The following is a 57,671-nucleotide window of genomic DNA, read 5'->3' on the forward strand; positions in this document are numbered from 1 at the left end:
ATTGCTGTGGTTAGAAAATGCAAAGAGGCTAAAAGCTGCTGAATCCATTGAAAAATATACCAGCATTGCTTTACGTTTTGTCTCGATGGAAGAATGGATGCTAATTTTAGCTCAAATCAACCTCAATCCGTTTCAAGTGCTGCCTGATTCAAAATCTATAGTCGAAAAAATGCTTAAAGACGGTAAGTATGAGAAAGCTGCCTTATGCATATTAGATTTTATCGATGACATGCCCGCCTCCTATGATGCTATACTCCTTTTAATATGGGGAAATTCTGACCCGAGCTTTGTCATAGAACATTTAGACGAATTTATTAAATTGTTACAGCACCTGCCACATACTGAAAAGACCAAGCAATTTGAACAAAAGGTGTTTCAATTTGCTGAAATCCTTCTTAAGGAGCATGATCTTAAAACTGTTCATGAAAAACTTATCCCTATTCAAAAGGTAATCCCGGATTTAGAGGTGATTAGAAAAATTAGTGAAATGGTAAATTTATTAGAGGATCCCGATCGGATGATGGAATTGGGTGATTATTATGCGGAGTTTAAACAATTCGATCAAGCGATCGATTGCTTCTTCTGGGAAATGGAGCTGCAGCCGCAAAATCCTTCTCCCGTACGAAAAATCAGCAAAATGTATCAATCTAAAGGGATGGTAAAAGAGGCTTCAGCCTATCAAAAAATTTTCGCTCAATTAAAAAGTAATCAAGAAACTGGATGATCCACCATCATCCGCTTAACTAGTCGCATAAGCTAAGGTCATCAGAGTAAACTTCTGATGACCTTTTGTGGTTACTATACCTTTAATCATAAAAACTAAATTTTGTTTTTAACATCCTCCCTTATTCGTTCGATAATATTCTCGGATAAATTCGCAGGCAGGGATGTGCCATTTTTGAAAACCCAAGCATTTACTAGTTCAAGGTCTCCTTTTTTAAAGGTAATACTGTAATCTTGATCTTCGTATGTAAAATCAGCTGTCACTTCTTCCTGGTCATAAGCTTCCTCATCAATAATCATATTAAATATTTCAAAAGGTTTCACAGTTAAGCTCCTTTGTATCTTTATTGTATGTAAATAGGGTTAACTTTAAAAATTTGTTTATTCAATGGTAGCCACAAAAACTACTATATTTCACTTTAATATATTAAATAAGAATATGATAAAATGGGGATGGGAGCGAATGGAGGTTGGCAGCAATTGATTACTTTCTATAAAATCCTTGTATGTATACATATTTTTTCAGCCATCCTGGGGATGGGGCCAGGTTTCATATTAACGACAGTGGTCAAATCTGGGAAGAACATGACCGAATTAAGACATTCATATAGGATTAGACATAAGTTACATATATTTGTAATGGTCGGCGGCACGCTTTTATTAATCACAGGGTTGAGCATGGGGGTCATCAATCCGAGCCTATTTCGGATGGGATGGTATGTAACCAGTCTCTTTCTCTTTTTGGCTGCACTAGCAATTGGACCACTCGTTTTATCACCTAGGTCAAAACCAGTTAAAGCCCTATTAGCGTCGCACAAAGGAGAAGAAATTCCCGAAGAATATTGGAGCTTATCAAAAATTCTATTTCGATTTGAAAACCTTGAAAATGTGATCTTTCTCATCATCATCGCCCTGATGATTTTCAAGCCATTCTAAAAAGGTGTCAGGCACCACTCGTAGACAAATGTCCACGAACGGTGCCTGACACCATTTAAGTTTACCGCTTAACTTGGAATAGGACTGCTTTTAACGTGGAAGATGAGAATAAGCTAATTGGATGGGCTTTCAGTTGAAGTACATTGATAAGCTTTCCGTATACCTTTTGATTGCTTTCACAGGCTAAAATCACTCGTTTTACATACCACTTTAGTAATGGCAGGCCAAACGGTTTTGCACCGTCGGTATGGGTGAAGCGAAAGTCTTCAGTTAAAGCGATTAACCATGGGACATCTATGATTTTACTGAAGCTTCGATGAGTATTTTTCGAAATTTGTGAAAGCTTATTTTTATTTAACGCTTTTTGAAGTTCCTTTTTCAGAGCAATCGCCTCAAGTGCAGCGATGCTCATCCCCTGTCCAAAAACAGGATCAATACGACAAAAGGCATCCCCAATAACAATTAGTCCATTTGGGAAACGTTGTAGCTTCTCATAATGAAAGCGGCGTAAGGCTGGAAACCGATAAACGCTGACATCCGTCTCAGGTGTACCATTTTTAATTGCTTCATATACATCAGGTTGTTCAAGACTTTTGGCATAGTTTATAAATTCCTCTTCCGTGCTAGGTGGTGATTCCACGCCATAGCCAAGTAATGTCACCATCCAGCGCTGATTTTCAATTGGGGAAATACTCCCTCCACGATTCTGTCTAGGCGGATTAGGGTAAACCAATAAATTACCCCAGTCTTTATTTTGGGTGGTGGAAAGCGAGCTGTAGATGCGACTGGCATAGAAAAGGTTTACTTTTACTTCGGTTTTTTGGGGACCATCGAAACCTAATTGTCTGAGCCAATTAGTTGAATTTGACCCAGCCCCTGTAGCATCCACAACCAAATCAGCGTTAAGTGGAATGGCTGCTTCTCCATCCTTTTGAATTTCTACTCCTATGATACTGGTAGAATCACTATTTATCAGCATCCTTTTCACTTTGGCACCATATAAAAAGCTTATATTTGAAATCATCTCGAGCCTGCGCTGGATATGCCATTCAAGGAAGGGTCTGCTTTGCTGGATAATTGATATTCCGGCATGGAATTTCACCTTCCAGCTCCCATGATGATTCCAGGCTAGCTCACTGGTGAAATCTGATTTTACCGAGCCATCTGCGATCAGTTCATCGATAATCCCTGGAAAAAGTTCAGTGAGAATCTCCTCACCACTTTTCAAAAGAGCGTGGCCATGTGACCCTTGTGGCACTCCGGTTCTGGTCAAATGTTTTTCGCACTTTTGGTCCTTTTCTATAATTAACACTTCTTCAAAAAAGTCGGACAGGATGCGTGCAGCGAATAAACCAGCAATACTTCCGCCGATAACAAGTGCTTGTTTTCCTAAAAAACTATTTGTTGTTGACATTCCTAGCAAACCCCCGATAATACTATTTGCACGATATAATTAATGGTTAGTATTATATCATTTTTTTATGGTTTCTATGAGTTTAGAATGTAGAGGATTTACCTAAACTAATAGGGAATTAAAGAGAAAATCGGATTAAAGGGAGATTGGTGTGTTTGGTAGATTATAAAATTAGTACATATGAGGAAGCAGTCAAGGTCATTAAGGAAGTTGGTTTACTTCCATTATCACCGCTAATACCTAACTACCCATCACTTGATAGCATCACTCCGAAAGAGAATTGGCATTCAGGTTCGGATGATGATCCATGGATGTGGCGTGCAAGGTTCCCAGTTGATGGAGTAGCTGCCTACGGAAAATTCATTAAGAAAAAGTCTATTTTAATCTCCTCTGAACTCCTCCCTTTAGTAAGTGCGATATTGGGGTCACAGTATTCAGTGGCTAAACGTTACAATGACGGTCTTGTTTCTAGAGAAGCTTTAGAATTATTTACTTTAATTAGTGAGGAAGAAGGCATAGACACAAGAGTATTAAGGGCCAAAGCAGGCATGAAAGACAAAGAAAAGAAAAAGGCTTTTGATAACGCATTGTTGGAATTACAGGGGTCTATGGATATTGTTGTTTCAGGGACAAAGGAGAAAACAAACGTTTCGGGCGAGAAAAACGGCTGGAGCAGTACATCCTTCGAAACACTTGCCTTTTGGTCAAAAAATAACCACGTGGATCAAAGAAAAATAGAAATGGACGAAGCAAAACATGAGCTGAAAAACCATTTTGCGCAGTTATGCGGTCCCGAGTCCATGAAAGCATTAGTAAAGATTTTTAAGCTTTAGGTTTAGGTAAAATTCATTGATTTACATTTTATGACAAACTTCGCTCTTGATTCTTAGCGTAGAATAAAGTAGTATGGAAACTACGATATTCGAAAGGGTGACCATAAAGCCAATGATTCACTAAACCTATTAAAAGAAAAAATTCGGATCATCATACGAACATATTTCTGGATAGGGTTAGTGCGGGCTTTTATAGACAAAAGGGAGTAGAAGGTACTTGGTGTACTGTGCCCTTTTGCTGAAGTACCTCCTGTCCAGATAAATGGATAAGGAGGTTTTTTTATGGAAGAAACAAAATCAAACATTACCATGGGGGATTTATTTAGAAATCGAGTGATACGTACCATCTTGCTCTCGACATTATTTTTACAAATCGGTATTTGGGTACGTAACTACTCCATATTGTTATTTGTTATTGAGCAGACAAATGAAGATCCGGTTGCGGTATCGCTTATTTCTGTAGCAGAATTCGCGCCTATTTTTCTATTTTCCTTTATTGGAGGCACCTTTGCTGACAGATGGCGTCCGAAACGGACAATGATATGGTGTGACTTCCTCAGCGCGCTGTCTATCTTTATTGTATTGTTAACACTAGTATTTGGGGGCTGGAAAGTTATTTTCTTCGCCACACTTGTATCATCGATTCTTTCACAGTTTTCACAGCCTTCTGGAATGAAACTGTTCAAGCTTCATGTAAAGGAAGAACTTATTCAAATGGGTATGTCGATGTACCAAACGGTGTTTGCTTTGTTTATGATTTTAGGGCCGATTATCGGTACGTTTGTTTACCAGCATTACGGCATTAGTGCAGCGATTGCCATTATGGGTATTGCCTTTATGCTTTCGGCAGCGATTCTATTTATGCTTCCTCCTGACCGGGAAAACGAGGAAAATGCTGTAAAAACCACACTTATGGAGGAAATGAAGGAAGGCTTCCGTTATGTTTGGAACAGCCGGGCACTGACTTTGCTGGGTGGCTGTTTTGCAGCAGCAGGTTTAGGACTGGGGCTAACGCAGCCACTTTCCGTTTTCCTCATTACGGAACAACTTGGTTTACCTAAAGAGATGCTGCAATGGTTGATGGCAGCGTTTGGGGCAGGAATGATTTTAGGTGGAGGTCTCACGATGGGGTTAGCGAAAAAGACTCCTCCGCAAATCTTGCTTGCAATTGGAATGAGCGCCAGTGCTCTCGGATTTTTTGTAATGGGGCTATCAGAGCAGTTATGGCTGACATTGACCGCGCAATTTATTAGCGGCTTGTTTATGCCCTGTATTCACATTGGAATTAATACGATGATTTTGAAAAATACAGATGAGGCTTTTATTGGTCGAGTCAATGGCATTTTAAACCCGATGTTTATGGGGACCATGGTGATTACCATGAGTGCGAGCGGATGGCTGAAGAAAACAACTTCGCTTGTCGCGATGTACGAAGCGTCAGCCCTACTCTTTATTGTGGGTGTAATTATCCTCATTCCACTCTTTAAGCGTTCGGTTAGTGTATTGAAAAAGAGTGAGGAAGTATAAGTTTTAAAGCTGCTCTGTTTTTTAGAGCAGCTTTTTTACGCAAAAAAACACCAGTGCATGAGTATACCCTACCAATTATTTTGTGATTATTATGAGAAAATTATATTTATAAAAGTATTAGATCGATAATAGATTGAGAAACCGCAAATTAGGAATAAGGGGAAGAAAGTTCTGTCAAATCCTGTATATGTATAATAAATGTTCTCTTTTTGTGGATTCTAATACCAAATGGTATTTATTATCCGGTGGATGGAGGAACCTCCTCGAGCAGATGATCGGGATGCAATCATTAAGGGCTATGAGACTAAGTTTAAGTTACTATATTCAACTATTTTTTCGAAAACTGTCATTTTTTAAATGTCGGTTTTTTTCTTATTTATTTAAACTGCATATGAATTACCTTTTGATACTATGAAGTTATTAATAAAAAATTGAAACTTTTGGACCATCAGGATTTCACCGTTTATTCCTCCAAAAAATAATCGAATAAATTTTCCCAACGCAAAAATGAACTTAACGTTGGATTTTTAATAGAATAGATGATATTTTCGCTGGTGCCTGACACCATGTCCCACACTTTTTCCCAATTATCCTAAAGGATTCATCGTGTTATGATTATTTTGAAAATTCGTGCAGAATGATCATTAGGAGGCGGTTGGAGATGAAAAAGAGAACTTCGCTTGTACTAGCTTTGGGATTAACAATGGGGTCTGTGCTACCGATTACAGCTGCGGCTGAGACAATTCCTTACAATGTTACGGTTAAGAAAGACGCGTCGCAGTTTGGTAAGGATGCAAAGGTCAACTGGAAGAAAGGACAAACGGTACCATCTTTTGTCCATGGGAAACTATCGACCAAAGTTTATAAAGACATAGATGGGATTAAGCAATTTTTAAAAGAAAATAAGGCACTTTATCAGTTAGATACAGCTAAAGATTTAACTTTACTCGATGTTGAGACGGACGGGCTAGGTAGCACTCACTATAATTTTATTCAATCGATTCAGGGGATTCCGGTGGATGGGGCGAAGTTTAAGGTCCATACCGATAAAAATGGAATCGTTACAGCAGTCAATGGTGATGTGTTCCCAGAAGCATCTTCTTATTTCAAAGGGGCCCTGAAAGCACAACTATCCAAGGAAACTGCCCTTGATCAGTCTTGGAAATCTATAAAAGTAACCAAAGAGGAAACCATCACCAATGCTGAAGCAGGTCCTACTGGCAAAAAAATAGAAGATACCGTTGAAAAGGCGGAACTAGTTGTTTATAAAAATGGTAATGAATTTAATCTGGCTTACAAAACAAATCTGCAATTTATTCAGCCATATCCTGCAAACTGGGTGGTCTATGTGGATGCCGTAAATGGTAACATTTTAAATTCCTATAATGCAGTAGCTGATGGCACTGGGGTCGGTGTTCTAGGAGATACGAAAACGCTTAATACCTACTATTCAAGCGGTACGTACTATTTATATGATATTACTAAGCCAATGACGGGTGTCATAGAAACAAGAACGGCGTTAAATAGATCCCGATTACCTGGAAATTATTCTGTTGACCCTGACAATAATTTTAACGCAACGTCACAGCGAGCCGATGTAGATGCCCACTTCTATGCGGGTGTCGTCTATGATTATTATAAAAATACGTTTAATAGAAACAGTTTTGATAATAACGGAGCGACTCTTCGCTCAACCGTCCACTATGGCAGGAATTACAACAATGCGTTCTGGAATGGTTCGCAAATGGTATATGGGGATGGAGATGGAATTACCTTCCGTTCATTGTCAGGTGCGCTTGATGTCGTAGCCCATGAATTAACACATGCAGTAACAGAAAGAACAGCTGGGTTAGAGTATCAGTATCAGTCAGGTGCATTAAATGAGTCCATTTCTGATACGTTCGGAGTATTCCTTGATAAAGGCGATTATTTAATAGGGGAAGATGTGTACACGCCTAATAAAGCTGGCGATGCGCTCCGCAGTCTATCAAACCCTAGTCTTTATGGACAACCAGAGAATATGAGCGGCTATGTTAATACTACTTCGGATAATGGAGGAGTTCACACGAACAGCGGGATTCCCAATAAAGCAGCCTATTTAACGATTTCAAGTCTGGGTACAGCTGTCGCTGAAAAAATCTACTATCGAGCTCTCACCGTTTATTTAGCTCCACAAAGTGATTTTAGCGACGCACGCGCGGCTCTTCTTGCAGCTGCAGCTGATTTGTATGGCTCAAGCAGCACACAGTACAATGCCGTTAAATCTGCTTGGACACAAGTGGGAGTAAACTAGGCCATTAACTATTTCCAATGTCAGCCGTCACATAATGTGATGGCTGACATTATTATGGGCAAAAAAAATAGATTGGTGTCAGGCACCAATCCAAAATGGGAAGTTTTAAGAAATGAGCTCTTCGAACCATTTCCTAATTAAGTTACTTTTATCATAAATAAAAAATGTGTAGAACTTAGGTGGAACTTATGTGGAAGTTGTGAAGATGGAAATATCCAAAAGTCCCGTTTAATTGAATAGTTTTTATTTTAAAGGAAAAAACTATGTAGAAATAAGAGGTTAAGGGGATTATTTGTTATGGGAGCATTTAAGGAAAAATTAACATCTGCTGAAATGGGAAAACTCTGGGTCACATATATGGGGAATTCCATGTCCAAACGTTATCTTATGTACTATCTTCAACATGTTGAGGATCAAGATATCAAAAAAATTGTAGAAAACGCACTGAATATATGTGAATCCATATTACAAGAAATAAAAAAGATCTTTATTGAAGAAAGCTTTCCTGTGCCAATTGGATTTACAGATGAGGACGTAAACTTAAATACCCCAAGGTTATTTTCTGATGAGTTTTATCTGCATTACTTAAAGTATGCGGGTAAAGCAGGACTAAGCATTTATTCAATTGCGGTACCAATAATGACAAGAGAAGATATTAGGGACTTCTTTATCAATACCCTTAATTCTACAGTTAAACTAATAAATGAGGTCAATAATGCTCTAATGGCTAAGGGTTATTTAATTAAGCCACCACTTATTCCTACCCCAGAAAAAGTCGATTTTATAAAAAAACAAAATTATCTAAATGGTTTTATAGGGAATGTGAGACCGCTCCATGCTCTAGAAATTACACATCTTTACTTAAATAATGAAAATAACGTAACAAGCAAAGCTTTATTAATTGGCTTTAGCCAGGTCGCCAAGAATGAGCAAATTAAGGAATTTTTTATTAGAGGAAAAGAAATGACAAACAAACATATAGTAAATTGTTCACAACATCTAAATAAAGAAAATTTGCCTGCTCTACCTCTTTTAGATCATTTAGTAAGCACTTCTACTATTTCACCATTTTCAGATAAATTAATGTTAGCCCATAAAATCGACATGTTTTCCATGAAAATAAGAGCTTATGGGAACGGGATGTCTCTTAACGGTAGACACGATATAGGTGGAATGTATGCACGATTTGTAAAGGATGTCGGGCTTTATGTCGAGGATGCAGCTAATATAATGATTGACCATGGTTGGATGGAACAGCCACCAAAAGCGGCTGACCGAGATCACTTAGCTTCAAACTAGCAGTAGCTGCTGGCTTTCAGGTGATACTGGAGAGAGTTTTAGGCAAAAAAATAGATTGGTGTCAGCACCAATCAAAATTATGGGAAGTTTTAAGAAATGAGCTCTTTGAACCATTTCCATATTAACTTGACTTAATAATAAGAAAAACATATGTAGAAATTAAGGTGAACTTGTGTGGAAGCTGTGAAGATTTAAAATGTCCCTAATTATTTGAGATGGTCTGTACCCATTTAAGGATTAAAAGAATAATGATCGCACCTGCTACTAGATTAGTAGCGGGTTTTGTTTTAGAACAAGCAGAATTAATGTTATGATAACGTTATTGCTCTCCAGTTGATTCGTAAGTCAAGATATTGTCTAAAATATTTATATAGGATAAAAAACAGATGGGATGACACGATGAATAAAGAAGTCAGTCTTAAGGTGAAAACAAAGTTTGTAAATAAATTTAAAAGCGGCTATCCACTTATTTCTAAGGAAGCCGTCATTAATGTGGACAACCTCGTAGAAGAGGGGTCCATTGTTAAATTGGTCGACGAAAGAAATATATTTATTGCCAAAGGCTATTATGGTAAGCAAAATAAGGGCCTTGGCTGGGTGTTGAGCAGAAAAGAAAATGATTCTTTTGATCAACGTTTTTTTGAGAAAATGCTAAAAGAAGCGATTAAGGAAAGAGAATCATTTTATCAAAGTTCAGAAACTACCGCGTTTCGAGTGTTTAATGGTGAAGGTGATGGAATCGGTGGTTTGACGATTGATTACTTTGCTGGTTATTATCTGTTAACTTGGTACAGCAAGGGTATCTATCATTTTCGAGACTATATCGTTCAAGCTTTAAAGGAACTGGTTGAATTCCAGGGCATTTATCAGAAAAAGCGTTTTGATGAAAAAGGGCAATACATCGAGGAAGATGACTTTGTCGCAGGTGAAAGAGGTCAGTTCCCTCTTATTGTCAAAGAAAATGGCGTCAACTTTGCAATATATTTAAATGAAAGCGCCATGGTCGGGGTGTTTTTAGACCAGCGGGATGTAAGGCGCACAATCCGAGATGTGTATGCAAACGGTAAGACAGTTTTAAATACATTCTCTTATACGGGGGCTTTTTCCTTGTTTGCAGCTCTAGGGGGAGCAACGAAAACTACAAGTGTAGACCTGGCCAATCGGAGTAAGAGTAAAACGATTGAGCAGTTTAGTGTAAATGGTGTGGACCATGAAACACAAGCAATTATTGTTGAGGATGTATTCAAGTACTTTAAATATGCTGTCAAGAAACAGCTGAAGTTTGATATGGTCATCCTTGATCCGCCGAGCTTTGCCCGGTCCAAGAAATTTGTCTTTAGTGCGGAAAAGGACTACAAGAATCTTCTAATCGAAGCGATTGCGATTACAGCGGACAACGGAACCATTGTTGCATCCACAAACAGCAGCGCTTTTGGGATGGATAAATTCAAGAGCTTTATCGATGCTGCCTTTAAAGAATCTGGCAGCCGGTATAAACAATTGGAAGAGTTTTCACTTCCCGTCGATTTCAAAACCGTCAAAGAATTTCCAGAAGGGGACTACTTGAAGGTAGTATTTATTAAAAAAATAAGATAAAGATGGTGCCTGACACCCACATGCAATGAAATGTGGGGGAGGGCCTTTTTTTATTTTTCAGGGTGTTGTAAATCCCATTTTTGCAATATAATAAAGGGAAGATGTTCACGAAATTGTCAAAAATGCTACTTTCGTAACTTACATAAATTAAAAAATAATCATTTCTGGGGGAAACGATATGATTAGAGCGGCTATTGCTGGTGTTGTTGGTTTTGTGCTTATTTTTATCGAGTCGATGATTGTGATGAAGCTAAAAGGTCTTGAAACGATTGAATTTGGCGGGTTGGCTCCGTTTATTAATGTCTGGGCTATGAATTTCTTTTTCATGTTTGCCATCCTTACACAGGTAACCAATTGGTATATGAACAAAGAAAGTTTAAAAGAAGATAAAAGCTTTTAGTATTAAAAAAAGCGACGCAATCTGGTAGGATGACCAAGACTGCGTCGCTTTTTTTTGATTGGCTCTGTTAAACTTGCCTGTTGATTTCCGCTCCAGGCGCTTCGCTTTCCGCTGGCGGTCCGGGGAGCCTCCTCGTCGCTGCGCTCCTGCGGGGTCTTCCCTGCCCCGTCCTCCCTCAGGAGTCTTCGCGCCTTCCACTCCAATCAACAGGGTGCCAAAATTAACAATAAGCTTTAACATAGCCTTTTGATTAAACGTTATGTTTTACAGTTTTATTCCCTTTAAATGCTGTGTTGCGAATGAATGGGATAACCCAACGGTCAAGACCGATGCGGCCGGCATTGTAACCAGAGAACAGGATGATCGCTCCTAGGAAAAGATCTGTTGGAATATGTGATACGGTTCCTGCTAAGAAAAATGAAAAGTTCATCACAAGGCCAAAGAACATAGCAGCAGTTGTTAAACATCCAAGAATAAGTCCAAGTCCGATTAAGAATTCACCTAGTGGGACGATCGTGTTAAAAATATCAACGTTTGGTAACGCGAAATGCTTTAAGAAATCAACATACCAGCCATAAACCATCGCACCGTCTGGACCTTTCACTGGATTAGCGATTGCCCCTTTTAAATAGCCAGAAGCATCAAAACCGCCTGATAATTTGTGGAACCCAGCTGTAATCCAAGAATACCCCATATATAAGCGAAGAACTGTTAAAATTCCAGCGGCAACTTTGTTTTCTCTTAACCACTTTACTACCATGTGAAACACTCCTTGTTAATTTATTTTTATTTGTTTGTTTGTTCGTTAACTACATTTTTAATATACCAAACTTATTTTGAAATTAGGGTAAAATGTTCACTATTTCACATATTTGTAAAAAAGTTATGAACAAATTTCAAACGAACAAGATCCTTCACCAGACTCTTAGAGAGAGTTTTGGATATAAGGGAGCTTATCAAAGACATTCCCCCTGCTTACTTGCATTAAACGTTATGTTTTACAGTTTTATTCCCTTTATATGCTGTGTTACGAATGAATGGGATAACCCAACGGTCAAGACCGATGCGACCAGCGTTATAGCCTGAGAAAAGAATAATTGCTCCTAAGAAAAGATCTGTTGGAATATGTGATACGGTTCCTGCTAAGAAAAATGAAAAGTTCATTACAAGTCCAAAGAACATAGCAGCAGTTGTTAAGCATCCAAGAATAAGTCCAAGTCCGATTAAGAATTCTCCTAGTGGGACGATGGTGTTAAAAATATCAACGTTTGGTAAGGCGAAATGCTTTAAAAAATCAACATACCAGCCATAAACCATCGCGCCGTCTGGACCTTTCACTGGATTAGCGATTGCCCCTTTTAGATAGCCAGATGCATCAAAACCACCTGATAATTTGTGGAACCCAGCTGTAATCCAAGAATACCCCATATATAAGCGAAGAACTGTTAAAATTCCAGCGGCAACTTTGTTTTCTCTTAACCACTTTACTACCATGTGAAACACTCCTTGTTAATTTATTTTTATTTGTTTGTTTGTTCGTTAACTACATTGTTACTATATCAAACTTATTTTGAAATAAGGGTAAATTGTTCACTATTTCACATATTCGTAAAAAAGTTGTGAACATTTTATTAACAGGGCCTTGAACTCCATTACTTACTAATTAATAAGAAAAATGCTTGGAGATGCTCCAAGCATTTTTGCGTGTGAATTAACCTAAATATTTTTCTAAAGGGTTCCAGTAATTCGCTCCCCATCCTGCTGCAAGATGTTCTCCTTCAGCCTCAGGAAAACCAATGTGGTCGAAAACCAAAAGGGTTTTTGAGTCTTGTTCTTTTAGCTCAAACTTAGCAATAGAGTAAACACCCTCTGGCCAATTCGCTACTCGCCAAGCTTGTACTATTCGCACACTTGGAACTAGTTCAATGTTTCTTCCAAGAATCATGCCGCCAAAACACGAAAAAGTACCACCAGCATCAGGACTGATTTCTGTAGGTGCACCTCCCGTCATTTCGCTGAATTGTTTCGAATCTGTGAGTGCTTCATATATAAGTCCAGGGCCGGCATTGAAAACTACTTCTTGATGAATTGTTTTAGTCATTTTTTATTCCTCCAATATATTATTCAATAGAAAAGGTTATTTATTTTTTATTTAAATTAATGCATGGCTATTTCGGACCATGGGTCTACACCCGGATCATTGCCTTCTGCAAAATCTTTAATGCGCGGCATGTAATGGGACCATCCTTGTTGGTGCGATGGGACTTCTTCAACTGGCAAGTCATAATGGGTTAAAACTAAATTTGTGCCATTTTCTTTCGGAGTCAGTTTGAATTCGACCTTACTTGAACCAGGTGGCACGAGCTTTGATTTTTCCCACCCCCAAGACATGACGATTTTTTCATAAGGAACAATTTCTACATATTCGCCCATGGCTATATCGCTGCCATTCACATCAATTCGATATTTACCACCGATTTTTGGCTCGAGCAAGATATGTCTCCCCATCCAGCGAACCATTTTGTCCGCATCAGTAAAGAACGAAAATAATGTTTCCGGACGGGCTTCAATAAATATTTCTTTTGTGATGATTTCATTATTGGTCTGATTCATTTTTTCTCCTTTCTTCCTCTTCGGCAGCTTCTTTCAAACGAAGTAAACTATCATCCCAAAAACGGTCAATATACTGCTTTAATTCAGAAAAACCGTCCCTTCTAATACCGTAGTACCGTTTCGTTCCGTCTCTCCGAACTATAACTAGGCCGGATTGTTCGAGAACTTTGAGATGCTGAGAAACTGCTGGAGCTGAAATGTCAAAATGTGAGGCAATCGCGCTGGAGGTCATTTCTCCATCACGAACGAGATAGAGTATATCTCGACGTCTAGGTTCTGCTAACGCATGAAGGACTTTTTCAATCATATTGTTATTTTAGCGCACACTTAATTAAGTGTCAACTTAATTAAGTGGTAGTCATGTTAGTATCTTTTGGCAAAAAAGATGAATATATGAATTCATAAGGGGATTGTAATTTTTTCCAAAAAAGAACTTGATAAAACTAATGCAATTAGTTATTATAAAACTAATGATATTAGTTAAAGGGGATGTGTCACTATGAGGATGATCAAAAATGGGTACTTGTATCAAGTTACATTCATGGCGAATGTTTTTCCGGTCAACTGCTATTTGGTGGAGGAAGAGGACGGGTTAACGTTAATTGATGCAGCGCTTGGCTTTTGTGCCAAAGGCATTATGAAGGCGGCCGAATCGATTGGAAAGCCGATTACCAAAATTGTGTTGACGCATGCTCATGAGGATCATGTCGGGGCGTTGGATTCTATAAAAGACTCGCTGCCAGATGTACCGGTTTATATTTCGAAGCGAGACCATAGACTAATGAATGGCGATCGGTCGCTTGATCCTCAGGAGGCGCAAACCCCGATTAAAGGCGGTGTACCGAAAAAATTAAAAACGCGGGCCAATCTATTATTGAAAGAAGGCGACCTGATTGGTTCGTTAACAGCGATCGAAACGCCAGGACATACACCAGGCTCCATGTCATTTTTAGATTTGCGGACCAAGGCGTTGATAGCAGGTGATTCCTTTCAAACACGAGGTGGAATGGCTGTTGCAGGGGATATTAGAGCTTGGTTTCCATTCCCGGCTTTTGGTACGTGGAGTAAGGAAACCGCCTTGTCCAGTGCCCGGAAATTAGTGAGTTATCGGCCTGAATTGCTTGCAGTCGGCCACGGAGAGATCGTGATAAATCCTGTAAACTCAATGCAGCATGCAATCAAAAATCTGGAACGAAAAATAGGATAGGGAGTAATTATATGTCACCAAGACCAAAAATCGGTCTCGAAATATCTTTTATTATCGAAGCAGCAGGAGAGATTGCCGACCAACATGGGGTGCAGGAAGTTACCTTGGCCAACTTAGCAAAGAAGCTGGGGATACGTTCTCCTTCTTTATATAATCATTTTGATGGACTCACTGGATTAAGAAAGAAATTGGCAATTTACGGAATCGATAAGCTTTATGAAGTGATGACAGATGCAGCAATTGGGGTGTCAGGCACCGAAGCTGTGCTGGCAGTTAGCCAGGCCTATGTGGATTTTTCCCGAAAGCACCCAGGTATTTATGAGGCGACCTTACTTGCCCCTGACCCGGAAGATGTGGATGTGCAGCAAGCAGGGGCGAAAATCGTTGACCTTTCCGTTCGCGTTTTGCAGGTATATCATTTAGAAGGAGAGCGTGCTTTGCATGCTGTCCGGGGCTTACGTAGTATTTTACATGGATTTTCTGCTCTAGAGCAAAAAGGCGGATTCAAGATGTCGTTGGATTTGAATGAAAGTCTTATGATAATTATTAAGGCATTTCTTTTGGGGATTGGGCTGGAGGACTAATAGATGAGAGGGTCAGTAGTGTCCATGCTGGAGGAAAAAAGCCGAGGACAGTAACTAAGAGTGGACCACAGTGCCAGTACTCATCGAATAATATCGGTCGCGGTCACTCTGAGAGGATCACAGTCCCGTACTCATCGAAAAAAATCGGTCACGGTCACTCTGAGAGGATCACAGTGCCCGAACTTATCGAAAAAAATCGGCCACGGTCACTCTGAGAGGACCACAGTGCCCGTACTCATCGAAAAGTATCGGCTACGGTCACTCTGGGAGATCAGAGTGCCCGAATTCATCGAAAAAAATCGGCCACGGTCACTCTGAGAGGACCACAGTGCCCGTACTCATCGAAAAGTATCGGTCATGGTCACTCTCTAACGTTCCGCCCCTGTAATATTCTCATTAAGGTACATTTTGGAGATAGAGTCCTATGGCAAGCTTTGGTATAATGGGATAAAGTTTAGTATTAAGGGATGATCATTTAGATGAGGTCAGAAAAATTGGGTTTAGTATTAGATGTGGAGACAACCGGTTTAGGTCCTACCAAGGATGAAGTAATCGAGCTCGCATTAAAGTTATTTTCCTATCGAGCAGATACCGGCGAGGTTATCGATATTATTGATGAAGACTCCTTTTTGCGTGAGCCGCTTTCCCGTTCGGCAAGAAATAATTATGACACAGCCTATCGAGTTCACGGAATCCCTTATGAGTTAGTTCAAGGGAAAAGCTTTTATGATGTAAAAATAAAAACCTATTTCCATCGTGCCGATTCGGTTTTTGCCCATAATGCTTCCTTTGATCGAAGCTTTCTCTATCACATGTATCCGGAAGTCAACGACCTGAAGTGGTATTGCACAATGAGAAACATCCCTTGGAAAAATTACGGCTTTCCAAATGGGAAACTATTAACCCTATTACAAGCGCATAACATCACAAATTACCAAACACATAGAGCTCTAGATGATATTACATACTTGTTAGAGTTGCTCAAGAAAACAAGTCCGAATGGAAACCTCTATCTGCAAGAGGTGCTAGAAAAGGCCCCGATGAGAAAATATCAGCCTGCTGTTTCCCGTACTAAAATGGGTTGAAAAAACTAATCAAACGTTTTGATTAGTTTTTTTGCTAATTTGTCAATAATGTTATGTGTTGCCAATTGAAATAAAAATCAATCCTAAACAATAATTTATAAAAAAGAAGGAGGATTACTATGTCAAAAGTTACACCATTCTTAATGTTTCAAGGAAACGCGGAAGAAGCAATGAATTACTACATATCATTGATTGAGGATTCAGAAATAATCAGAATTACTCGTTATGGGGCAAACGGACCGGGGGAAGAGGGAAGTGTTATGCATGCTGCCTTTACACTCAAAGGTCAGGAATTCATGTGCATTGATAGTAATATAAAACATGAATTTACTTTTACACCATCCTTCTCTATTTATATCACCTGTGATACTGAAGAGGAAATAAATCGACTATATGAAAATTTGTCTAGTGGTGGAGGCTTATTAATGTCGTTAGATAATTATGGCTTTAGCAAAAAGTTTGGCTGGGTCGTTGATAAATTCGGCGTTTCATGGCAGCTTAACTTACCTTTATAAATTTGATGGGTCTAAAAAAAGCCCGGTCGCATATGGACCGGGCTAATTTGCATGCATCTCGTATGTAAAAATCTATTGTCGACCCTCAGTGAAAATTTGAAAGTTCACACCGAACTTGTCTGTTAGACTACCATAAGCTGGGCTGAAAAACGTTTCCTGAAGCGGCATGTTTACTTGACTACCTTGCTGTAAGGCCTCGAAAAATTTATGCGCCTGGTCCGCGTCGTTAGTTGAAATACAGATAGTTACTTGATTTCCGCTTTGATGGGGTTGCCCTGGGAACGTATCAGAAAACATTACTTCCGTTTCTCCCACTTTGATCGTCGCGTGACCTACACGATCTTTGGCCTCGGCAGGTAATGGAAATTCTGGGTTTTCTGGCATTTCACCGAAAGATTGAGAAAAAAGAACCTGTGCATCCAAAGCCTTTTCGTAAAATTGAATCGCTTCCTTCGCATTTCCATCCATCACTAAATAGGGAATCAAACGTAATGTCATAATAAATCTCTCCTCGGTTTAAAAGTATTTTTTTGCTATCCTCGATAGGAAATAAGCTAGCCAGCCTCCTAAGAGATGCTCACTTCTTATTATTACCGATATTTTGATTATAAAACAAAGAACAAATGTTCGCAAGTGAATTTTTACCAAAATCAATAAAAACCCATGAGCTAAAACTAAACTCACGGGCTTTTAATCGTGGTGCCTGACACCATTTTTACTTCTATGCCAAGGCTTATTTCAATAAAGAAACGTATCGTTCAATAATGATTTTATAATGGTGGAGGGCGTGACCTGCGATAATGTAGCCTATGGCACGGGCCGTGACTTCAGTGTTATTGGCAAAGCCAATGTTTGCCCAAGCCTCTTCCGGCATGTTTTGAATTAAGGTAAGGCTAGCTTTTCTAATGGCAATAAAGTCTTCGAGAATATTTTTTATTGGTAATTTATTAATTTGCGAACCTTGGACAAAATCATTCTCGTTAAAACCTGCCAAAGCAGTCTGGTCTCCCCGTCCAACACGGAGAAGCCGGTAGCTCATAATTCTTTCAGTGTCTGCCATATGGCCAAGTACTTCTTTGATGCTCCATTTATTTTCGGCATAGCGAAAGTGGCCATCTTCTTCCGAAAGCGACTCAAAAAGCTCAATCGTTTTGACCAAGTTCTCTTTCAAAAGTGTTAATAGATTACCCTCAGGAACTAGATTCACATAAGGTTTATAGTATTCTGGGTACTCACTTGCTAAAGGACGTTGCAGCATTTCATTATCTCCCTTCTAATCTCATGACATCAGTCTCTCCTCACCCTAATGGTATGAAGGAAAGCAAAGAGATTATTCGTTTTTTTTTAAGAAAACCCATAAGGTGGACTAGCATAGAATAATCCTATCATAATATTCATAACTGCATGACCGGCATTTTAAAAAATAAGCCGAGTAAAGCACATTTCCTATAGTAAAAGGACCATTTGGTGAATAAGACATATTATAAATGGAGAAAAAATATTTTTACAGGGGGAGATTTAATGGGTTTTTTCTTGGTAGGAATCGTCTATTGGCTATTGATTGGAGCATCCGTGCTGCTATTTGTTAGGGGTCTTTGGAAAAAATCATGGAAAGCCTTTTTGTGGAGTGGGATTGCCCTTGCGATACCAACCATCTCGCTCTATGTTGGCGGTGCGGAGGGATGGTTTAGATTCGCTGGTCTGCTGCCTCTGCTATTGTTTGGACTTGCTTATTATACAAAAAAATAGTCACTCATTTTTAATTATCCATTTTTAAAATTAAAATTTGGTGGGAGAAGCTTAATAAAAATCATATTTTGTGTAAAATTAAACTAAGATATTTGGACATTTATACTTTATTTAAATGCATTCCCCATCCATGGGCGAATTTTTGAGTTCTATGAGCGAATCTTTGGTTTCAATGAGCGAATATTGGACTTTTATGGGCGAATCTAGTGTTTTTATGGGCGAATCTGTGCTTCCAATTTTCGGCCGCTCTTAATTTTAACCTGATACAATTAATATATATAATCAACACGGGGTGAAAAGCATGAATCCATCTAATCCAAACAATAACTCACGATCAAGTGAAATCGATTTAAAAACTATCCCTTCAATCATAAAAACCTACAAAAATGCTTGTGGAACGATTCATTCACATAAGCTGATCGGAGAATTAAGACAAAAGTACATGAGACGGCCTGCATTTTTAGAGGAATTGGGGAAAATCAGGTAAGCCATAAAGGAGATAGAAGCCCAATGCTGCACCATTTAGAAATCTATGTTTCTAACCTAAGCAAAACTATCGAGTTTTGGGGGTGGTTTTTAACTGAAATAGGATATGAGCCTTACCAAAAATGGGAGTCTGGTTTCAGCTGGAAACATGGAGAGACTTATATTGTTTTTGTTCAGGCGGATGACCGTTTTCTAGATATTCCGTATCATCGTTCTAGAGTCGGCCTGAACCATTTAGCTTTTCAGGCAGTATCAAGAGAGCAGGTTAATCAAATGACATTACAATTGAAGGAAAAAGGCGTTAATATTCTATATCCAGATAAACATCCATTTGCTGGCGGGGGATCTCATTACGCTGTTTTTTTCGAAGATCCTGATCGAATCAAAGTGGAATTAGTAGCACCGTAAAAGCAGTGGTCAGTCCCCGATAAGTTACGCGTTAACTTACCTGAGAGCTGACCCTTTTAAGTTTTATGATAGTGCCTTTAAGCCGACAACACCTATAATAATTAAAATGACGCTAATGATGCGCCCAAGGTTTTTTGATTCACCAAAAAGAAACATATTAATAAAAACAGCACCGGCTGTCCCAATTCCGACCCAAACGGCATAGGCAATGCTTAGTTGAAGAAACTGAAAGGACACATATAAAAAAGCCAGTGATGCGCCGAACCCGCCAATATATAGAACACCATTTCGGAGCGTTTTTTGCTGGCTGTATAATTTAAGTCCAGCCGCACCGGCGACCTCACTTGCAGCAGCTAAAAAGACAAAAACCCAGCCCATATTAGGCAACTCCCTTTACTGCTGTTTTTTCATCTTCCTTGTCCGAGAGATTTAATCCGATCACGCCAATGACAATGGTCAAGATAAAAAAAGCCTTCCCAGGATTAAAGCTTTCCCCAAAAAGATATATATCCATTAACACCGTACCAATTGTCCCTATTCCGGCAAATATTGCATAAACAGTACCGGTAGGGAGAGTCTCACAGGCTTTAGGCAGAATATGATAGTCTAAAAAAATAACTCCAACGACGATTGCCCACTGCCACCACGTTTGTGCCTCATTAAATCCGTATACCCAAATCAATTCAAACAAACAGGTTAAGCCTACGTAAATCCAGGCCTTATTCATTCTTTACACCTCTTGAAAGACCACTTGTACTATAACCAAAATGGTCCGATTAAATACTAATATGAAACCAGCATATTATATTAGGATACCACAATTTTTTAGAAAGTTGTTTTAAACACCTTTCCAACGCGTGGAAATTTATGTATTTTTAAATTTACTGTCATATCAATCACAAAAATCTTTCCACTTTAACTTTATAATAATCAAAAATAGGGAAAAAAATAAAAGTGGATGGTGAAGAAATTGGAATACAAACTTAAATCACTTTATGAGGAAATAGGCGGGCAGGAAACAATTGATAAATTGGTCAATGCCTTTTATCCACGAGTATATGCTGACCCAGAGTTAAGACTCTTGTTTGAAGGGGAAATGGAAGAAATTAAGCGCAAACAGAGGATGTTTCTTCCACAGTTTTTAGGGGGCCCAGCCCTTTATTCTCAGGAATTTGGTCCCCCAGCAATGAGAGGGCGGCACCTGCCATTTGAAGTAACACCGAGAAGAGCTGCATGCTGGCTTCGCTGTATGAAGGAAGCATTTGAAGAAATTGGGCTTGATCAGCAACCAGCAGGACAGGCCTTTTATGACCGGTTAATGCAAGTGGCTGGAATTATGGTTAATAGCCCAGACCGTGAATAAGAACTAGTTAAATGATAATAGGCTCTTCTCAGATTGAGAAGAGCCTTAGATTTTTAATACTACTTCTTTAGTTTAGCCCAAGTTGCATCTAAAGCTTTTTCTGTTTCTGCTTTAGATTTTTGGCCGCCAACATAGGCTTGAAGGGAAGCACCAAATTCTTGTCCAGCACCATCAGGATATTTCATGAACTGCCAAGAGTAGGTTTTGCCTTCTTGAGAGTATTTCTGAAGTTCTGCACCTAGTGGTCCAATATCTTCTGCTTTTGCTTCAATTGTTTTAAAAGCAGGGATGTATTTGAATTCCTTAACTAATGCTGTTTTACCTTCTTCAGATGAAACCATCCAGTTTAAGAAATCTTTTGCCGCTTTTTTATCTGCTTCAGGAGCTTTGTTATGAACTACCCAGTTTGTTGGAACGTCAACCATTAATTTATCTGCTTGTGCTGCATCATCAGTCAGTGCCAATGGAATGAAACCAACTTCCATGCCAGGACTTAACTTATCCAGCATCGGCTGGATCCAGTTACCTTGCTGAATCATTGCTGTTTCGCCGTTTGCAAATTGTGTTACTTCTGTATTGTAGTCAGTTGTTAATGGATTTTTGTTACCATATTTAATCGTTAGGTCTACAAGCTTAAAGTAGTCATTGAAGTATTTGTTGCCTTCAATTTTTGCTGTACCTTCGTTTAAACCTTTAATGAAGTTTTCGTCATCCGCTTGTTGGTAAGCGAACGGAACGTTAAGACCATGGTTTGCTAAAACCCACCATTCAGCATAGCCAACAGAGAAAGGAGTAATCCCGGCAGCTTTCAGTTTTTTCGACGCAGCTTCTAACTCCGTGAAGGTTTTTGGCAGTTCTGTAATACCAGCTTTTGCAAATAATTTTTTATTGTAAGCAAAACCATAGCCTTCCATATTAACAGGCTGGCCATAAACTTTCCCATCAATTGTCATAGGTAGTAACGCGCTCTCATAGGCATCTTTTACCCAAGGCTGATCGGATAAATCTTCAAATTTATCTTTCCATGTTTGCGCCTCTTGATAACCGCCATTACCAAAGATATCTGGTGCTTTATTAGAAGCAAACTTTGCTTTTAGGGCTGCAGAACCATCCGCGCCGCCGCCAACTGTTTCAATATTAAAAGTAACTTCTGGATGTTCTTTTGTATATTGGTCTGTTAAGGCCTTTAATTGGTCAGCGATTTCAACTTTCCCATTAAAAAGATCAACAACTACTTTCCCGTCTTTGCCACCGCTGCTTTTTTTATCACTCGATGCACTGTCGCTAGAACAAGCTGTTGCTAATAGAAGTGAAGCGGATAGTACACCTGCTAGTAAAGAATACTTTTTGAACCCCATTAAAATTCCCTCCTGTTTGTAAAATCTATTTTTATATTAGTCTCTGCTAACTGTCAATTAGATAGAAGAGGTTGTTCCCACAATACTTAGATAACTGTCTAGCTCCAGCGCCCAGCGGCTATTGGACTTCGCTCTTCTCCCTACGATAAGTCAACATCGAATCGTTCCGCTCTTCGTGTTTCCTATATCTCAGTCGAAGCGCTCCAGTCCATACGCCGCTAAACGGGCGCTTCCGCTTTTCTTATTTTATTGAACCGCTGGTAATCCCTTTAATAATGTGTTTTTGCATCGCAAAGAAGAAGATTAACAACGGAATGATGCCCATGACCAATGCTGCTAGTGCTAAATCCCATTGCTTTGTATATTGTCCAAAGAAGGAGAACGTTGCTAATGGAATCGTTTTTAATTCCGGATCCTGTAGAACAAGTGATGGTAATAAAAAGTCATTCCAAATCCATAAGCTGTTTAAAATGACTATCGTAACCGTTATCGGTTTTAATAGTGGAAAAACGATTCTCCAAAATACGCCAAACCTTGAACAGCCATCGATAATTGCTGCCTCTTCAAGTTCGACCGGAATTCCTTTGATAAAACCGTGATACAAGAAAATAGTCATCCCTGATCCAAAGCCTAAGTACATAATGACAAGACCCCAGACGCTATTTAAAAGTCCAAAGGTACCTGCTGTTTTGATAAGTGGGATCATGATCGATTGAAACGGAATAATCATCGCTGCAACGAAAATCATGAAAATTACGTTACTGATCTTCTTTTTTGTTCGGACCAGCATGTACGCCGCCATTGAACAAAAGATAACCAGAACGACATTACTTACAACTGTAACAATTAAAGAGTTTGAAAATACCTTCAGATAGTTCAGTTTTTCGAAGGCGCTCACATAGTTCTCAAACTGCAGCACGGACGGCAGGGCCGAAGTGTTAGTTAAAATCTCAGCAAATGGCTTTAAGGAGTTTGCTATAACATAATAGAAAGGGACTAAAAAGGCTAGGCCAAGCAGGATGGCAAGGATTTCAACAATAAATGTTTTTCCTGTGTACCTGTTTCCCATTAGGACTCAACCTCCTTTTTCTTCGAATATGTCACTTGAATAACAGAAATAGCTGCGACAACAAGGAATAAAATAAGTGCTTTTGCTTCACCAATTCCGTAGCGGTTATTAACAAATGCTTCGGTGTAAATATTAAGCGCTAACATTTCCGTTGACTTAAATGGACCGCCATTCGTCAAGGAAAGGTTTGCATCAAAGACCTTAAAGGATGATGCCGTTGTTAAAAATAAACAAATGGTAACAGCTGGTGCGACGAGGGGCATGGTGATGTGACGAAGAATCTGCCACCTATTTGCACCGTCAATTTTCGCTGCTTCAATTAATTCTTGTGGAACATTCTGTAATGCTGCGATATAGATAATCATAATGTAGCCGGCACCTTGCCATACACTGACAATCACAATTCCCCAGAAGGCGGTATTGGCATCGCCTAACCACGCTAACTCGAAAAGAGGGATACCTGTAAGCGCGCCGATGGAGGCAAAGCCTTTGACAAAAATAAACTGCCAGATAAATCCTAATAAAAGGCCGCCAATCAAGTTAGGCATAAAGAACACTGTCCGTAAAATATTTCTCGTTTTCAACATTTGGGTGACAAGTAACGCTAATCCAAACCCAATTGCATTTGTTAAGATAATGGCAACGACCGTATATTTCGTTGTAAGTTTAAAGGAAGATAGGAATTGCTTGTCCTCGGTGAAGATGTACTTGAAATTGTCCAAGCCAACCCATTTGACCGCTCCTGTGATCCCGTTCCAGTCTGTAAAGGCATAATAAATACCTGTGAAGAAAGGAATCAGAACAATGAGTGTAAAAGCTAACAAAACGGGCCCTACAAATAGAGCAAATAATCCTGCATCTTTCAGTTTCTTATTTTTATTTAAGGAAACTGACTTTGAAACTGCTGCGTTTTTTGGATTTACTAATACTGATGATTCTACTTTTTCCAACTTACTATGACTATTCATTACCTGCACCTCCATAATTTCATTTTAGAGAATAATGAAAATTATGAAACGGCTTACATTGACCAGTAGGGTGGAATATATTGAACAGTCATTCCTATGGACAAGTCAATATATGCCATAGGAATGGATATAGATAGTTGTTACAATGGAGAAAATTCATTAATTGGAGGAAGGTTAGTTCTGTTTTTTTCATATAACTAACCAAGATGATATGCAGTGGGGAATTCGTAAAAAGCTTATTATATTTTTAATACTAGTAACGGTTCTGCCTTTTGGAAGTTCGATTGCGATTACTTATTACCAAACAACAAAGTCTCTTAATAATCGCTTTGTTTCAACCAATCATGACCTGATTGTCAAAGGTGAAGACGAGCTAACTGTATATTTGGAAGATGTGGCCCAGATGTCGTCCGTACTTTACCGTTATACGCCCTTTATGAATGTGATGAGGGATGGGCTATCACAGAATTTAAACACTAATCAGGAAGAAGTTCGCCGAGCTCTTGCCTATTTATTTAATACACGTCCTGAGATTGAACAAATGCACATTTACATTGATAAAGGAAAGGATTCCTATACCAATTATCATTCCAGAATTAGCGGCAGAGCAAAGTATGAGAGTATCTTTTCGCATCCTTATTATGCACGATTAAATCGATATAAAAGCCTTTTTTCCGTTATTGAACCGCCCCATGAAATGTATAGTTATAACAATATATCGGTTATCCCAAACTCGGAAAAGAAAAATGTCCTAAGCTTTCATAACATCCTTCGTGACGTACCGTCAGACAAGCTATTAGGCTTTTTGTCTATTGATATTAATCTTTCCAAAATAGGTGCGATTGCCGGCCGCTTATATACAAAGGACATGGAAGACTTGTACATTATGGATGAAAAAGGAGTTATTATATACTCCTCCAACGAATCAATGATCGGCAAGGAAAATAAAGAAAAGTGGTTTGGGAAAGTAAAAAAGGAGTCCGCCTTCAGTAAAAGTACGGAATGGAAGGATAAACAATTCTCGGGTGTGATTGTTCACGATAAGTTTTCCGCCCCCTACAAGAATTGGTATATTGTGAAACGAATTCCTTACAATGTACTCTATCAAGGTGCAAGAGAAACGGCCTTAATCAACATTTTGATTGGTATCGTGACGCTCGTTATTGTGTTAATTGCGACCATGTTTGTTTCATTTAAGATAACCGCACCGATCAAGGTATTAATTGATAACATGAAAAAAGTAGAAAAAGGTGAATTTGAGGCGGATTTTGATTCATTAGGGAACGATGAAATTGGGATGTTAGGAAGGCATTTCAAAGTAATGATTGCGAAAATCAATGATTTAATTGAGCGAGAATATAAATTAGATATAGAAAATAAAGAATCACAGCTGCGTGTATTGCGGTCACAAATTAATCCGCATTTTTTATATAACGCCCTTCAATCGATTGGTACCTTGGCGTTAAAATCCAAAGCCGTTCCTGTCTATTCCTTGCTCACTTCATTATCGAAAATCATGAGATACAGTATGAATATGAAGGAAGACATTGTCCCTTTTATTTCAGAGCTGATGCATGTTAAATCCTATTTATTGTTACAAAAACAACGCTTTGACGAGCAGTTCGAATTTGAATTAAATGTCTCAAAAGAAGTACAAGAAATCATGATACCGAAAATGATTTTGCAGCCCATTGTGGAAAATTGTTTTAAGCATGGCTTTGATCAGCAGGTAGGAAAAGCATTTATACAAATTGAGGCGAGTGTTCAGGATGACGCGTTGGTTTGTCTTACTGTAAAAGATAATGGAATAGGCGCAAATGAAGAACAATTGAAAAGTATCAGGCAGGAATTATATCATGGTGTGTCAAAAGAAGAGAAGCATAGAGAAACGATTGGCTTAAAAAATATATATGACCGCTTACAGATTTACTACGCGAATCAAGCACACATGACTATTAACAGTAATGAAGAAACTGGATTCTCTGTGACGGTTCAGTTTCCAAAGGTTATGCAAAAAGAGGTGGAGCATTCATGAGAGCATTAATCGTCGATGATGAAAAGCACGTTCGCGAAGGAATTAAGATACTGGGTGATTGGGAAAAAAACGGAATTGATGAAATTTATGAAGCCGGAAATGGAGAAGAAGCGATACATTTAATTCAAAAGTATAAGCCAGAGATTATTTTTTCAGATATGAAAATGCCAAAAATGGATGGCGTCAACCTGTTAGAATGGATTAAAGAAAATCAGCCAACAAGCAAAACTATTGTTGTGACAGGTTATGATGATTACCACTACATGCGCAAAGCCATTCATTTCGGGAGTTCTGACTATCTCCTAAAGCCGATTGATCCCGAAATCTTAAATCATACGTTGGAAACAGCTGTAGATGAATGGAAAAAAGAAGCTTTAGACAGGGAGAGAAAAGAAAGCAGCTCTCAATTAATCAATGAAATGAAGCCGGTTTATCGAGACCGCAAGCTTACCCAGTTAGTAAATAGCGACAATCTGAAGGAAGATTTGTATGAGAATTTTGGTATTCATCCGTCTCACAATTATCAAGTAGCCCTTGTTCGGATTAACGGAAAGACAATTGAGGCATTTCAAGGAGATCGAGATTTAGCCTACTTTACGATTTTGAACGTCATTAACGAAATTATGATGAAAAATGAATGTGGAATTGGTTTTCGCTACTTATCCAATAAGGGAGAAGTTGTGATTATCTTCTGGAATAGGTTTGAGCAAATAGAAGAACTTTTAAAACAAATATATAAGACGATAAGACATACAATGGATATTTCTTGTCCTATCGTTTTAGGTAAGTTAGTTACTAAGAGTTCCAATTTATTTGATTCGTATCTTTATGCTAAACAGCTATTATTCACTAGTAACATCTTGGACAAAACAGAAAATCGAGTCTATGTGCAGGAGAAACTGCCAAGCCATGCCTTAAGGAACCTTTTGGACTACTCTGCTAATATAGAACTGGCTGTACAAGCTGGTGAAATAGGTGCCTTTGAAGAAGTGATAAATCAAATTTCAACAGATTTTACAGAAAACCACTTTCTGTCATTAAAACAGCTGTCCCATTTAGAAAATGAATATTTGGTGATCAGCAATAGATGGTTTAAGCATTATAATCTACCTGTTAAAGCAGCTGAGGACATCGAAAAACGAATTGATTTATTTTTTGATATAAACGGTCACTTTATGCTTGAAGAATATAAACAGAGAAAGAAACGAGAGATTGCTATCTTTTTGAAAAAAGTTAAGAAAAGAACCCTTCAGAAACATAGTAACATCATTTATGATATTGAAAAGTATTTGCAAGCGAACTTCGATCGGGATGTAAAACTGCAAGAGATCTCCGAGCATTTTTATATCAGTCGAGAATATATCTCTAGAAAATTCAAACAAGAATTTAACGTCAATATATCAGATTATATTGTGAAGTTTCGGATGAAGAAGGCCAAATCTTTATTGAAAAACAGCCAGTTAAAAATCTATGAAATTGCGACGATGATAGGGTATCAAGACGACAAATATTTTCGCAAAGTATTTAAAAAGGTTGAGGGCATTACCCCGAATGAATATCGTGAAGCCTATATGAATCAGAAATGAGCAGAGCCGGAATCCAGCTTCTGCTTATTTATTTGGAATTAAATATCACGTGGTAAGTTGCTAGGGGATATGTTAAATTGAAAAGATAATAATAGTCAAAACTAATAGATTGAGCTATAGAATGTAAGGGTTTTCTTTTTTATTCGGGGGGATACCATGTTTTTTTCCATACGCAATCGCTTGTTTATTATTTTTACTTGTTTGTTAACAATTCCATTAATTATTTTATCTATTATAATCCCAAGCTGGTTTACATCCATTATTGAAGATCAGACCCAGGAGCTAACAATTGAAGCCATGGATCAGTACTCGCTCTATATTGACTCGATTACAACGCAGGCGGAGGATTTAGGAAAACAGGTCCTTGTCAATCAAACGACTCAGCAGTGGTTAAAGTTAGAAAAAAAGGATGCAAATATACCGAAAGAACAGAGCTTGTTACAGAAGAATCAACTGAAAATGATGCTATCATCAATGATGGTGAACAACTCAAATGGCATGTCTATTTCAGTCGTTCTAAATAATGGCGAAGGGGCATGGGGCAATAACCCCAACTTACACAACCTAGATTGGTTTAAAGACTTTAGGGTCAATGAACAACGATTTGTAAAATCACATATTGATCCTTATTTGCCAGCACAAGGAAATAGTAATAGTTATATTTTACCCCTCGTTGATTTGAATACGGTTGTTTCATACGGATTTATAAAGGTTAATTTCCCTACAACTTTGCTGGAAACAGCCTTAGAAAAAATAACGATTGGAAAAAATGGACATGCTTATTTGTTGGATGCTCAGGGAGCAAATGTTTTAGTGGGGAAGATCAATACCCCAACAAAGGTATTAAAAAATAGTTTGACTAAAATAAAAAATAGTCAAAAACAAAAAGGTTTATTAGAAGCTGATTATCATGGAGAAAAATACTTTGTTTTTTTTCAAAAGTTATCAGTTGGTGATTGGATTCTTGTCAGTGAAGTTACAAAGTCTGACTTATTCTCAAAAGTTAATCTTCTGCAACGCAACTTACTTATTACTAGTGCGATTGTGTTTTTAATAACAATCTTTGCGTCGTTCATGCTCTCTTCCAATATCGTAAGCCCTTTAGGAAAACTAGCAAAAGCGATGAAATTTATTGAAAGTGGAGATTTTTCTGGTGCCAAACGCTTTATGCCAACGATAAAACCATCTAATGATGAAGTAGGTTATGTAGTAAAAGTGTTTGATCATACGATTGATCAATTGAAGAACTTAATTGAAACAGAATATGAAGCCAACATCCGTCGAAAAGATGCAGAATACAAGGCCTTATTACTACAAATCAATCCTCACTTTTTGAACAATACCCTTGAAATCATTGGGGGATTAGCTGTTCAGGGCAAGAATAAAGAGGTGATGAATGTAAGCATCTACTTAGGCCGGATGATGAGGTATTCATTGAATACACAAAATGACGTCGTGAGATTAGGTGAAGAAATCAGCTATATTCGCAGCTACACCGACATTTTAAAGGTGAGATATGAGGACGCCCTCACGATTGATATTGTGGAGGATCCGGAGACAAGGGATCTTCCTATTATTAAATTCATTCTCCAGCCACTCGTGGAAAATGCCGTCAAATATAGTTTTATAGAAAAGACCACGGCTGAAATTTTTATTATAACGAAAAAAGCGAATAATCAAATAAAGATAGTTTTAGAAGATAAGGGAATTGGTATGTCTGAAGAAGTGATATCAGACTTAGTGAGTGAAGAAACAAAGAATGAAACCATTAGTGTCCTAGCGAGCAAAGGAAACAGCATTGGTCTAAAGAATGTCCTTGGCAGATTAAAGCTTTACTACGGAGAGCGCTTTTCTTATCAGATTGAATCTGAAAAGAATGTAGGCACGAGGATTACATTATGTATAAATTTTGATAGAGGTGATATACATGATGAAGGTCATAATCACGGATGATGAAATTCAAATTCGTAAAGGCTTACGAATGAAAGTGAACTGGGAAGATGAAGGTTTTGAAATTGTTGGCGAAGCTTCTAATGGGAAAGATACACTTGAATTGCTTGGTTGCATGGATATTGATTTGGTCATTACAGATATGAGGATGCCCATTATGGATGGCCTTGAATTAGCTAAACGATGTCAGCAGGAATTTCCAAGAGTAAAAGTGATCGTATTATCGGGTTATTCCGATTTTGAATTGGTACGTGGTTCCATGAAGGAAGGGGTTAGAGACTATCTGTTAAAACCGGTAGCTCCCGATGAATTAGTAGAAGCATTACGAAAAATTCATAAAGAAATTGAGGAAGAGCGGCGAAAACAAGTTGAAACGGCTCAGATGCGGCAGCTTGTTCTTACCCAGCTTCAAGAAGTACAGGAACAATACTTGCTCTATTTAGTTAAAGAGGAATGGTTACAGCTTAATCTGGTTATTGAAAGACTGCGCCAGCTACAACTCGTGGAACTTGTAAATGAGGACGCCATTGTCCAATTTGTCAGCGTGGAAATTAGAGAGGGCTTTGGCAATCCCAATCGATTAAAGGAGCTCTGGCTTCCTTTCCAAATGTTATGCAAAGAGATCTCAAAAGAGAATACAGGAACTTATTCGTTTTACGACCCAAGCTATGCAAATATGGTTCATTTTCTAATACGAATAGATATAAATAGTCCTTCTAGTTTGGTTGAAAGGGTACAACAGAATGTGAAAAGATTGTTGAGTTTAGAAACGGTGATTGGAATCGGAAATGTTGTCAAGGGTCTAGCTAGCTTTAAGACAGGTTATATTTCCAGTTTGCTTGCTTGGAGTCAAAGTCAACTTGGTTCGCAATCGCAGGTAATTGATGCGGCGATAACGAAAGAAGAAGAATTTGAGTTTTCACCTGATTTTGAAAGAAAGTTAACTAATACGATTGAAAATGTTAATTTCGAGGCGTTTAAAGAAAATATTCAAACCTTATTGCGAGGGAATGGAAACCAATCGATTTTGTCCTTTTCTTTTGCTGCCAATCGAGTGTTATTTTTGTTAGGGTCGCTGGCAAAAAAATATGATATCGAAACGAAAGATATTCAAAAAACGATTTGGAATTGCCAACAAAGTATCTGGGAACTTAATTCGCAAAGTAAAGTGCTTGAAAACCTCCTTCAATTAGCCCAATTAATTATTGGAAAAGTACGTACGGCACGCTTTTCGAACGGGAAATTAATCGTTGATAGTGTTCGGCACTATTTGGACCAGCATTACGCTAGTGAAATCTCACTTACCTTATTATCGGAACTCTTTCATATCAATAGTGCTCATTTATCTGAAACCTTTAAAAATTATGTGGGGCAGAATTTTAGTGATTATTTGGTGAATTTACGAATGGACAAAGCCCGGGAGTTTTTAAGAGATAAGCAACTAAAAATCATTGATGTAGCAAACTTGGTTGGCTTTTCTAACTCCGGATATTTCAGTACGGTTTTTAAAAAATACTTTGGACAAACCCCTGTTGAATTCCGTAATGCCTTAGATGTTTAAGTTTTCAAGAAAGAAAGGGAATGTTGATGAAAAAATGGTTCACTATTTTTGCAATTATACTTTTGGGTATTTTAGTGTATGCGTTGTCTTTTTTTGATACATTCTCTGGTAGCCCCCAAAAAGAGAAAGCGGAAAAACCAAAGGGTTCCGAACGAACTGAGTTGACGTTTTGGCGAAATAGTGGAAATACGGCTGAAAATAAAGCATTTGAAGAATTAGTTTCTGTCTTTGAAAAAGCAAACCCCGATATCTCGGTGAATATGAAGTCGATTCCATACAGTGATTATGAAATAAGACTGCGGACAGAACTTGCTGCAGGAAACCCTCCGGATATTTTGACGATTGACAGTCCTACGCTTGCTCTTTATGCAAATACCGGATCGTTATTATCAATTGATCCATTTATGAGAAAGGAGGGGCAGATTGATGATATTCCTGCCTCTACCTTGCGAGGATTAAGTTATAAGGGTCAAATTTACCTTGCACCGATTGTCGAGTCAAGTATTGCTTTATATTACAATAGACATTTATTTAAAGATGCCGGTATCCCTTATCCATCTGAAGATCCCAAAAACCCATTAACATGGGATGAGGTATTAGAGATTGCTAAAAAAGTAAATAATCCTGCTAAAGATGTGATCGGTATTGACCCGGCACAGGGTTTTAATGATGGAGAATCTCCTGCTTATTTTAAAACACCCCTCCTTTGGCAGTTTGGTGCTAATATTTTAAGCCCCGATGGAACTACGGCAAGTGGATATTTAGATTCAAAAGAAGCGTTAGATGCCCTTCAGTTTTATCAAAATCTATATCATAAAAATGGTGTTGCGGCATTTGAATTACCCCCAGCTGTGTTTGAGTCAGGTAAACTTGCGATGACTGTGCTTGGTTCTTGGACACTTGCAGATCTGGAAAAAAATCACCCTGAATTTAAGCTCGGAGAGGATTTTGGAGTAACACCACTGCCAAAGGATAAGTATCAGTTTGTTCCAAATGGAGGATGGGCGCTCGGAATCACCTCTAAATCAAAACACCCACAGGAAGCATGGAAGTTTATTAAATATGTGACAAGTTATGAAGGAATGAAAAAGTATGTAACTATAACAGGTGATATTCCTGCGAGATTCTCTGTAGCTAAAGCTTTTCCGGAGCTAAATGAGTATCCTAAAAACATATTTTTACAGCAAACGCAAAAATATTCAAGGAACCGCCCTGTTACTCCTGCGTATCCCGTAGTCAGTGAAGCAATCAGAACATTGTTTGAGGATGTTGGAATCGGCGGGAAGGATGTTAAGACTTCGGCGAGGGAAGCTGTAGAAAAAATCAATATAGGTCTTAAAGAAATTCAATAAAATGGGGACTAGGGGAAGGGATTAGTATGAATACATCTGAAATAACCATGAAAGGTCTCACATCTATCCTTCGTATTTTTGATGAAGCGAAGGCAAAAGAGTTTTATATGGATTATTTGGGATTTGTGATCGATTGGGAGCATCGGTTTGAGGATAATATGCCACCGTATATGCAAATCCTATAAAAATTGTATTATTCATCTTTCTGAGCCTCACGGGGATTGCTGTCCAGGTGCAGCGGTGAGGATTGAAGTGGTGAACATCGAGTCATTTTATTTACGGCTTCTTTCAAAGGATTATAAGTACGCCCGTCCTGGCATCGAAGAAACTCCATGGAAAACCAAAGAACTATGCATTCATGACCCGTTTGGCAATAGAATAATATTTTTTGAGAGCACCTCCTCTAGTTAAGATACTAGAGGAGTTTTTTTTTGCTGTAAGATCTCCTTAGTGATCCTGTTGTTGAATATTTAGGTTCCGAAGGACAAAACTCCACAAGGGAAAAGGAAAAATGTCTATCGTAAGGGTTCCGAAGGACAAAACTCCACAAGTAAAAGGAAAAATGTCTATCGTAAGGGCTCCGAAGGACAAAACCGCACAAGGAAAAGGAAAAATGTCTATCGTAAGGGTTCCGAAGGACAAAACTCCACAAGGAAAAGGAAAAATGTCTATCGTGAAGGTTCCGAAGGACAAAACCGTACAAGGGAAAAGGAAAAATGTCTATCCGTAAGGGTTCCGAAGGACAAAACTCCACAAGGGAACAGGAAAATGTCTATTATAGGGATTCTAAAGATCACTCATAAAAAGTCCAATTATGAACACCTACTCTTTTAAAGTTTCTCTCTAGAATCCTGCTTATTCTTTTCTTAGATTCAACCAGCACACACCATTCGTGAACAAGATTGGTGGTTATCTTTCGATCCGGAAATAGGAGCTTGATTTCATCCACCATGCGCAAAACAGCAGACTCAACTACCTCTTCGCACCTACAATCACCACACACTATTTTCTTTCCTTGGACAAACATCGAAAACGAGCTGCATTCTTTACACGTTATCCCCTTTTTCACCTGATCAAAGTTATAAGCCGGTACTTGAATAAATGAGGAGTCCATTTGATGCAACGAAACTAGTTTTTCAGCAATCTTTTTATGCTGGGTTGTTAGTTTTGACGGTTGCGCATTTAAATTTTCCATAAGTGCGTCTAGCTGTGTTGGATAAATTATGGGTTCGTTTACGGGGGCTTGATATAAAGTAAACCGGGGGTTTATATAAACAACATATCCCTCAATTGGTAAATTATATCCGTGTTTTTGGAGTAATTGGCGAAGCAAAGATTTGCTGCGTCTCAACTGATCCAGTGGATTCTTAACTTCCTTTTCAGCCAGCGTTTCGAACCGGCCGTTTCGAAAACAGTAATCGCCTTCATAATTTTTTACTTCAAAAAAGCTAATTTTTTTTTGAAAAATGATAGTAGTATCAAGTTGGAAGGTTGTGTTGTTAACGTTTAACAGCAAATCATTTAAAATATAACACTCACTCTGAATCTTTTCTGTTAATAAATCAAACTGAACTTCACCCTCGAAGCCTTTTTCTTGGTACAAATAGTACTTTTTCTCGTCAACGGTTTGATCTATTCTCTTGTTTAAAATCCTTAGAATAATTAATTTACCTTGGACAGTTCGTGCTTTAAAAGGCATCTCCCACTTCCTCTCCTATGTTTTAACAATCCACCTTAATCATAAATAAAAAAACAAAAGATATGCGTGAATACTTTGTTAATTTTCCCGAAGATAAATGGAACCGTTTTCAACTGCCGAAAATTTTAAACGTCCATTTCCGAAGATATTAAACTCTCTCCTTTTCCAAATTTGCTAAAGTTAAAACCAGATAAAGAAAAAAGCTATTTGATAGGAGGTTAAGAGCTTGCAAGAATTAGTAAATGTCCAAAAAGAACCAGTTGTACAGATCCAAGCGGAAAAGAAAGCAGCTTCGAAACTGACAGGCAAATTGGAATATATCAAGAAAAACTATCATCTTTATTTGCTGATTGCTCCAGCTGTCATTTTAACAATCATTTTTAAATATATCCCCATGTATGGAGCCATTATTGCCTTTAAAGATTTTAGTACCATCAAAGGTATTTTAGGAAGTGATTGGGTCGGATTTGATAATTTCACCAAATTCTTATCTTCACCTAACTTTACTGACATTTTTATGAATACGCTTAAACTCAGTTTTTTTGGCTTAATCGTTGGCTTCCCAGTCCCTATCATCCTGTCATTAATGCTTAATCAGCTACGAAGGGCGGCCATTAAAAAAAATATTCAACTCGTGCTCTATGCACCAAACTTTATTTCTGTGGTTGTAATTGTTGGTATGGCGTTTATTTTCTTATCACCAACAGGCCCTATCAATCAACTGGTTAGCTTCATAACTGGAAAGCCGCTTATGTTCATGTCAAATCCAGATTATTTCCGATCAATCTATATTATCTCTGGTATTTGGCAGGCGGCAGGCTGGTCATCGATTATCTACGTGGCGGCTTTATCGAATGTTGACCCTGAATTACACAATGCAGCAACGATTGATGGAGCAAATATTCTTCAAAGAATGATTCACATCGATTTACCGACATTGAAACCATTAATGGCAGTTACATTTATTCTGGCTGCTGGAGGGATTATGTCGATTGGATTTGAAAAAGCATATTTAATGCAAACCGCAATGAATTTGCCTTCTTCCGAAATTCTGCCAACTTATGTGTATAAAGTAGGTTTGCAGTCCGGCGACTATGCTTATTCAACAGCTGTTGGCCTGTTTAATTCAGTCATTAACGTAATCTTGTTAATCGTAGTTAATAAAATCGTTAAGAAGTTAAACGAAGGTGAAGGTTTATATTAACGAGAAAGGAGTCTTGAGATGAATATAAAGCACACCCGCATAGACCGAATCATATTAGGCTTTAATAATATCTTTCTATGCTTAGCCGTATTAATCGTGTTAGTTCCCTTGGTATATGTCGTTCTTGCGTCATTCATGGATCCAACGGTGTTATTAAATAAAGGGATTTCTTTCAATTTTTCAGATTGGAGTTTTAAAGGATATCAGTTGATTTTATCCAATGATGCGATGGTCCATGGCTTTATCAATTCTATTCTTTATTCAGTAGGATTTGCCATTATAACTGTTGTGGTTTGTATTTTTGCTGCCTATCCATTATCAGTAAATGGCTTTGTCGGGAAAAATTTCTTTATGACACTATTTATTATCACCATCTTCTTTGGAGGTGGACTTATCCCAACCTACCTGGTTGTAAAAGACCTCGGAATGTTAAACACCCCATGGGCGATTTTAATACCAGGAGCCGTGAATGTTTGGAATATTATCCTAGCAAGGACTTATTTTAAAAGTATTCCTTATGAATTACATGAAGCAGCAAAGGTGGATGGAGCATCCGATCTACTAATCTTCTTCAAAATCGTTATGCCACTTTCCAAACCTATCATTTTCGTCCTAGCAATGTATGCATTTGTTGGTCAATGGAACTCTTATTTTGATGCGATGATTTATCTCGAGGATCCGAAATTGCACCCATTACAGTTAGTTTTGAGGTCAATATTGATTCAAAATCAAACTGGACCAGGAATGATTAGTGATCAGCAGGCTATGGCTGAACTTAAAAAGCTTTCAGAAATGATCAAATACTCATCGATTGTTATTTCTAGTCTTCCTCTTATTATCATGTATCCGTTTTTCCAAAAGTACTTTGAAAAAGGTGTCATGGTGGGTTCATTGAAATAAAGAGCCAATTTAATAGATTTTATTGTAAATGCTTACACACAATATTTAGGAGGGTAATGATATGAAAAATGTAAAAAAAGTTATGGCTGCATCACTTGCTACGATATTACTAGTTTCAGGCTGTAGTAACAGTGGCAAAAGTGAAACTGCATCATCAAAAGAGTATAAATTAAAGGATGTTTCTTTCCCTTTAAAGGAAAAAGTGACATTGAACTTTATGACACAAAGCTCGCCTTTAGCTCCAGCTGACCCTAATAAAAAATTAATTTATAAGCGGTTAGAAGAGCAGTCGGGCGTTCATATTAAGTGGAAAAACTATACCTCCGATGCTTTTATTGAAAAAAGAAACCTGGCAATGGCAAGCGGTGATCTGCCAGATGCCATCCTCGATGCAGGTTTTAATGACCATGATCTATTAAAACTTGCAAAAGATGGTGCGATTGTTCCTGTGGAAGATTTAATAGAGAAGTACATGCCTAACCTCCAAAAGGTTTTGGAAGCAGCACCTGAATATAAAGCAATGATGACTGCTCCTGATGGACATATTTACTCTTTCCCATGGATTGAGGAGTTAGGTTCAGGAAAAGAAAGTATTCACTCGGTTGATGATTTCCCATGGATCAATGTGGAATGGTTAAATAAATTAGGGTTAAAAATGCCGACAAACACAGAAGAATTAAAGCAAGTATTGATTGCCTTTAAAACAAAAGATCCCAATGGCAACGGAAAAGCGGATGAAATCCCAATGTCGTTTATTGGTAAGCAAGCAGGCGGGGAAGACTTAGCATTCTTATTTGGATCGTTTGGCCTTGGTGAAAACTGGGATCATACGGTTGTAAGCAATGATGGTAAAGTTACGTTTACAGCATCAGATAAAGGATATAAAGAGGGAATGAAATTTCTCAATGAGTTATATAAAGAAGGTCTAATCGATGTTGAAGCGTTTGAACAAGATTGGAACACGTATCTAGCAAAAGGCAAAGATAATCGTTATGGTTTATATTTCACTTGGGATAAAGCCAATATTACTGGTATGAATGACAAATATGACCTAATGAAGCCGCTAGCTGGTCCAGATGGCCAAGTGAATGTAGCCAGAACCAATGGAATGGGATTTGATAGAGGCAGAATGGTTATCACAAGTTCGGATAAGAACATTGAACTGACTGCAAAATGGATTGATCAATTATATGAACCAAAACAATCAGTTCAAGATAACTGGGGTACGTATGGTGATAAAACCCAACAAAATATCTTTGAATTAGATGAAGCAGCAGGAATGCTAAAACATTTACCTTTATCAGGTACAGCACCAGTGGAATTAAGACAAAAAACAAATATCGGCGGACCATTAGCGATTTTAGATGAGTATTATGGAAAAGTTACCACAAAACCAGATGATGCTGCATGGAGATTAGGATTAATGAAGGAAGTTATGACTCCTCATATGACCGCAGAAAATATTTATCCAAGAGTATTCTTCTCATTAGAAGATAGCGATAAACTTACAACAATTGAAACGGATATGTTTGCTTTCGTTATGAGAAAACGGGCCGAATGGATTCAAAATGGAAAAGTGGAAAAAGAATGGGATGGATATTTGAAAGAATTAGACCGCTTAGGATTACAAGAGTGGTTAAAGATTAAACAAGCAGGATACGACAGGAACACAAAATAAACGGTTGGCTGAGGCTGTACAGTACAGGCAGTACGTACAGCCTTGTTTCGAAATAATAGGTATATTCCATTATCTAAATATCAAAAGGAGCGACAAATGATGAAACAACTATATAAAGAAAAATATCGTCAGCAGTTTCATTTTTCACCTGAAGAAAAATGGATGAACGACCCGAATGGAATGGTCTTTTTTAATAATGAGTATCACCTTTTTTATCAATACCACCCATTTGGGACCACATGGGGCCCAATGCACTGGGGGCATGCGGTTAGTAAAAATCTAATTCATTGGGAACAGCTGCCGATTGCGCTATATCCAGATGAGCATGGTGAAATTTTCTCTGGAAGTGCAGTAGTGGATTGGAATAATACATCAGGATTATTCCAGAATGGACCTGGGTTGGTTGCCATTTATACAAGTGCGGATAACTATCCAGATTCCGACAGGCCGCGTCAGCGTCAAAGTCTTGCTTATAGTACCGACAATGGAAGAACATGGACCAAATTCGAAGGAAATCCCGTACTTTCTGATGTAAACATTACCGATTATCGTGATCCAAAGGTTTTTTGGCATGAAGAAACGAATAAATGGGTGATGGTATTAGCTACTGGACAATCCGTTACCATTTATACATCGGCTAACCTAAAAGATTGGGAGTTTGCTAGTGAATTTGGAAGTCATGCTGGTTCACATGATGGCGTTTGGGAATGCCCAGACCTGTTTAAATTGCCAGTAGATGGGGATGAAAACAATCAAAAATGGGTCATGTTTGTCAGCATAGGTGATAACCATGAATTCAAAGAGGGATCAAGAACACAATATTTTGTAGGTGATTTTGACGGAACTACATTTGTAAATAATAATCTTGATGAAACAGTTCTCTGGTTAGATTATGGCCGGGATAATTATGCTGGGGTAAGCTGGTCAGATATCCCATCTAAAGATGGAAGAAGAATTTATATTGGATGGATGAGTAATTGGCGTTACGCAAATCAAGTACCAACTGAAGAATGGCGGAGTGCGATGACATTACCAAGAGAATTATCGTTAACTTCCAATAAGGCTGGAGTTCGCTTGATACAAAAAGTGGCAGCGGAAATCGAGACAATTCGAAAAAGTTCAGAGGTTTATCAAGACCTTACGGTTGAAGCAAACCAACCTGCAATCTTTAACATGTTCAGTCCATTAATGGAAGTGAGCATTCAACTTGAAAACCAAACTTCAAATTCTTTTGGTATTGTTTTTCAAAACTCTGAAGATGTAAAAACAGTGGTTCGTTATGATGCAGAAAAGGAAATGCTACTAGTCGACCGGACGAAAGCTGGAGATAATAGTTTTTCAGAATCTTTCCCGGCTGTACAAGAAGCCTATGTGAAATTGGAAAATCTGCAAATTATTATTGATACTTCATCAATAGAGGTATTTGCAAATGATGGAAAGGTAGCTTTTACTAGCTTAATCTTTCCAAACCAACCATATGAGAAAATTGTTTTATTTTCAAACGAAGGAAATATCCGAGTGTCTTCATTAAAACTAACAGAACTAGATTCCATTTGGGGGAAATGACTTTATTTTTAGGCAAAGCTCTAATCAAAGGTTAGAGCTTTGTTTTTGCAAGGCCATGAACAAGTTACTATATAGAACAATTTGAAAGGACGGTTGAGATAAAATGAAAAACAATTCATCAGTCATTTGTATCGGAGAATTGTTAATCGATTTTTTCTGTACCGATGTGGATATAGATTTAATCGAGGGTCAAAATTTTGTAAAACAGGCAGGGGGAGCGCCTGCTAATGTTTGTGCAGCGATTGTGAAATTGGGAGGCCAAGCTTCTTTCAGTGGAAAGGTTGGCAATGATCCATTCGGACTTTTTTTAAAGAAAACATTAGATGAAGTGAATGTCGATACCTCCATGCTTGTGCTCGATGATGAGCATCCAACAACATTAGCATTTGTTTCGTTAAAAGCAAATGGGGAAAGGGATTTTGTTTTTAACCGTGGCGCAGATGCTTTCTTAACGGAGAACGATCTGGATAAAGAAAGAATAATGGAATCTAGTATTCTACATTTTGGCTCAGCGACCGCTTTATTGGATAATCCATTTCAAACCACTTATTTAAATTTAATGCAGGATGCCAAAAATAAAGGAAAATTTATCTCATTTGACCCTAACTTTAGACATGACCTTTGGAAGGGAAGAAGAGAACAATTTGTAGAGTTGGTAAGAAAGGGAATTGCGATCGCTGATTTTGTCAAAGTCAGTGATGATGAATTAAAGATTATCTCGGGAGCAGATAATTTAACAGAAGGAATCGCTTCCTTTCATCAAATAGGGGCAATAGCAGTAGCCGTTACGTTAGGGAAAGAAGGGACATTGATTTCAAATGACCATCACATCGAAACCATCCCTAGTATTGTAGTTGATGCAATCGATTCTACTGGTGCCGGGGATGCTTTCGTAGGAGCAACGCTTTACCAGCTGGCGAAAACAGAAGAACCGAAAAGTGTTTTAGAAGACTTCGCACACCTAAAACAAATCATTTCCTTTAGTAATAAAGTGGGAGCGATGGTCTGCACGAAAGTAGGGGCCATTTCTGCCCTGCCGACCCAAGTGGAAATAAACAGTTTTAAAGATACGCTGATTAAAAGTCTTTAAGTCAGTCAATTTTATAAGTTTAAGGGAGAGTGTCTAATGAAACTAGGTTTTATTGGTTGTGGTGTTATTGCGATGGCACATGTTGAAGGGTTGAAAGAGTTAAAAAGAAACGGGATTGAAACATTTGAATTGTCAGCGGTTTGTGATATTCAGCAGGAAAGGGCTGAGCAGTTTGCTTCAGAGGTGGAAAAGCGGTTAGGCAACCGTCCTGCAGTCTATACGGAATATCGTTTGATGTTGGAAAAAGAACAATTAGATGCCGTATCCATCCTGATCAATCATGATTTGCATCATACAGTAGCAGAAGATTGCTTTGCAGCAGGGGTTCATGTACAAATGCAAAAGCCGCTTTCCATTTCCCCGTCTTTTGGCCGGAAAATGATCGCTGATGCAAAAAAGTATAATAGAGTCTTAACATTATCCGAACCCAGCGTATTAGGGGCAGAAAATGTTGCAATTGCTGAGGCAGTAAAAGAAGGTCTGATTGGTCGCGTATCTTTAATAATTGATTATGCAACTGTTACATTGAATCGCGGATTTTTCGCCGGTACGCCATGGCGTCATATGAAAGGTCAAGCAGGGGCGGGCTGGATCAATGATCATGGAGTTCATAGAACTCACTTTTTTACTGAGATTAATGGTTCGATTGATGAAGTTTTTGCCTATACGGAAATTTTTGAAAAAGAATTAAGTAATGGGAATGTTACGGTCAAACCTACGGGAGAAGACACGGCCGTTACGGTCTTCAAGTTTACAAATGGAGGACTCGGTCATTGGATGTGTGCTACATCAGCCCATGGAGAAGGGACCGGAGGTGTGTGGATTTATGGAAGTAAGGGATGCCTTCGCCCTGGGCTTCATGCAACTCTTGAAGATGGGAAAAAAATTCTGATGCCGGAATTGATTGAGCGGTTTGCCCCGAATATCGTTGAACATCCATTCGCTCATTCCTATGTAGAATTATGGGAAGCCATTGCTGAAAATAAAACACCTATTTCGAGTGCGATGAGAGGCCTGGAAGCATTAGGAGTTGTATTTGCTGCTCTTGAATCTGCAACAATCGGCCAGCCCGTTAAAGTTCAAGACATACTTAATGGGAAAAAACATGCCTATGAAGATACCGTTCTGGAAGAGATGAAATCAATCATAACACCGGAACTTAAAGGATTGAGATAAAAGAAATAGGTTAGTAAATTAGGTACAGCCCTTTCTTAATTAAAGGAGGGCTTTTCACTTTAGTTTTTATGAACTATAGGAAGGAGAAGTAAATACATGCATAGTATACGTTGGGTATGGGGGTATATGCGGAATTACCGAGTTAAATTATTCTTTGGTCTTTCTCTCGTTCTAGTTGTTTCGTTACTAAATATGTTTAATCCCTATATTGCAGGTAAAATCATCGATAAGGTCATTTATGGACATCAGAATGATTTATTATGGCCCCTGTTGGGATTAATGATTGGTGTAACCATAACCAAGACAGTGATTCGGTATAGGTATCAATTAATGTTTGAGCGGATTTCGCAAAATGTAATATTTACGATAAGGGAAGAGTTGTATACTCGTCTTCATCAATTGGATTTTAGTTTTTATGATCGAACAAAAGTGGGAGATGCCATGGCGCGCATGACTGGGGATTTGGAAGCAGTCAGGCATTTTACTGCGTGGGCTATTTATATTATTTTTGAAAATGTTACCATTTTCCTGTTTGCCATTGGCTTCATGTTTGCTCTAAATCCGCGGTTAGCTTTGGTCATGCTCGCCGTAACACCGATTATTGGATTCTTTGCTTTTCGTTTAACCTATACTGTAAAGCCCACTTTTTCAGCGATTCGGGAACAGTTTGCCAGGCTGAATTCAGTGGTGCAGGAGAATATCGGCGGCAATCGAGTGGTAAAAGCCTTTGCCAAGGAAGATTATGAAATAGAAAAATTTTCAGTAGAAAATACAGGTTTCAAGGAAAAGAATCTTAACTCGGCAAGAGTATGGGAAAAGTACTTGCCCGTACTTGATTCACTTGCAGGGGTGTTAACAGTTGTCATGATCGTAGTTGGTGGGATTATGGTAATTAATAAGTCTATTTCTCTTGGAGAATTAGTTACGTTCAATTCCTTGATATGGGCGCTAAATAATCCGATGCGGATGGCCGGCTGGTTGATAAATGATGTTCAGCGGTTTATTGCTTCTGCTGAAAAAGTGGAAGAATTATTAAATGAAGAACCGAAAATCACCAATGCTGTCAATAAAAAGAACGTGGAAAATTTCAAAGGGATCGTTGATTTCAAACAAGTCTCCTTTAGTTATGGTGAAGAGTCGGTGTTGGAGGATATTACCTTTAAAGTCATGCCAGGTCAAACGATTGGAATTATTGGGCCGACTGGTGCCGGAAAATCAACATTAGTGAATCTTCTGAGCAGATTCTATGATACGGACAGTGGAGAAGTAAGCGTGGACGGAATTGATGTGAAGGAATGGGATATCCACAAATTACGGGAAAGCATGGCCATGGTGATGCAGGATATTTTCCTTTTTTCAGATACGATTGAAGGAAATATCGCTTATGGAAATCCTGAAGCGTCGATAGAATCCGTTCAAACGGCTGCGAAAATGGCAGAGGCACACAACTTTATTATTGAGCTGCCTGATAGTTACGAAACAATCATTGGTGAACGAGGGGTAGGGCTTTCCGGGGGGCAAAGGCAGCGGATTGCTTTGGCACGGGCGATTCTGAAAGATCCGTCGATTCTCATCCTTGATGATACAACCTCAAGTGTCGATATGGAAACCGAACTTCGTATTCAAAAAACGTTGAAGTCTATCCATCAGGATAAAACCTGTTTCATTATTGCCCATCGGATTACATCTGTTAAAGAGGCGGATTTGATTCTTGTTATGGATAATGGAAGGATTATTGAAAGAGGGAAGCATGAAGAACTGCTTAAGAAAAAGGGCTACTACGCTAACGTGTTTAAAAATCAATATGGGAATTTTGAAGAACTCCACCATGGTAAGGAAGTGATCTATATCAATGGCACGAAATAAATTTGATGTCGATGAAGAGTTAGAGTCACCATTTAGCGTTATACAATTTAAACGGTTATTAATTTATATAAAGCCTCACCAAAAAAAGATCCTTTTTACCGTTTTCATGATGCTGATCGCCAGCGGTGCGAATTTAATCGGGCCGTATTTGATTAAACAAGCCATTGACGTGAAAATCCCAAACAAAGACGTTGGGGGCTTATTCATTCTTGCGGGTATTTACGTAATCGCCCTGTTGATTAGCGGGTTCTGTATGAAATATCGGATTCGAATCATGACTGATACTGGACAGAGTATCATCCAAAATATTAGGAAAGATTTATTTACTCATTTGCAAAAACTATCATTCTCTTTTTACGATAGCAGGCCGCATGGAAAAATTTTAGTGAGAGTTGTAAACTATGTTAATTCTTTAAGTGATTTGCTTTCAAATGGAATCATTAATTTGATCACCGATCTTTTCAGCCTGTTTGTTATTCTCGGTTTTATGTTATCGATTGATGTAAAACTTACGCTGTATGCCATGGCTGCTTTTCCATTACTGGCCGCAGTGATATTTTTTATAAAAAATGCCCAGCGGAAAACCTGGCAAACTTTAAGTAACAAGCAATCCAATATGAATGCATATATTCATGAAAGTATTAATGGAATTAAGGTTACTCAAGCCTTTTCCAGAGAGGAAGAAAATAAACGTATTTTTGGTGAAGTGGCTGAGAGCTATCGAGGCTCATGGATGAAGGCAGTGAAAATACAATTTCTGCTATGGCCTTTCATTGAGAATATTTCCGTCTTAACGGTTTCGTTTATCTACATTCTCGGCATAGCGATGATCGGTCACGGGATCACGGTTGGTTCACTGGTTGCTTTTATAGGCTATATATGGATGTTCTGGATGCCTTTAGCGAACATCGGGAATTTTTATAATGCCATCATTAATGCGATGGCCTATTTGGAACGAATTTTTGAATTGATGGATGAAAAGCCAACGGTAAACAATGCTCCAAATGCTGCTCAGCTTCCCGAAATTCAAGGAATGGTTGAATATAAGAATGTTGTTTTTGGGTATGAGAAAGAGGGGAAAACCCTCAACAATATTAATTTCAAGGTAAATCCAGGTGAAAGGATCGCTCTTGTCGGTGCAACAGGATCAGGGAAAACCACGATCGTAAGCTTGATTAGTCGTTTTTATGATATTAATAGTGGGAAAATTGAAATTGACGGGATTGATATTAAGACGGTAACGATCCCATCACTTAGGAAGCAAATGGGAATCATGCTCCAAGATCCGTTTGTTTTTTCGGGAACGATTATGGATAATATCCGCTATGGCCGGCTGGATGCGACAGATGAAGAAGTGTTGGAGGCTGCAAAAGCGGTGCAGGCTCATCAGTTTATCAGCCGTTTTAAGGATGGATATCAAACCGAAGTAAATGAGAGAGGCACAAGTCTTTCTAATGGACAGAGGCAGCTGATCTCTTTTGCCAGGGCACTATTGGCCGATCCGAAAATTTTAATCCTCGATGAAGCGACATCATCGATCGATACGGAAACGGAGCTGGCCTTGCAAAAAGGACTGGAGTCGTTACTGAAAGGCAGAACATCCTTTATTATCGCCCACCGGCTTTCGACGATTCAAAACGCAACCCGTATTCTTTTCATTGAAAAAGGTAGAATCATAGAGGAGGGATCCCATGACGAATTAATTAGGCGTAAGGAGTATTACTGGAAGCTATACCATTCACAGCGCGGTAATGAGATTTGTGTCAGTTCATAAATGTAAAAGGACAAAATTAGTTACCTTAAAGAAGAAAACCAATTTTTATTGACAATATATTCATGATCTTTAAATCGACGATATAATTGATATATTAGCTTACTAAAAACTTAGACACTTGTTATAAATTCCGACTAAAAATATTTTATTAAGGACTAGGGGGATTCATATGGGTAATTTCAAAATGGTATGTTTGGATATTGATGGGACATTACTGAATTCCAGGCATGAGATTACGGAAAAAACGAAACAAGTAATCCAGAAAGTTGCTAATGAAAAACAAATTCCAGTCATCCTAGTTTCTGCAAGAATGCCTAAAGGGATAAAGTTCTTGCAGCAAGCGTTAAATATCGTACAGCCCATTATTTGTTACAGCGGTGCGTTAATTTGGAATAATCGTGATACACTATTAAACATTACGATACCAGTTTTAGATGTTAAGCAGGTGTATAACATTGTCAAAAGTATCGGCATCCATATCAGTTTATACAAGGATGATGAATGGTATATAGAAAAAATGGATGATTGGGCGAAACAAGAGAGTGAAATTACGAATATTACTCCTGCTATTTCCGATTTTAGTAACCTATTTACTATTTGGGAGCAAGAAAGGACTGGACCTAATAAAATTTTATGTATGGCTGAATCCCCAGATATCCAACAATTGGATACAAAAATGAAAGAATATCTTTCTAATCATTTAAATATTTATCCTTCAAAACCTACCTACTTAGAAATAATGCCCAAACATACAACCAAAACTTCTGCCATTGAATTTTTATGCAAAGAGTTTGATATCCTAAAAAACGAGATTATCGCAATAGGCGACAACTATAATGATATGAATATGATTGAATTTGCGGGACTTGGAATTGCCATGGGAAATGCACCGGAACAAGTGAAACAAATTGCTAATGATATCACACTTTCCAATGATGAGGACGGTGTAGCAGAGGCATTAAAAAAATACATTCTATCTTAAAAAAAGAAATCAGAAAAATTAATTTATTTTTTTAAAAAACGTTGAAACGTTTCCAAAATGGTGATATTATAGGTTCATGGAAACGTTGAAACGTTTCCAAAGTAGAGATATCATAAGTTTATGAAATCGCTTTAATATTGGAGGTAGTTGTAGTGCCAAGTTTAAAAGATGTTGCAGACCTGGCAGGAGTTGGAGTTGGCACTGTTTCACGAGTCATTAACAATCATCCGAATGTAAGGAACGAAACACGGGAGAAAGTGAATGCTGCGATCAAACAATTAAATTATATTCCAAACGAAGTAGCAAGAAATTTTAAAATGCAAAAATCAACAATGGTTGCGCTGTTGCTTCCGAGTGTATGGCATCCATTTTTCTCAGAACTCGCCTATTATATCGAAGATGAGCTTGACCGAGAAGGGTATAAATTGATGCTTTGCAATAGTGGGGGCAGACCCGACAAAGAGCTTTATTATTTAGATATGCTCAATCAGAATAAAGTAGCAGGCATTATTGGAATCACTTACAATGACATCGAAGATAGTGTGAGTACTGATATTCCGATTATCAGCATTGACCGCCATTTTGGAAAAAAAATCACATGCGTAACCTCGGATAACTACACTGGCGGCCGCATTGCCGTAAGAGAGCTTGTCAAAGCGGGAACTAAAAAAGCCGCATATCTTGCAACCTATAGTGATGTTTATAGTGAGGTTGAACTTCGGAAAAAAGGATTCATCGATGAAGCAGAGGCTCAAGGTATCGAATATATCATCTACGAGGAGCTTGATGCTGTTTTTAATGATGAAAAATACTTCGAAAATTTCTTTAAAATAAAAGAACATCATAATGTTTCCGGCATATTTGCAAATACTGACCTGCTAGCCGCCAAATATATTGATAAAGCCAAACAACATGGAATACGAACTCCAGAGGATGTAAAAGTAATTGGTTATGATGGAATTCAGGATAATAAGCTGTTTCATCCAATTCTATCAACGATCCGGCAGCCGGTTGAAGAAATGGCAAGAATGTCTGTAAAGCTTCTCTTAAGAAAGATTGAAGGTGAAGCATTGGAGCAAGAGATTTATCGAATCCCTGTCATGTACAGAGAGGGCGAAACAACTTAGGTATTATTTGCAATTTTTTTAACTCTTCGTTGGAAACGTTTCAATTGAAACGCTGGAGGATAAGGATTTATCGAATGCCTCTCGTTACAGAGAGGGAGGAACCTTAGATATATAATTTTTTTAACTCTTTTTGGAAACGTTTCAATGAAACGTTCAAGTAAGAGATTTATCGAATACCTATGATGTAGAGAGAGGAAGAAAAGGTTTAGATAACACAAATTTTTTTAGCTATTGTTGGAAACGTTTCAATTGAAAAGTTAGACAAAACAAAAAAACATTGTTGAAAGTGAGGCAAGGATATGGAAGTGGTTAGGCAAGCAAATTCGGTAATCGATTCACCCATCCAAGTAAAAAAAGCATCAAAACTAAAAAAAATCTTGAGTAATTATCAGCTCTATTTATTTCTTTTACCCGCTTTAGTTTATTTTATTGTTTTCCATTATGTCCCGATGTATGGAATATTAATTGCTTTTAAAGATTTTGTGGCAACAAAAGGAATTATGGGAAGTCCGTGGGTTGGATTTAAACACTTTGAGCGATTTTTTGAATCTTATCAATTTTGGACCCTTATCAAAAACACGCTTGGTCTTAGCGTTATACAACTAATCGTTGGTTTTCCGCTTCCAATTTTTCTAGCTCTCATGATGAACCAAATTAGAAGTGATAAGTACAAACGTTTTATTCAAACAGTTGTTTATGCGCCGCATTTTATATCAGTAGTTGTTTTAGCGGGTATGATTTATGTCTTCTTTTCAAACAATGGGCTTATTAATAACTTAATCCTGATTTTTGGCGGCGATCCGATTTCGTTTATGGCAAAACCTGATTGGTTTAAACCATTGTATATTGCCTCAGGCGTTTGGCAAGAAACCGGATGGGCCGCGATTATATATCTGGCAGCGCTTGCAGGAGTCAGCCCTGAACTGCATGAGGCTGCGGTAATGGATGGAGCAAATAAGTGGCAGCGGATTTTTCATGTGGATATTCCGGCGATTATGCCAACGGCTGTTATTCTATTAATTCTAAACGTTGGTAACATTATGAATATTGGTTTTGAAAAGGCCTACCTGTTACAAACACCAATGAACCAGCCGGCAGCAGAGATTATCCCAACCTATGTTTATAAGATGGGGTTACAGCAGGCGCAATATAGTTTTGCTTCCGCAGTAGGATTGTTTAATTCAGTGATTAACTTAGTTTTATTATTCTTAGTAAATAAGTTTGCGAAAAAATTATCCGGAACAGGATTATGGTAACAGGAGGTGCAGCATAAATGAGTTTATTAGCTTTAAAGAATAAGAGAATGACAAGAAAATCGAAGGAAGATAAGGTCTTTGATATTATTAACTTTTTTCTGGTCGCGATCATCTTACTATTGGTAGTCTATCCATTGTACTTTATTGTAATTGCCTCTATCAGTGACCCAAACATGATTTACGAAGGAAAGGTATGGCTATTGCCGAAAGAGCTGACCCTTGAAGGGTATCAGCGAATCTTTGGAGACAGCAAGATTTGGCTGGGCTATAAGAACTCCATCATGTATACGGTGGTTGGTACGATTGTAAACGTTTCTTTTACCTTAATGGCTGCCTATGCATTATCAAGAAAAGATTTATATGGAAGAAATGTGATTATGTTTTTATTCCTCATGACGATGTTTTTCTCAGGCGGACTCATTCCTACATACCTGGTTGTTAAGAATCTGGGTTTGCTAAATACAATGTGGGCGTTGATCCTGCCGAAAGCTGTAGCTGTCTGGAACGTGATAGTAGCTAAAACGTTTTTTGAGTCTTCTATTCCTGGTGAGTTATTAGAAGCAGCCAAAATAGATGGATGTTCCGATGCGAAATTTTTCTGGAAGATTGTTCTGCCGTTATCAAAACCGATTGTCGCTGTCATGGTGTTATTCTATGCCGTTGGACACTGGAACTCCTATTTTGATGCTTTAATCTATTTAAATAATGAAAATTTATATCCGTTGCAATTGATTTTACGAAACATTTTAATTCAAAATCAGGCATCCACAATGATGATCAGTGATTTGGACTCCTTGGCCGCAAAACAAAGAGTGTCTGAGCTAATTAAATACGGTGTGATTATTGTTGCTTCCATCCCGCTTTTAATCGTCTATCCATTTGTTCAAAAATACTTTGTCAAGGGTGTTATGATCGGTGGAATTAAAGGTTAATCGAAATGATTTGTAATAAGGGGTGGTGGTCGACGTCATTTATAGTTTGCCATCCATTTAATCGATCTAATAGGGGGAAAAACAAATGTTGAAATCAATCAAGAAAAATGTTCGGAAAAACAAGAAAAAGAGCATGGCGCTTGTCTTGGTTTTAGGATTAAGTGCTTCATTCGTATTAACTGGCTGTTCAAACAGTGATTCTGCCAGTTCCGAGAAAAAAGCAGATGCTGCCTTTCATAAAACAGGTTTACCGATTGTCGACAAACAGGTTACGTTAAACATTGTTTCACCAAAAGCAGCTCTGGCACCTGACTATTCGAAAATGGTGATTTTTGACCGACTTCAAAAAGCAACGAACGTTCAAATTAAATGGAATAATATCCCTGGAGATGGATATCAAGAAAAGAAAAATTTAATGCTGGCAAGCGGTGACCTGCCAGATGCGTTCTATTCATCAGGCTTTTCTGATCATGATCTCGCCCAATATGGTCAGAACGGCACCATTATCCCATTAGAGGATTTAATCGACAAATATGCACCAAATTTAAAGAAACTATTTGAAGAGAGACCAGAGTTGAAAAAGGTTGTAACCGCACCAGATGGGCATATTTATTCCCTTCCGCGTGCTGAGGAAATGGATCTAATCGGTATGCCAAATATTATGTTCATCAACAAAGCATGGTTAGATAAGCTTGGCCTAAAAATGCCGACAACATTAGAGGAATACCATGATGTGTTAAAAGCATTTAAAGAGAAGGATCCGAACGGAAACGGTAAGAAAGATGAAATTGGGTTGACTTTCTGGTATAACGGCTGGTGCGGTAATGAAGGAGATTTAATTGGTTTATTCGGAATGCCGGATGCTCCATTTGAAGCTGACCACCGTATTGTAAGAGATGGAAAAGTCCTTTATGCTGCGGTTCAGCCAGAGTTTAAAGAAGCCATTAAGTATTATAACGGCTGGGTAAAAGAAGGTTTAATTGACCCTGAGGTCGTAACCCAAAAGACGGAGCAGCTGTTTGCCAAAGGGAAAACACAGAATCCAACACTAGGCTCGTTCATTTGGTGGGAAAATACGGAAGTAGTTGGACCGGATCGAGTTAAAGATTATGTCGTATTACCGCCATTAAAAGGGAAAGATGGCAAAATTGTGATTGGACGTTCCAACTATTCCGAATATGGAAGAGATGCCTTTGTGATTACCTCAGCTAACAAAAACCCTGAGATTACGATGCGCTGGGTTGACCAATTATATGAGCCAAAAATGTCAGCACAAATTAACTGGGGCCCAATTGGTGAAATTTACGAGGAAGATGCGAATGGCATGTTAGTGAATAAAGAGCTTCCAGCAGGCGTAGCAATGGGTGAATTACGTCAAAAAGTTGCTCCGGGCGGTCCGTTTGTAGTCTTAAAGGAGCACTTTGGCAAAGTTGTAGACATGGAGCCAAGAGCAAAGGAAAGATTACAAATTCTTGACCAGTATTATAAACCACATATGGAACATGAAAGCTATCCATCCATCTTCTTTAGCCCTGAAGAGCTTGAAGTGATTAATACGATTGAGCCGGAAATTAAAGCCTTTGTGAAGCAAAAAGAAGCTCAATGGTTGATCGAGGGAGGAATTGAGAAGGAATGGGATGCGTATGTGAAGCAATTAAATGATATGGGTCTTGATAAATTAATGAAAGTTTACCAAAAAGGATTAGACCGCTATAACAAACAATAATCCCAATATAAAGCCAGATATTCTTTCTCGTCTGGCTTTTCTTTTCAAAAAATAAGAAATCGGATGATGTACATGTTTGATGTCACGGCTTTAGGAGAAGTTTTAATTGATTTCACACCCTCCGGTCATTCGGAAAAGGTGGAATTCCCAGTATTCCAACCATCGATCAGGTTGAAAGGTTTTTAAAAAAAGGCTTTGTTAAAGGCTAGTGTTGATTTTGGGTGGAGGGTAAAAGTCTGTGCTGGTTTTATATAGATAGATTAGTTTTTATATATTAACAATATTCGATGAACTGTGGAAAGGAAATAAAATCAATGGTTTTGGGGACTGTATCAGCTTTACGGGAGACTATAGATGAATTTCGCCAGAGTATGTACGAATTAGCAAAGAGGAAGGGCATTTCTGATCCACGTGTAATAAAAATTAGTCAGCAATTAGATGGAAAAATCATCATGTTGCAAAAAACCATATACCATTCTCAATCTTTATCAACAGCAAAGACTCTTTATTATGACGAAAACAAGATTGAGCCTGTAATTATTACTCATAGTAAATAGTTTAACTGAAATAATCAACAGCAAACCTTAACAAAGCCTAAAAAAAGAGTTCCTGAGAAAGGAAGAGTGTAAGAAATGAATAATAACGTACTGGAAACAAAACAGTATTATACAGAAAAATATCGTCCGCAGTTTCACTTCTCTCCGGAAAGAAACTGGATGAATGACCCGAATGGGATGGTGTATTATAACGGAGAATATCATTTGTTTTATCAATATCATCCCAATGGAACTACATGGGGCCCGATGCATTGGGGACATGCGGTAAGCAGCGATCTTGTTCACTGGGAACACCTCCCGATTGGTTTGGCTCCCGATGAGCATGGAACGATTTTTTCGGGGAGTGCAGTCGTGGATTGGAATGACACAAGCGGTTTCTTTGGAGGGGAATCAGGGTTAGTGGCGATTTTTACTCATGCTGATACATACCCTGATTCGGACCGTCCACGACAAAGGCAGAGTCTTGCCTATAGCAAGGATAATGGGCGGACATGGGTAAAATATGAGAAGAACCCTGTTCTCCAAGAAGAAAGTATCACAGATTTTCGTGATCCAAAAGTGTTCTGGCATCGTGAAACTAACCAATGGGTCATGGTATTAGCCGCAGGTCAAACGGTTAGAATTTATACTTCCCAAAATTTAACTTCATGGGAGTTTGCCAGTGAATTTGGAGAAGGACATGGCTCACATCAGGGTGTCTGGGAGTGTCCCGACCTTTTTGAATTACCTGTTGATGGGGATTCCAATCAGAAAAAATGGGCGCTATTTGTCAGCATTGGCAATGATCCAAAATATGAAGAAGGATCCAGAACGCAATATTTTATTGGCGATTTTGATGGTAAAACATTTTTCAACAATTACAAACCAGAAACGACCCTTTGGATTGATCATGGACGCGATAATTATGCGGGCGTTAGCTGGTCCGATGTTCCAGCTAAAGACGGAAGAAGGATTTATATTGGCTGGATGAGCAACTGGCAATATGCAAATGTTACTCCTACAAAAGAATGGCGAAGTGCGATGACGATTCCTAGAGTACTTGAGCTAAAGAAAACCGAAGAAGGGATTCGGCTTGTACAAAAACCGGTTCGTGAGTTACAAGGTATTCGTGATGAAAAAATATTAATTCAAAACGAAGTGGTTGTACCCGGTAAAAATCTTTTGGAAAATGTGAATAGTAACACATTCGAAATCATTGCCGAGTTTGAAATTGGAACCGCAACGGAATTTGGGTTCAAGGTTTGTAAGGGAGCCAATGAAGAAACAATTATTGGATTTGATGTAGAAAACCAAACATTATTTATAGATCGAACTAATTCGGGAGAGGCTGCTTTCCATGAGGCCTTTGCAGGAAAACATGAGTGCTATCTACTTCCAGAAAATAATAAGATCACTCTACATGTTTTTGTTGACCAGTCGTCTGTAGAATTGTTTGGAAATAATGGAAAGTCCGTCATAACGGACTTAATCTTCCCAAATCAAGAAAATAAGCAATTGGAGCTCTATGTAAAACGTGGAGAAATAAAGTTACACTCGTTAGAGATTTATTCGTTAAAATCTACTTGGCGATAATGTAGTGAAAAGGTAATAGGGGGAATGAAATTAATGAATGGTTTAAACAACAGATTATTTAATACCTTGAATACAATGGTAGATTTATTTCTATTAAATTTACTATGGGTCATTACTTCGCTCCCCTTAATAACCTTTTTTCCTGCAACAGCAGCCATGTTTGGCGTTATCCGCAAACGAATTTTACAAAAGGAAACAGAAAGTATTTTAAAAAGCTTTTTAAAAATTTTTAAAGGAAATTTCAAACAAAGCTTTATTATCTCGATTATGTGGTCGGTACTTGCCTGTTTCTTATATTTTGATTATAGGCTTATAGATCCAAGCAGTTCTGTTGGTCACCTCATTCTGTATATCATCTTAGTCATTGGCATTTTGTTGTTTAGTTCGATCTCCATTTATCTATTTCCGATTATGGTCCATTTTGAACTAAGCTTTAAGCACGTTATTCGAAATGCCTTTCTCTTTTCCCTTATGAACCCGGTCTTAACGATTCTTTTATTAATTATTGTTGGGGCGGGGACTTCTCTATTCTATTTATATCCCGTTACGATTTTCATCATCGGCAGTTATGCAGCCTATGCGGTTTACTATTTATGCCAACTATGGTTTAACCAGTTGCTATACATGAAGGGAACGAACTGAAGGGGAATATGTATCACAACTGGGTGCTTTTTACTGCAAACATGCTAGCATCCATTCTTTTAAGTTGTTATGTAAGCGCCTTCTTATTGTTTGAATATAAAAGACAAATAAATGTTGGAGGGGAACAGGGTTGAAGCAAAGATTAAAAAATCAAGGAATATCGGTAGTGGTCATTTTTTCTTTAATCATTTCAATGTTTATGCCAACAATCTCCAGTAAAGCTGAAACTGGTGAAACAACGGTTTCATCTGTTGGCGGAGAAAATGAACCTTTTCGATCCAAATTTCATTTTTCTCCGGAAAAAAACTGGATGAATGATCCCAACGGCATGGTGTATTACGATGGGGAGTATCATCTGTTTTATCAGCATAATCCTACTGAATCAAAGTGGGGACCGATGTATTGGGGACATGCGGTAAGTAAAGACTTGGTCAATTGGGAATACCTGCCGATCGCTCTTTATCCAGATGAAACAGGTTTTATCTGGTCAGGGAGTGCAGTTGTGGATTGGAACAATACGACTGGGTTCGGAAAAGACTCTAAACCGCCGATGGTTGCTGTATTTACTCAGGAAAAAGGTGGTCATCAAGTTCAAAGTTTAGCTTACAGCAACGATAAGGGCCGTACTTGGACGAAGTATGATGGCAATCCGATTATCCCTATGCCAGAGGGGATTGATGTTTTCCGGGACCCAAAGGTATTTTGGCATGATGAAACAAAAAAGTGGATTATGGTCATTTCAGCTGGTGATCGTGTTTATTTTTATAACTCACCGGATCTGAAAAGTTGGACGAAGGTAAGTGAATTTGGCAACAATGACGGCTCCCATACGGGAACATGGGAATGCCCGGATTTATTTGCCCTTCCGGTTGATGGGGATCCAACTAAGAAAAAGTGGGTATTAGCTGTCAGTATCAGTGAAGGTGCTCCTTCCGGCGGTTCGGGGATGCAATATTTTATCGGTGATTTTGATGGGAAAAATTTTACCAATGCCAATGACCCGAGTAAAGTTCTCTCGGCCGATTATGGTGCTGATTTTTATGCAGCTGTTACATGGAGTGATGTTTCTGATGGACGCCGCTTATTGCTCGGGTGGATGAATAATTGGAAATATGGTCAGGACATTCCTACATCATCATTCAGGGGATCGATGTCGATTCCGCGTGAACTTGGCTTATCAACGGTTGATGGGGAAGGAATTCGTCTTACACAGAAACCTGTAAAAGAGTTAGAAAGTCTGAGGGGAACGCCACAAGTATTTGAAAATAAAGTGCTAACTCCGGGAGAAAATCTGCTTTCGAACGTATCAGGAGATACTTTTGAGATTATGGCTGAATTTGATTTGAATTCAGCGACAGCAACGGAGTTTGGTTTTAAAGTTCGAAAGGGAGATAGCGGGGAAACAAAGATTGGTTACGATATTGGCAATAAAAAATTGTTTGTTGACCGTTCCAATGCTGGTGAATCAAGTTTCAATGGCAATTTTGCTGCAAAACATGAAGCACCGTTAAATGCCAGTAATCAAACCGTTAAACTCCATCTGATTGTTGACAAGGCATCTGTTGAAGTATTTGGTCAAGACGGCCGTGTTGTGATGACGGATCAATTCTTCCCTGATCCTAAAAATCAATCTCTTGCACTTTACACAACCGGTGGAGAAGTATCCCTAAAATCATTAAAGGTATATGATTTGGATAGCGCAACCTTTGTTTCAAAAATAGATCAAGTAGCCGTTGATGGAGTCAGTCTGCCAAATGAGATTAAAAATCCAGATTTTGAGACTGGCAATCTATCAGGATGGACAGAGGCAGGCTCAGCATTTGATCGCCCAGTATCAAATGTTACTAGTTTTTGGGGCGGTCCTTTTCAGCAGGAAGGAACGTACCATGTTTGGGGATTTGCCGGGGCAGCGAATGATGCAAACTCTGATTTCCGTACAGGTGTAATGAAATCATCGGTCTTCAAACTTGGCGGAAATGGAAAGATTGATTTCCTTGTTGGCGGGGGCCAGGATATTACGAAACTATATGTTGCCTTGGTTCGTGCTTCGGATGGAAAAGAGCTTTTTAAAGCAACGGGATCCAACACAGAAGCCTACCGAAGAGTCAGTTGGGATGCATCGGAATATATCGGGGAAGCAATGTATATCAAAGTAGTTGACTATCATTCTGGCGGATTCGGGCACATCAATGTCGATGATTTTCATGTTTTTAATAATGACCCGGTGAATACCGATGTTATCCAAAATCCAAATTTTGAGACTGGTGATTTAACGGGATGGACAATTGTGGAAGGCGATGCCTTCAGCAATCAGGATGTTACAGCTGATAAGGATTGGGGTTGGGGCGGACCGTTTAATCACCATAACCAGTACCATCTATGGGGAGCTAAAGATGGTGGAGACGGACAAACTGGAATTTTAAAATCATCAAACTTTACCCTGGCAGGTACTGGTGAAATTAATTTCCTAATCGGCGGCGGTAATGACATAGACAAATTATATGTGGCCTTAGTTAGAGCCTCCGATGATAAAGAACTTCTCAAAGCGACGAATACCAATTGGAAGGACAGCGAAGCTTATACTCGGGTCAAGTGGGATGCAGCCAATTACCTGGGGGAAAAAGTCTACATCAAAGTGGTGGACCAGTCAAAAGAAGGATGGGGCCATATTAATGTAGATGACTTTCATGTGAAAAATACTGGCATTATAGCCAACTGGCCGTTGGATGAAGGCAGTGGGACCAAAACAAAAGACATCGTAAGAGGAACGAAAGATCCTATTTCCTATGTGTTTACCAAGGCTTTATACAAGCCATCGACAGATCCTTTATGGAGGGATGGAATCCGCAACAAGGCTTTATTGTTCGACGGATATTCCACTTGGATTACGAGGCCTTCTGACCAGGTGATTAAGCCGACGGATGCTCTCACGATAGAAGCTTGGGTTGCTCCAAGATCTTACGAATGGGGAGATCTCGGTCAATTATCAGCGATCGTCAATCAACACAATAAAA

General features: G+C 38.5%; 54 protein-coding genes and 1 pseudogene (2 of these 55 cut by a window edge). 40 read left to right on the forward strand and 15 right to left on the reverse strand.

Going from position 1 to position 57,671, the window contains the following annotated elements:
- Positions 1–724, forward strand: the 3' portion of a protein-coding gene (locus ACSU6B_RS07920; protein WP_410884153.1) for a tetratricopeptide repeat protein. It extends 695 nt beyond the left edge of the window; only the last 724 of its 1,419 coding nucleotides appear in the window; the start codon falls outside the window, past its left edge; it ends in the stop codon at positions 722–724.
- Positions 725–819: 95 nt separating this feature from the next.
- On the opposite strand, the gene ACSU6B_RS07925 is transcribed toward ACSU6B_RS07920, so the two are convergent.
- Positions 820–1,047 carry a hypothetical protein gene (locus ACSU6B_RS07925; RefSeq protein ID WP_410884155.1) on the reverse strand — a complete coding sequence of 76 codons (228 nt, stop codon included), beginning with the start codon at positions 1,045–1,047 and terminating at the stop codon, positions 820–822.
- Between the two features lie 129 nt (positions 1,048–1,176).
- Between ACSU6B_RS07925 and ACSU6B_RS07930 the strand changes: the two genes are divergently transcribed.
- Positions 1,177–1,659 (forward strand): DUF2269 family protein, encoded by a 483-nt coding sequence (locus tag ACSU6B_RS07930; RefSeq protein WP_251032753.1) that lies wholly within the window; start codon positions 1,177–1,179, stop codon positions 1,657–1,659.
- Between the two features lie 61 nt (positions 1,660–1,720).
- Here ACSU6B_RS07930 and ACSU6B_RS07935 read toward each other — a convergent pair whose 3' ends face one another.
- Complete coding sequence (locus tag ACSU6B_RS07935) at positions 1,721–3,073, reverse strand: FAD-dependent oxidoreductase (protein ID WP_410884157.1); 1,353 nt, start codon at positions 3,071–3,073, stop codon at positions 1,721–1,723.
- Between the two features lie 149 nt (positions 3,074–3,222).
- Here ACSU6B_RS07935 and ACSU6B_RS07940 point away from each other — a divergent pair, with 149 nt between their 5' ends.
- The 6 genes from ACSU6B_RS07940 to ACSU6B_RS07965 all read left to right on the forward strand — a co-directional run bounded on the left by ACSU6B_RS07940 (position 3,223) and on the right by ACSU6B_RS07965 (position 11,021).
- Positions 3,223–3,906 (forward strand): AlkZ-related protein, encoded by a 684-nt coding sequence (locus tag ACSU6B_RS07940; protein WP_410884363.1) that lies wholly within the window; start codon positions 3,223–3,225, stop codon positions 3,904–3,906.
- Positions 3,907–4,188: 282 nt separating this feature from the next.
- The gene (locus ACSU6B_RS07945) at positions 4,189–5,433 is read left to right on the forward strand and encodes an MFS transporter (protein WP_410884159.1); all 1,245 of its coding nucleotides are present in this window, start codon (positions 4,189–4,191) and stop codon (positions 5,431–5,433) included.
- 661 nt (positions 5,434–6,094) lie between these two features.
- Positions 6,095–7,726: a M4 family metallopeptidase gene (locus ACSU6B_RS07950; RefSeq protein WP_410884161.1), complete on the forward strand. Its 1,632-nt coding sequence runs from the start codon at positions 6,095–6,097 to the stop codon at positions 7,724–7,726.
- A 297-nt stretch (positions 7,727–8,023) separates the two neighbouring features.
- Positions 8,024–9,025, forward strand: a complete 1,002-nt coding sequence (locus ACSU6B_RS07955; RefSeq protein WP_410884163.1) for a DUF3231 family protein — start codon at positions 8,024–8,026, stop codon at positions 9,023–9,025.
- 399 nt (positions 9,026–9,424) lie between these two features.
- Positions 9,425–10,621, forward strand: coding sequence for a class I SAM-dependent rRNA methyltransferase (locus ACSU6B_RS07960; protein ID WP_410884165.1), 1,197 nt, complete (start codon positions 9,425–9,427; stop codon positions 10,619–10,621).
- 178 nt (positions 10,622–10,799) lie between these two features.
- On the forward strand, positions 10,800–11,021 hold the full coding sequence (locus tag ACSU6B_RS07965; RefSeq protein ID WP_098930381.1) for a hypothetical protein: 222 nt from the start codon (positions 10,800–10,802) through the stop codon (positions 11,019–11,021).
- Between the two features lie 250 nt (positions 11,022–11,271).
- Here the strand turns inward: ACSU6B_RS07965 and ACSU6B_RS07970 are convergent, their stop codons facing one another.
- The 5 genes from ACSU6B_RS07970 to ACSU6B_RS07990 all read right to left on the reverse strand — a co-directional run bounded on the left by ACSU6B_RS07970 (position 11,272) and on the right by ACSU6B_RS07990 (position 13,941).
- On the reverse strand, positions 11,272–11,781 hold the full coding sequence (locus ACSU6B_RS07970) for a DoxX family membrane protein (RefSeq protein ID WP_410884167.1): 510 nt from the start codon (positions 11,779–11,781) through the stop codon (positions 11,272–11,274).
- 224 nt (positions 11,782–12,005) lie between these two features.
- On the reverse strand, positions 12,006–12,515 hold the full coding sequence (locus tag ACSU6B_RS07975; RefSeq protein WP_410884169.1) for a DoxX family protein: 510 nt from the start codon (positions 12,513–12,515) through the stop codon (positions 12,006–12,008).
- Between the two features lie 217 nt (positions 12,516–12,732).
- Positions 12,733–13,122 carry an SRPBCC domain-containing protein gene (locus ACSU6B_RS07980; RefSeq protein WP_410884171.1) on the reverse strand — a complete coding sequence of 130 codons (390 nt, stop codon included), beginning with the start codon at positions 13,120–13,122 and terminating at the stop codon, positions 12,733–12,735.
- 56 nt (positions 13,123–13,178) lie between these two features.
- A complete protein-coding gene (locus tag ACSU6B_RS07985; protein ID WP_410884173.1) occupies positions 13,179–13,634 on the reverse strand; it encodes an SRPBCC family protein in 456 nt (151 codons plus the stop codon).
- On the reverse strand, positions 13,618–13,941 hold the full coding sequence (locus ACSU6B_RS07990) for an ArsR/SmtB family transcription factor (protein ID WP_210427106.1): 324 nt from the start codon (positions 13,939–13,941) through the stop codon (positions 13,618–13,620). The genes ACSU6B_RS07985 and ACSU6B_RS07990 overlap by 17 nt, the downstream gene beginning before the upstream one ends.
- A gap of 192 nt (positions 13,942–14,133) precedes the next feature.
- On the opposite strand from ACSU6B_RS07990, the gene ACSU6B_RS07995 reads away from it, so the two are divergent.
- From ACSU6B_RS07995 to ACSU6B_RS08010, 4 genes are all read left to right on the forward strand, one after another.
- Positions 14,134–14,841, forward strand: a complete 708-nt coding sequence (locus tag ACSU6B_RS07995) for an MBL fold metallo-hydrolase (RefSeq protein WP_410884175.1) — start codon at positions 14,134–14,136, stop codon at positions 14,839–14,841.
- 11 nt (positions 14,842–14,852) lie between these two features.
- Positions 14,853–15,425, forward strand: coding sequence for a TetR/AcrR family transcriptional regulator (locus tag ACSU6B_RS08000; RefSeq protein ID WP_410884177.1), 573 nt, complete (start codon positions 14,853–14,855; stop codon positions 15,423–15,425).
- Positions 15,426–15,904: 479 nt separating this feature from the next.
- Complete coding sequence (locus ACSU6B_RS08005; RefSeq protein WP_088085635.1) at positions 15,905–16,510, forward strand: exonuclease domain-containing protein; 606 nt, start codon at positions 15,905–15,907, stop codon at positions 16,508–16,510.
- 119 nt (positions 16,511–16,629) lie between these two features.
- Positions 16,630–17,025 carry a VOC family protein gene (locus tag ACSU6B_RS08010; RefSeq protein WP_214998136.1) on the forward strand — a complete coding sequence of 132 codons (396 nt, stop codon included), beginning with the start codon at positions 16,630–16,632 and terminating at the stop codon, positions 17,023–17,025.
- 72 nt (positions 17,026–17,097) lie between these two features.
- Here ACSU6B_RS08010 and ACSU6B_RS08015 read toward each other — a convergent pair whose 3' ends face one another.
- A complete protein-coding gene (locus tag ACSU6B_RS08015; protein ID WP_410884180.1) occupies positions 17,098–17,523 on the reverse strand; it encodes a VOC family protein in 426 nt (141 codons plus the stop codon).
- 235 nt (positions 17,524–17,758) lie between these two features.
- On the reverse strand, positions 17,759–18,283 hold the full coding sequence (locus ACSU6B_RS08020) for a DinB family protein (RefSeq protein WP_410884182.1): 525 nt from the start codon (positions 18,281–18,283) through the stop codon (positions 17,759–17,761).
- A 263-nt stretch (positions 18,284–18,546) separates the two neighbouring features.
- On the opposite strand from ACSU6B_RS08020, the gene ACSU6B_RS08025 reads away from it, so the two are divergent.
- The 3 genes from ACSU6B_RS08025 (at position 18,547) to ACSU6B_RS08035 (ending at position 19,668) form a co-directional block, all read left to right on the forward strand.
- Positions 18,547–18,774, forward strand: coding sequence for a hypothetical protein (locus ACSU6B_RS08025; RefSeq protein WP_410884184.1), 228 nt, complete (start codon positions 18,547–18,549; stop codon positions 18,772–18,774).
- 301 nt (positions 18,775–19,075) lie between these two features.
- Positions 19,076–19,261: a hypothetical protein gene (locus ACSU6B_RS08030; protein ID WP_410884186.1), complete on the forward strand. Its 186-nt coding sequence runs from the start codon at positions 19,076–19,078 to the stop codon at positions 19,259–19,261.
- Positions 19,262–19,284: 23 nt separating this feature from the next.
- The gene (locus tag ACSU6B_RS08035; protein ID WP_410884188.1) at positions 19,285–19,668 is read left to right on the forward strand and encodes a VOC family protein; all 384 of its coding nucleotides are present in this window, start codon (positions 19,285–19,287) and stop codon (positions 19,666–19,668) included.
- A 63-nt stretch (positions 19,669–19,731) separates the two neighbouring features.
- On the opposite strand, the gene ACSU6B_RS08040 is transcribed toward ACSU6B_RS08035, so the two are convergent.
- Both ACSU6B_RS08040 and ACSU6B_RS08045 read right to left on the reverse strand, forming a co-directional pair.
- Positions 19,732–20,046 carry a DMT family transporter gene (locus ACSU6B_RS08040; protein ID WP_088085642.1) on the reverse strand — a complete coding sequence of 105 codons (315 nt, stop codon included), beginning with the start codon at positions 20,044–20,046 and terminating at the stop codon, positions 19,732–19,734.
- Position 20,047: 1 nt separating this feature from the next.
- A complete protein-coding gene (locus ACSU6B_RS08045) occupies positions 20,048–20,395 on the reverse strand; it encodes a DMT family transporter (protein ID WP_410884190.1) in 348 nt (115 codons plus the stop codon).
- A 231-nt stretch (positions 20,396–20,626) separates the two neighbouring features.
- Here ACSU6B_RS08045 and ACSU6B_RS08050 point away from each other — a divergent pair, with 231 nt between their 5' ends.
- Positions 20,627–21,031 (forward strand): globin domain-containing protein, encoded by a 405-nt coding sequence (locus ACSU6B_RS08050; RefSeq protein ID WP_410884192.1) that lies wholly within the window; start codon positions 20,627–20,629, stop codon positions 21,029–21,031.
- Between the two features lie 59 nt (positions 21,032–21,090).
- Here ACSU6B_RS08050 and ACSU6B_RS08055 read toward each other — a convergent pair whose 3' ends face one another.
- The 3 genes from ACSU6B_RS08055 to ACSU6B_RS08065 all read right to left on the reverse strand — a co-directional run bounded on the left by ACSU6B_RS08055 (position 21,091) and on the right by ACSU6B_RS08065 (position 24,426).
- Positions 21,091–22,389 carry an ABC transporter substrate-binding protein gene (locus ACSU6B_RS08055; protein ID WP_410884194.1) on the reverse strand — a complete coding sequence of 433 codons (1,299 nt, stop codon included), beginning with the start codon at positions 22,387–22,389 and terminating at the stop codon, positions 21,091–21,093.
- Between the two features lie 241 nt (positions 22,390–22,630).
- A complete protein-coding gene (locus tag ACSU6B_RS08060) occupies positions 22,631–23,458 on the reverse strand; it encodes a carbohydrate ABC transporter permease (protein ID WP_335397927.1) in 828 nt (275 codons plus the stop codon).
- Positions 23,458–24,426: a carbohydrate ABC transporter permease gene (locus ACSU6B_RS08065; protein ID WP_410884197.1), complete on the reverse strand. Its 969-nt coding sequence runs from the start codon at positions 24,424–24,426 to the stop codon at positions 23,458–23,460. The genes ACSU6B_RS08060 and ACSU6B_RS08065 overlap by 1 nt, the downstream gene beginning before the upstream one ends.
- 211 nt (positions 24,427–24,637) lie before the next feature.
- On the opposite strand from ACSU6B_RS08065, the gene ACSU6B_RS08070 reads away from it, so the two are divergent.
- The 7 genes and pseudogenes from ACSU6B_RS08070 (at position 24,638) to ACSU6B_RS08100 (ending at position 33,640) form a co-directional block, all read left to right on the forward strand.
- Complete coding sequence (locus tag ACSU6B_RS08070) at positions 24,638–26,461, forward strand: sensor histidine kinase (protein ID WP_410884199.1); 1,824 nt, start codon at positions 24,638–24,640, stop codon at positions 26,459–26,461.
- Positions 26,458–28,047, forward strand: coding sequence for a response regulator transcription factor (locus ACSU6B_RS08075; protein WP_410884201.1), 1,590 nt, complete (start codon positions 26,458–26,460; stop codon positions 28,045–28,047). Before ACSU6B_RS08070 ends, ACSU6B_RS08075 begins: the two co-directional genes overlap by 4 nt.
- A 156-nt stretch (positions 28,048–28,203) precedes the next feature.
- Positions 28,204–30,000 carry a sensor histidine kinase gene (locus ACSU6B_RS08080; RefSeq protein ID WP_410884203.1) on the forward strand — a complete coding sequence of 599 codons (1,797 nt, stop codon included), beginning with the start codon at positions 28,204–28,206 and terminating at the stop codon, positions 29,998–30,000.
- Positions 29,975–31,558 carry a response regulator transcription factor gene (locus ACSU6B_RS08085; protein ID WP_410884205.1) on the forward strand — a complete coding sequence of 528 codons (1,584 nt, stop codon included), beginning with the start codon at positions 29,975–29,977 and terminating at the stop codon, positions 31,556–31,558. Before ACSU6B_RS08080 ends, ACSU6B_RS08085 begins: the two co-directional genes overlap by 26 nt.
- A gap of 26 nt (positions 31,559–31,584) precedes the next feature.
- Positions 31,585–32,910, forward strand: a complete 1,326-nt coding sequence (locus tag ACSU6B_RS08090; RefSeq protein WP_410884207.1) for an ABC transporter substrate-binding protein — start codon at positions 31,585–31,587, stop codon at positions 32,908–32,910.
- A gap of 26 nt (positions 32,911–32,936) precedes the next feature.
- Positions 32,937–33,321, forward strand: a pseudogene (locus ACSU6B_RS08095) (glyoxalase superfamily protein).
- A gap of 100 nt (positions 33,322–33,421) precedes the next feature.
- A complete protein-coding gene (locus ACSU6B_RS08100; RefSeq protein WP_410884209.1) occupies positions 33,422–33,640 on the forward strand; it encodes a hypothetical protein in 219 nt (72 codons plus the stop codon).
- A gap of 63 nt (positions 33,641–33,703) precedes the next feature.
- Here the strand turns inward: ACSU6B_RS08100 and ACSU6B_RS08105 are convergent, their stop codons facing one another.
- On the reverse strand, positions 33,704–34,609 hold the full coding sequence (locus tag ACSU6B_RS08105; protein WP_410884211.1) for a nuclease-related domain-containing protein: 906 nt from the start codon (positions 34,607–34,609) through the stop codon (positions 33,704–33,706).
- A gap of 268 nt (positions 34,610–34,877) precedes the next feature.
- On the opposite strand from ACSU6B_RS08105, the gene ACSU6B_RS08110 reads away from it, so the two are divergent.
- From ACSU6B_RS08110 to ACSU6B_RS08190, 17 genes are all read left to right on the forward strand, one after another.
- The gene (locus ACSU6B_RS08110; protein ID WP_410884365.1) at positions 34,878–35,813 is read left to right on the forward strand and encodes an ABC transporter permease; all 936 of its coding nucleotides are present in this window, start codon (positions 34,878–34,880) and stop codon (positions 35,811–35,813) included.
- A gap of 18 nt (positions 35,814–35,831) precedes the next feature.
- Complete coding sequence (locus ACSU6B_RS08115) at positions 35,832–36,713, forward strand: carbohydrate ABC transporter permease (RefSeq protein ID WP_410884213.1); 882 nt, start codon at positions 35,832–35,834, stop codon at positions 36,711–36,713.
- A gap of 61 nt (positions 36,714–36,774) precedes the next feature.
- Complete coding sequence (locus tag ACSU6B_RS08120; RefSeq protein ID WP_410884215.1) at positions 36,775–38,391, forward strand: ABC transporter substrate-binding protein; 1,617 nt, start codon at positions 36,775–36,777, stop codon at positions 38,389–38,391.
- Positions 38,392–38,487: 96 nt separating this feature from the next.
- On the forward strand, positions 38,488–39,957 hold the full coding sequence (locus tag ACSU6B_RS08125; RefSeq protein WP_410884217.1) for a glycoside hydrolase family 32 protein: 1,470 nt from the start codon (positions 38,488–38,490) through the stop codon (positions 39,955–39,957).
- A 103-nt stretch (positions 39,958–40,060) separates the two neighbouring features.
- Positions 40,061–41,047 (forward strand): carbohydrate kinase family protein, encoded by a 987-nt coding sequence (locus ACSU6B_RS08130; protein ID WP_410884219.1) that lies wholly within the window; start codon positions 40,061–40,063, stop codon positions 41,045–41,047.
- 36 nt (positions 41,048–41,083) lie between these two features.
- Positions 41,084–42,223 carry a Gfo/Idh/MocA family protein gene (locus tag ACSU6B_RS08135; protein WP_410884221.1) on the forward strand — a complete coding sequence of 380 codons (1,140 nt, stop codon included), beginning with the start codon at positions 41,084–41,086 and terminating at the stop codon, positions 42,221–42,223.
- Positions 42,224–42,319: 96 nt separating this feature from the next.
- Positions 42,320–44,089 (forward strand): ABC transporter ATP-binding protein, encoded by a 1,770-nt coding sequence (locus ACSU6B_RS08140; RefSeq protein ID WP_410884223.1) that lies wholly within the window; start codon positions 42,320–42,322, stop codon positions 44,087–44,089.
- Positions 44,076–45,863 (forward strand): ABC transporter ATP-binding protein, encoded by a 1,788-nt coding sequence (locus ACSU6B_RS08145; RefSeq protein ID WP_410884225.1) that lies wholly within the window; start codon positions 44,076–44,078, stop codon positions 45,861–45,863. Before ACSU6B_RS08140 ends, ACSU6B_RS08145 begins: the two co-directional genes overlap by 14 nt.
- Positions 45,864–46,032: 169 nt before the next feature.
- On the forward strand, positions 46,033–46,845 hold the full coding sequence (locus ACSU6B_RS08150; RefSeq protein ID WP_410884227.1) for a Cof-type HAD-IIB family hydrolase: 813 nt from the start codon (positions 46,033–46,035) through the stop codon (positions 46,843–46,845).
- Between the two features lie 152 nt (positions 46,846–46,997).
- Positions 46,998–47,972: a LacI family DNA-binding transcriptional regulator gene (locus ACSU6B_RS08155; RefSeq protein WP_410884229.1), complete on the forward strand. Its 975-nt coding sequence runs from the start codon at positions 46,998–47,000 to the stop codon at positions 47,970–47,972.
- Positions 47,973–48,271: 299 nt separating this feature from the next.
- On the forward strand, positions 48,272–49,228 hold the full coding sequence (locus ACSU6B_RS08160; protein WP_410884231.1) for an ABC transporter permease: 957 nt from the start codon (positions 48,272–48,274) through the stop codon (positions 49,226–49,228).
- 17 nt (positions 49,229–49,245) lie between these two features.
- On the forward strand, positions 49,246–50,160 hold the full coding sequence (locus ACSU6B_RS08165; RefSeq protein WP_251033607.1) for a carbohydrate ABC transporter permease: 915 nt from the start codon (positions 49,246–49,248) through the stop codon (positions 50,158–50,160).
- Positions 50,161–50,293: 133 nt separating this feature from the next.
- A complete protein-coding gene (locus ACSU6B_RS08170) occupies positions 50,294–51,886 on the forward strand; it encodes an ABC transporter substrate-binding protein (protein ID WP_410884367.1) in 1,593 nt (530 codons plus the stop codon).
- Positions 51,887–52,200: 314 nt separating this feature from the next.
- Positions 52,201–52,443: a Spo0E family sporulation regulatory protein-aspartic acid phosphatase gene (locus ACSU6B_RS08175; protein ID WP_410884233.1), complete on the forward strand. Its 243-nt coding sequence runs from the start codon at positions 52,201–52,203 to the stop codon at positions 52,441–52,443.
- A gap of 75 nt (positions 52,444–52,518) precedes the next feature.
- The gene (locus ACSU6B_RS08180; protein ID WP_410884235.1) at positions 52,519–54,015 is read left to right on the forward strand and encodes a glycoside hydrolase family 32 protein; all 1,497 of its coding nucleotides are present in this window, start codon (positions 52,519–52,521) and stop codon (positions 54,013–54,015) included.
- 33 nt (positions 54,016–54,048) lie between these two features.
- Entirely contained in the window at positions 54,049–54,657 is a 609-nt protein-coding gene (locus ACSU6B_RS08185; protein ID WP_215014958.1) for a YesL family protein, read from the forward strand.
- Positions 54,658–54,787: 130 nt separating this feature from the next.
- Positions 54,788–57,671, forward strand: the 5' portion of a protein-coding gene (locus ACSU6B_RS08190; RefSeq protein ID WP_410884237.1) for a GH32 C-terminal domain-containing protein. It continues 2,483 nt past the right edge of the window; 2,884 of the gene's 5,367 nt are visible here — the first part of the coding sequence; the start codon lies at positions 54,788–54,790; its stop codon lies off the right edge, out of view.

This window comes from Neobacillus sp. C211 (assembly GCF_051842875.1).
Lineage (GTDB): Bacteria > Bacillota > Bacilli > Bacillales > Cytobacillaceae > Neobacillus.

Excerpts from the sequence above, each read along its gene's own strand:
- ACSU6B_RS07930 (WP_251032753.1), top strand. The coding sequence starts at position 1,177 with ATGGGAGCGAATGGAGGTTGGCAGCAATTGATTACTTTCTATAAAATC.
- ACSU6B_RS07935 (WP_410884157.1), bottom strand. The coding sequence starts at position 3,073 with ATGTCAACAACAAATAGTTTTTTAGGAAAACAAGCACTTGTTATCGGC.
- ACSU6B_RS07945 (WP_410884159.1), top strand. The coding sequence starts at position 4,189 with ATGGAAGAAACAAAATCAAACATTACCATGGGGGATTTATTTAGAAAT.
- ACSU6B_RS07950 (WP_410884161.1), top strand. The coding sequence starts at position 6,095 with ATGAAAAAGAGAACTTCGCTTGTACTAGCTTTGGGATTAACAATGGGG.
- ACSU6B_RS07955 (WP_410884163.1), top strand. The coding sequence starts at position 8,024 with ATGGGAGCATTTAAGGAAAAATTAACATCTGCTGAAATGGGAAAACTC.
- ACSU6B_RS07960 (WP_410884165.1), top strand. The coding sequence starts at position 9,425 with ATGAATAAAGAAGTCAGTCTTAAGGTGAAAACAAAGTTTGTAAATAAA.
- ACSU6B_RS07965 (WP_098930381.1), top strand. The coding sequence starts at position 10,800 with ATGATTAGAGCGGCTATTGCTGGTGTTGTTGGTTTTGTGCTTATTTTT.
- ACSU6B_RS07970 (WP_410884167.1), bottom strand. The coding sequence starts at position 11,781 with ATGGTAGTAAAGTGGTTAAGAGAAAACAAAGTTGCCGCTGGAATTTTA.
- ACSU6B_RS07975 (WP_410884169.1), bottom strand. The coding sequence starts at position 12,515 with ATGGTAGTAAAGTGGTTAAGAGAAAACAAAGTTGCCGCTGGAATTTTA.
- ACSU6B_RS07980 (WP_410884171.1), bottom strand. The coding sequence starts at position 13,122 with ATGACTAAAACAATTCATCAAGAAGTAGTTTTCAATGCCGGCCCTGGA.
- ACSU6B_RS07985 (WP_410884173.1), bottom strand. The coding sequence starts at position 13,634 with ATGAATCAGACCAATAATGAAATCATCACAAAAGAAATATTTATTGAA.
- ACSU6B_RS07990 (WP_210427106.1), bottom strand. The coding sequence starts at position 13,941 with ATGATTGAAAAAGTCCTTCATGCGTTAGCAGAACCTAGACGTCGAGAT.
- ACSU6B_RS07995 (WP_410884175.1), top strand. The coding sequence starts at position 14,134 with ATGAGGATGATCAAAAATGGGTACTTGTATCAAGTTACATTCATGGCG.
- ACSU6B_RS08000 (WP_410884177.1), top strand. The coding sequence starts at position 14,853 with ATGTCACCAAGACCAAAAATCGGTCTCGAAATATCTTTTATTATCGAA.
- ACSU6B_RS08005 (WP_088085635.1), top strand. The coding sequence starts at position 15,905 with ATGAGGTCAGAAAAATTGGGTTTAGTATTAGATGTGGAGACAACCGGT.
- ACSU6B_RS08010 (WP_214998136.1), top strand. The coding sequence starts at position 16,630 with ATGTCAAAAGTTACACCATTCTTAATGTTTCAAGGAAACGCGGAAGAA.
- ACSU6B_RS08015 (WP_410884180.1), bottom strand. The coding sequence starts at position 17,523 with ATGACATTACGTTTGATTCCCTATTTAGTGATGGATGGAAATGCGAAG.
- ACSU6B_RS08020 (WP_410884182.1), bottom strand. The coding sequence starts at position 18,283 with ATGCTGCAACGTCCTTTAGCAAGTGAGTACCCAGAATACTATAAACCT.
- ACSU6B_RS08025 (WP_410884184.1), top strand. The coding sequence starts at position 18,547 with ATGGGTTTTTTCTTGGTAGGAATCGTCTATTGGCTATTGATTGGAGCA.
- ACSU6B_RS08030 (WP_410884186.1), top strand. The coding sequence starts at position 19,076 with ATGAATCCATCTAATCCAAACAATAACTCACGATCAAGTGAAATCGAT.
- ACSU6B_RS08035 (WP_410884188.1), top strand. The coding sequence starts at position 19,285 with ATGCTGCACCATTTAGAAATCTATGTTTCTAACCTAAGCAAAACTATC.
- ACSU6B_RS08040 (WP_088085642.1), bottom strand. The coding sequence starts at position 20,046 with ATGGGCTGGGTTTTTGTCTTTTTAGCTGCTGCAAGTGAGGTCGCCGGT.
- ACSU6B_RS08045 (WP_410884190.1), bottom strand. The coding sequence starts at position 20,395 with ATGAATAAGGCCTGGATTTACGTAGGCTTAACCTGTTTGTTTGAATTG.
- ACSU6B_RS08050 (WP_410884192.1), top strand. The coding sequence starts at position 20,627 with ATGGTGAAGAAATTGGAATACAAACTTAAATCACTTTATGAGGAAATA.
- ACSU6B_RS08055 (WP_410884194.1), bottom strand. The coding sequence starts at position 22,389 with ATGGGGTTCAAAAAGTATTCTTTACTAGCAGGTGTACTATCCGCTTCA.
- ACSU6B_RS08060 (WP_335397927.1), bottom strand. The coding sequence starts at position 23,458 with ATGGGAAACAGGTACACAGGAAAAACATTTATTGTTGAAATCCTTGCC.
- ACSU6B_RS08065 (WP_410884197.1), bottom strand. The coding sequence starts at position 24,426 with ATGAATAGTCATAGTAAGTTGGAAAAAGTAGAATCATCAGTATTAGTA.
- ACSU6B_RS08070 (WP_410884199.1), top strand. The coding sequence starts at position 24,638 with ATGCAGTGGGGAATTCGTAAAAAGCTTATTATATTTTTAATACTAGTA.
- ACSU6B_RS08075 (WP_410884201.1), top strand. The coding sequence starts at position 26,458 with ATGAGAGCATTAATCGTCGATGATGAAAAGCACGTTCGCGAAGGAATT.
- ACSU6B_RS08080 (WP_410884203.1), top strand. The coding sequence starts at position 28,204 with ATGTTTTTTTCCATACGCAATCGCTTGTTTATTATTTTTACTTGTTTG.
- ACSU6B_RS08085 (WP_410884205.1), top strand. The coding sequence starts at position 29,975 with ATGATGAAGGTCATAATCACGGATGATGAAATTCAAATTCGTAAAGGC.
- ACSU6B_RS08090 (WP_410884207.1), top strand. The coding sequence starts at position 31,585 with ATGAAAAAATGGTTCACTATTTTTGCAATTATACTTTTGGGTATTTTA.
- ACSU6B_RS08100 (WP_410884209.1), top strand. The coding sequence starts at position 33,422 with ATGTCTATCGTAAGGGTTCCGAAGGACAAAACTCCACAAGTAAAAGGA.
- ACSU6B_RS08105 (WP_410884211.1), bottom strand. The coding sequence starts at position 34,609 with ATGCCTTTTAAAGCACGAACTGTCCAAGGTAAATTAATTATTCTAAGG.
- ACSU6B_RS08115 (WP_410884213.1), top strand. The coding sequence starts at position 35,832 with ATGAATATAAAGCACACCCGCATAGACCGAATCATATTAGGCTTTAAT.
- ACSU6B_RS08120 (WP_410884215.1), top strand. The coding sequence starts at position 36,775 with ATGAAAAATGTAAAAAAAGTTATGGCTGCATCACTTGCTACGATATTA.
- ACSU6B_RS08125 (WP_410884217.1), top strand. The coding sequence starts at position 38,488 with ATGATGAAACAACTATATAAAGAAAAATATCGTCAGCAGTTTCATTTT.
- ACSU6B_RS08130 (WP_410884219.1), top strand. The coding sequence starts at position 40,061 with ATGAAAAACAATTCATCAGTCATTTGTATCGGAGAATTGTTAATCGAT.
- ACSU6B_RS08135 (WP_410884221.1), top strand. The coding sequence starts at position 41,084 with ATGAAACTAGGTTTTATTGGTTGTGGTGTTATTGCGATGGCACATGTT.
- ACSU6B_RS08140 (WP_410884223.1), top strand. The coding sequence starts at position 42,320 with ATGCATAGTATACGTTGGGTATGGGGGTATATGCGGAATTACCGAGTT.
- ACSU6B_RS08145 (WP_410884225.1), top strand. The coding sequence starts at position 44,076 with ATGGCACGAAATAAATTTGATGTCGATGAAGAGTTAGAGTCACCATTT.
- ACSU6B_RS08150 (WP_410884227.1), top strand. The coding sequence starts at position 46,033 with ATGGGTAATTTCAAAATGGTATGTTTGGATATTGATGGGACATTACTG.
- ACSU6B_RS08160 (WP_410884231.1), top strand. The coding sequence starts at position 48,272 with ATGGAAGTGGTTAGGCAAGCAAATTCGGTAATCGATTCACCCATCCAA.
- ACSU6B_RS08165 (WP_251033607.1), top strand. The coding sequence starts at position 49,246 with ATGAGTTTATTAGCTTTAAAGAATAAGAGAATGACAAGAAAATCGAAG.
- ACSU6B_RS08170 (WP_410884367.1), top strand. The coding sequence starts at position 50,294 with ATGGCGCTTGTCTTGGTTTTAGGATTAAGTGCTTCATTCGTATTAACT.
- ACSU6B_RS08175 (WP_410884233.1), top strand. The coding sequence starts at position 52,201 with ATGGTTTTGGGGACTGTATCAGCTTTACGGGAGACTATAGATGAATTT.
- ACSU6B_RS08180 (WP_410884235.1), top strand. The coding sequence starts at position 52,519 with ATGAATAATAACGTACTGGAAACAAAACAGTATTATACAGAAAAATAT.
- ACSU6B_RS08185 (WP_215014958.1), top strand. The coding sequence starts at position 54,049 with ATGAATGGTTTAAACAACAGATTATTTAATACCTTGAATACAATGGTA.